General features: G+C 74.0%; 41 protein-coding genes and 1 pseudogene. 13 read left to right on the forward strand and 29 right to left on the reverse strand.

All coding sequences use genetic code 11. The features are described from left to right. Window positions 1-173: 173 nt before the first annotated feature. Window positions 174-2051: a translation elongation factor 4 gene (gene lepA, locus ACOJTC_RS07025; RefSeq protein ID WP_420116231.1), complete on the reverse strand. Its 1878-nt coding sequence runs from the start codon at window positions 2049-2051 to the stop codon at window positions 174-176. A gap of 125 nt (window positions 2052-2176) precedes the next feature. Then, window positions 2177-2713 (reverse strand): DUF4240 domain-containing protein, encoded by a 537-nt coding sequence (locus ACOJTC_RS07030; RefSeq protein WP_377687415.1) that lies wholly within the window; start codon window positions 2711-2713, stop codon window positions 2177-2179. A 91-nt stretch (window positions 2714-2804) separates the two neighbouring features. Here ACOJTC_RS07030 and ACOJTC_RS07035 point away from each other — a divergent pair, with 91 nt between their 5' ends. Together ACOJTC_RS07035 and rpsT are read left to right on the forward strand one after the other, a co-directional pair. Beyond that, a complete protein-coding gene (locus ACOJTC_RS07035) occupies window positions 2805-3848 on the forward strand; it encodes a phosphotransferase family protein (RefSeq protein WP_420116232.1) in 1044 nt (347 codons plus the stop codon). A 175-nt stretch (window positions 3849-4023) separates the two neighbouring features. Then, the gene (gene rpsT, locus ACOJTC_RS07040; protein ID WP_088644372.1) at window positions 4024-4290 is read left to right on the forward strand and encodes a 30S ribosomal protein S20; all 267 of its coding nucleotides are present in this window, start codon (window positions 4024-4026) and stop codon (window positions 4288-4290) included. A gap of 167 nt (window positions 4291-4457) precedes the next feature. Here the strand turns inward: rpsT and ACOJTC_RS07045 are convergent, their stop codons facing one another. The 9 genes and pseudogenes from ACOJTC_RS07045 to pepN form a co-directional block, all read right to left on the reverse strand. After that, window positions 4458-4889: a hypothetical protein gene (locus tag ACOJTC_RS07045; RefSeq protein WP_420116253.1), complete on the reverse strand. Its 432-nt coding sequence runs from the start codon at window positions 4887-4889 to the stop codon at window positions 4458-4460. Between the two features lie 59 nt (window positions 4890-4948). Further along, a complete protein-coding gene (holA, locus tag ACOJTC_RS07050; RefSeq protein ID WP_363792151.1) occupies window positions 4949-5929 on the reverse strand; it encodes a DNA polymerase III subunit delta in 981 nt (326 codons plus the stop codon). Window positions 5930-6239: 310 nt separating this feature from the next. After that, complete coding sequence (locus ACOJTC_RS07055) at window positions 6240-8597, reverse strand: ComEC/Rec2 family competence protein (RefSeq protein ID WP_420116233.1); 2358 nt, start codon at window positions 8595-8597, stop codon at window positions 6240-6242. Beyond that, window positions 8594-9310, reverse strand: a complete 717-nt coding sequence (locus ACOJTC_RS07060) for a ComEA family DNA-binding protein (RefSeq protein WP_204926281.1) — start codon at window positions 9308-9310, stop codon at window positions 8594-8596. Before ACOJTC_RS07060 ends, ACOJTC_RS07055 begins: the two co-directional genes overlap by 4 nt. 623 nt (window positions 9311-9933) lie before the next feature. Next, on the reverse strand, window positions 9934-10785 hold the full coding sequence (locus ACOJTC_RS07065; RefSeq protein WP_357932088.1) for a DegV family protein: 852 nt from the start codon (window positions 10783-10785) through the stop codon (window positions 9934-9936). Window positions 10786-10880: 95 nt separating this feature from the next. Beyond that, a complete protein-coding gene (locus ACOJTC_RS07070; RefSeq protein ID WP_204926279.1) occupies window positions 10881-11510 on the reverse strand; it encodes a histidine phosphatase family protein in 630 nt (209 codons plus the stop codon). Next, a complete protein-coding gene (gene rsfS, locus ACOJTC_RS07075; RefSeq protein WP_204926278.1) occupies window positions 11507-11911 on the reverse strand; it encodes a ribosome silencing factor in 405 nt (134 codons plus the stop codon). Before rsfS ends, ACOJTC_RS07070 begins: the two co-directional genes overlap by 4 nt. Before the next feature lie 110 nt (window positions 11912-12021). Continuing rightward, window positions 12022-12618 (reverse strand): nicotinate-nucleotide adenylyltransferase, encoded by a 597-nt coding sequence (gene nadD, locus ACOJTC_RS07080; RefSeq protein WP_204926277.1) that lies wholly within the window; start codon window positions 12616-12618, stop codon window positions 12022-12024. A 60-nt stretch (window positions 12619-12678) separates the two neighbouring features. Then, a pseudogene (gene pepN / locus ACOJTC_RS07085) lies at window positions 12679-15192 on the reverse strand (aminopeptidase N); the annotation flags it as partial. Between the two features lie 66 nt (window positions 15193-15258). On the opposite strand from pepN, the gene ACOJTC_RS07090 reads away from it, so the two are divergent. After that, complete coding sequence (locus ACOJTC_RS07090; RefSeq protein WP_067312494.1) at window positions 15259-15477, forward strand: DUF397 domain-containing protein; 219 nt, start codon at window positions 15259-15261, stop codon at window positions 15475-15477. A 122-nt stretch (window positions 15478-15599) separates the two neighbouring features. On the opposite strand, the gene ACOJTC_RS07095 is transcribed toward ACOJTC_RS07090, so the two are convergent. After that, entirely contained in the window at window positions 15600-15992 is a 393-nt protein-coding gene (locus ACOJTC_RS07095; protein WP_204926275.1) for a hypothetical protein, read from the reverse strand. A 204-nt stretch (window positions 15993-16196) separates the two neighbouring features. Between ACOJTC_RS07095 and ACOJTC_RS07100 the strand changes: the two genes are divergently transcribed. Further along, complete coding sequence (locus ACOJTC_RS07100) at window positions 16197-17471, forward strand: cytochrome P450 (RefSeq protein WP_420116234.1); 1275 nt, start codon at window positions 16197-16199, stop codon at window positions 17469-17471. Next, window positions 17468-18571: a glycosyltransferase gene (locus ACOJTC_RS07105; RefSeq protein ID WP_420116235.1), complete on the forward strand. Its 1104-nt coding sequence runs from the start codon at window positions 17468-17470 to the stop codon at window positions 18569-18571. The genes ACOJTC_RS07100 and ACOJTC_RS07105 overlap by 4 nt, the downstream gene beginning before the upstream one ends. Window positions 18572-18639: 68 nt before the next feature. Here ACOJTC_RS07105 and ACOJTC_RS07110 read toward each other — a convergent pair whose 3' ends face one another. The 3 genes from ACOJTC_RS07110 to ACOJTC_RS07120 are packed head-to-tail and all read right to left on the reverse strand — an operon-like array spanning window position 18640 to window position 20592. After that, window positions 18640-19290, reverse strand: coding sequence for a DUF3618 domain-containing protein (locus ACOJTC_RS07110; protein ID WP_420116236.1), 651 nt, complete (start codon window positions 19288-19290; stop codon window positions 18640-18642). Then, on the reverse strand, window positions 19287-19751 hold the full coding sequence (locus ACOJTC_RS07115) for a phage holin family protein (protein ID WP_420116237.1): 465 nt from the start codon (window positions 19749-19751) through the stop codon (window positions 19287-19289). Before ACOJTC_RS07115 ends, ACOJTC_RS07110 begins: the two co-directional genes overlap by 4 nt. 31 nt (window positions 19752-19782) lie before the next feature. After that, window positions 19783-20592, reverse strand: a complete 810-nt coding sequence (locus ACOJTC_RS07120; protein ID WP_420116238.1) for a hypothetical protein — start codon at window positions 20590-20592, stop codon at window positions 19783-19785. A gap of 199 nt (window positions 20593-20791) precedes the next feature. On the opposite strand from ACOJTC_RS07120, the gene ACOJTC_RS07125 reads away from it, so the two are divergent. Together ACOJTC_RS07125 and ACOJTC_RS07130 are read left to right on the forward strand one after the other, a co-directional pair. Beyond that, complete coding sequence (locus tag ACOJTC_RS07125; RefSeq protein ID WP_420116239.1) at window positions 20792-21274, forward strand: DUF4383 domain-containing protein; 483 nt, start codon at window positions 20792-20794, stop codon at window positions 21272-21274. Window positions 21275-21374: 100 nt separating this feature from the next. Then, the gene (locus ACOJTC_RS07130; RefSeq protein WP_420116240.1) at window positions 21375-22034 is read left to right on the forward strand and encodes a DUF6766 family protein; all 660 of its coding nucleotides are present in this window, start codon (window positions 21375-21377) and stop codon (window positions 22032-22034) included. 51 nt (window positions 22035-22085) lie between these two features. Here ACOJTC_RS07130 and ACOJTC_RS07135 read toward each other — a convergent pair whose 3' ends face one another. The 8 genes from ACOJTC_RS07135 to ACOJTC_RS07170 form a co-directional block, all read right to left on the reverse strand. Further along, window positions 22086-22535, reverse strand: coding sequence for a GNAT family N-acetyltransferase (locus ACOJTC_RS07135; protein ID WP_420116241.1), 450 nt, complete (start codon window positions 22533-22535; stop codon window positions 22086-22088). A 70-nt stretch (window positions 22536-22605) separates the two neighbouring features. Further along, on the reverse strand, window positions 22606-24078 hold the full coding sequence (obgE, locus tag ACOJTC_RS07140) for a GTPase ObgE (RefSeq protein ID WP_204926270.1): 1473 nt from the start codon (window positions 24076-24078) through the stop codon (window positions 22606-22608). 156 nt (window positions 24079-24234) lie between these two features. Next, a complete protein-coding gene (gene rpmA, locus ACOJTC_RS07145) occupies window positions 24235-24486 on the reverse strand; it encodes a 50S ribosomal protein L27 (protein WP_088647594.1) in 252 nt (83 codons plus the stop codon). Between the two features lie 11 nt (window positions 24487-24497). Beyond that, complete coding sequence (gene rplU / locus ACOJTC_RS07150) at window positions 24498-24812, reverse strand: 50S ribosomal protein L21 (protein WP_067312477.1); 315 nt, start codon at window positions 24810-24812, stop codon at window positions 24498-24500. A 180-nt stretch (window positions 24813-24992) separates the two neighbouring features. After that, entirely contained in the window at window positions 24993-25487 is a 495-nt protein-coding gene (locus tag ACOJTC_RS07155; protein ID WP_204926269.1) for a hypothetical protein, read from the reverse strand. 141 nt (window positions 25488-25628) lie between these two features. Beyond that, window positions 25629-28772, reverse strand: a complete 3144-nt coding sequence (locus ACOJTC_RS07160; RefSeq protein WP_420116242.1) for an Rne/Rng family ribonuclease — start codon at window positions 28770-28772, stop codon at window positions 25629-25631. A 131-nt stretch (window positions 28773-28903) separates the two neighbouring features. Further along, entirely contained in the window at window positions 28904-29623 is a 720-nt protein-coding gene (locus ACOJTC_RS07165) for a TIGR03936 family radical SAM-associated protein (protein WP_357932223.1), read from the reverse strand. A gap of 178 nt (window positions 29624-29801) precedes the next feature. Beyond that, on the reverse strand, window positions 29802-31832 hold the full coding sequence (locus ACOJTC_RS07170; RefSeq protein ID WP_420116243.1) for a TIGR03960 family B12-binding radical SAM protein: 2031 nt from the start codon (window positions 31830-31832) through the stop codon (window positions 29802-29804). Between the two features lie 207 nt (window positions 31833-32039). Here ACOJTC_RS07170 and ACOJTC_RS07175 point away from each other — a divergent pair, with 207 nt between their 5' ends. Next, a complete protein-coding gene (locus ACOJTC_RS07175) occupies window positions 32040-34079 on the forward strand; it encodes a hypothetical protein (RefSeq protein ID WP_420116244.1) in 2040 nt (679 codons plus the stop codon). Between the two features lie 109 nt (window positions 34080-34188). On the opposite strand, the gene ACOJTC_RS07180 is transcribed toward ACOJTC_RS07175, so the two are convergent. Together ACOJTC_RS07180 and ileS are read right to left on the reverse strand one after the other, a co-directional pair. Next, the gene (locus tag ACOJTC_RS07180) at window positions 34189-34899 is read right to left on the reverse strand and encodes a lysophospholipid acyltransferase family protein (RefSeq protein WP_204926266.1); all 711 of its coding nucleotides are present in this window, start codon (window positions 34897-34899) and stop codon (window positions 34189-34191) included. 77 nt (window positions 34900-34976) lie between these two features. Continuing rightward, entirely contained in the window at window positions 34977-38123 is a 3147-nt protein-coding gene (ileS, locus tag ACOJTC_RS07185) for an isoleucine--tRNA ligase (protein ID WP_420116245.1), read from the reverse strand. A 319-nt stretch (window positions 38124-38442) separates the two neighbouring features. Here ileS and ACOJTC_RS07190 point away from each other — a divergent pair, with 319 nt between their 5' ends. Genes ACOJTC_RS07190 through ACOJTC_RS07200 form a run of 3 tightly spaced genes read left to right on the forward strand, consistent with a single transcriptional unit; the run spans window position 38443 to window position 41019 of the window. After that, window positions 38443-39453, forward strand: coding sequence for an ABC transporter ATP-binding protein (locus ACOJTC_RS07190; protein ID WP_420116246.1), 1011 nt, complete (start codon window positions 38443-38445; stop codon window positions 39451-39453). Further along, complete coding sequence (locus tag ACOJTC_RS07195) at window positions 39450-40220, forward strand: ABC transporter permease (protein ID WP_420116247.1); 771 nt, start codon at window positions 39450-39452, stop codon at window positions 40218-40220. The genes ACOJTC_RS07190 and ACOJTC_RS07195 overlap by 4 nt, the downstream gene beginning before the upstream one ends. A gap of 10 nt (window positions 40221-40230) precedes the next feature. Then, the gene (locus ACOJTC_RS07200) at window positions 40231-41019 is read left to right on the forward strand and encodes an ABC transporter permease (protein WP_420116248.1); all 789 of its coding nucleotides are present in this window, start codon (window positions 40231-40233) and stop codon (window positions 41017-41019) included. Between the two features lie 16 nt (window positions 41020-41035). Here the strand turns inward: ACOJTC_RS07200 and ACOJTC_RS07205 are convergent, their stop codons facing one another. Then, on the reverse strand, window positions 41036-41818 hold the full coding sequence (locus tag ACOJTC_RS07205; RefSeq protein WP_420116249.1) for an alpha/beta fold hydrolase: 783 nt from the start codon (window positions 41816-41818) through the stop codon (window positions 41036-41038). A 123-nt stretch (window positions 41819-41941) separates the two neighbouring features. On the opposite strand from ACOJTC_RS07205, the gene ACOJTC_RS07210 reads away from it, so the two are divergent. Then, the gene (locus tag ACOJTC_RS07210; protein ID WP_420116250.1) at window positions 41942-44404 is read left to right on the forward strand and encodes a glycogen debranching N-terminal domain-containing protein; all 2463 of its coding nucleotides are present in this window, start codon (window positions 41942-41944) and stop codon (window positions 44402-44404) included. Window positions 44405-44446: 42 nt separating this feature from the next. Here ACOJTC_RS07210 and ndk read toward each other — a convergent pair whose 3' ends face one another. Continuing rightward, complete coding sequence (ndk, locus tag ACOJTC_RS07215; protein ID WP_204926261.1) at window positions 44447-44872, reverse strand: nucleoside-diphosphate kinase; 426 nt, start codon at window positions 44870-44872, stop codon at window positions 44447-44449. Between the two features lie 141 nt (window positions 44873-45013). Here ndk and ACOJTC_RS07220 point away from each other — a divergent pair, with 141 nt between their 5' ends. Then, the gene (locus tag ACOJTC_RS07220; RefSeq protein WP_420116251.1) at window positions 45014-46453 is read left to right on the forward strand and encodes a VOC family protein; all 1440 of its coding nucleotides are present in this window, start codon (window positions 45014-45016) and stop codon (window positions 46451-46453) included. Window positions 46454-46459: 6 nt separating this feature from the next. On the opposite strand, the gene ACOJTC_RS07225 is transcribed toward ACOJTC_RS07220, so the two are convergent. After that, a complete protein-coding gene (locus ACOJTC_RS07225; protein ID WP_204926467.1) occupies window positions 46460-46786 on the reverse strand; it encodes a DUF4233 domain-containing protein in 327 nt (108 codons plus the stop codon). Between the two features lie 221 nt (window positions 46787-47007). Continuing rightward, window positions 47008-48039, reverse strand: a 1032-nt coding sequence (locus ACOJTC_RS07230; RefSeq protein WP_420116252.1) for a bifunctional folylpolyglutamate synthase/dihydrofolate synthase, incomplete at its 5' end; no start/stop codon positions are given.

Here is a 48039-nt window from a genome sequence, read left to right on the forward strand (position 1 = left end):
CCAGCCCACCGGGCGGCTACGCCGGGGCGGAAAAATTCGTCCTTCCGACACCGGGGCGCGCACCCCGACGGCCGGCGGCCCGGTCGGAACACCGGGGCCGCCGGCCGTCGTGGGTACCGGGACCGGCCGGGCCGCGCGGGGCGCGGCCGACCCGATCGGGCGTGCGCGCCCGGCTACTTCTTGCCGGCCGGCTTGGCGTCGGCGGAGTCCGAGGAGAGCGCGGCGATGAAGGCCTCCTGGGGGACCTCGACCCGGCCCACCATCTTCATCCGCTTCTTGCCCTCCTTCTGCTTCTCCAGCAGCTTGCGCTTACGGCTGATGTCACCGCCGTAGCACTTGGCGAGGACGTCCTTGCGGATGGCACGGATGGTCTCCCGGGCGATCACCCGGCTGCCGATGGCCGCCTGGATCGGCACCTCGAACTGCTGGCGCGGGATCAGGTTGCGCAGCTTCGCAGCGATCGTCGTGCCGTAGTTGTACGCCTTGTCCTTGTGCACGATCGCGCTGAACGCGTCCACCGGCTCGCCGTGCAGCAGGATGTCCACCTTGACCAGGTCGGACGCCTGCTCGCCGGAGGGCTCGTAGTCCAGCGAGGCATACCCCTTGGTACGGCTCTTGAGCTGGTCGAAGAAGTCAAAGATGATCTCGGCGAGCGGGAGGGTGTAGCGCAGTTCCACCCGGTCGGCGGAGAGGTAGTCCATGCCGAGCAGGCTGCCCCGCCGCCCCTGGCACAGCTCCATCACCGCGCCCACGTAGTCGTTCGGGGTGAGCACGGTGGCCCGCACCACCGGCTCGTACACCTCGGCGATCTTGCCGGTGGGGTACTCGCTCGGGTTGGTCACCACGATCTCCTCACCGTCGTCGGTGATGGCCCGGTAGACCACGTTCGGCGCGGTGGAGATCAGGTCGAGGTTGTACTCCCGCTCCAGCCGCTCCCGGATGATCTCCAGATGCAGCAGGCCGAGGAAGCCGCAGCGGAAGCCGAAGCCGAGCGCCCCCGACGTCTCCGGCTCGTAGTCGAGCGCGGCGTCGTTGAGCTTGAGCTTGTCCAGCGCCTCGCGCAGGTTGGGGTAGTCCGAGCCGTCGATCGGATAGAGGCCGGAGTAGACCATCGGCTTCGGGTCCTTGTAACCGCCGAGCGCCTCGGTGGCCGGCCGGGCGTTGATGGTGACGGTGTCACCGACCCGGGACTGGCGGACGTCCTTCACCCCGGTGATCAGGTAGCCCACCTCGCCGACGCCGAGCGCGTCGGCCTTGACCATCTCGGGGGAGATGACGCCGATCTCCAGCAGCTCGTGCACGGCGGCGGTGGACATCATCTTGATCCGGTCCCGGGCGCTGATCCGGCCGTCGATGACCCGGACGTAGGTGACCACGCCCCGGTAGACGTCGTACACCGAGTCGAAGATCATCGCGCGGGCGGGGGCGTCGGCATCGCCGACCGGCGGGACGAACTGCCTGACGATCTCGTCGAGCAGGTACGGCACCCCGTCACCGGTCTTGCCGGAGACCCTGATGCAGTCGGCCGGGTCGCCGCCGATCAGGTGGGCCAGCTCCTCGGCGTACTTTTCGGGCTGGGCGGCCGGCAGGTCGATCTTGTTGAGCACCGGAATGATCTTGAGATCGTTCTCCAGCGCCAGGTAGAGGTTCGCCAGCGTCTGCGCCTCGATGCCCTGGGCCGCGTCGACCAGCAGCAGCGCCCCCTCGCAGGCGGCGAGCGACCGGGACACCTCGTAGGTGAAGTCCACGTGGCCCGGGGTGTCGATCATGTTCAGGACGGCCTGCTCACCGGCCCGCTCGCCCTCGCGGATGGTCCACGGCATCCGGACGGCCTGGCTCTTGATGGTGATGCCGCGTTCGCGCTCGATGTCCATCCGGTCGAGGTACTGCGCGCGCATCTGCCGGGGATCGACCACGCCGGTGAGCTGCAACATCCGGTCGGCCAGGGTCGACTTCCCGTGATCGAGGTGGGCGATGATGCAGAAGTTCCGGATGCGCGCCGGGTCGGTGGCACCAGGAGCGTTCGCGCCGGGATCGAGCGTCGGTGGCACAGCGGTCCGTTCTGGTCGGCTGACGTGAGCGGGCCGACACGCCGCCGGCCCCCTCTATGCTCCCACGTCGCTCCGAACCCGGTCCGATCACTCCTCGGGTACCCGGCGGCGGCCCCACCGGCGGCTCACTCCTCGGGCGGCTCGACGAAGAGGGCGGCGAGCTTCGGCAGCCGGCGTCGGGCCTCCGCCTCGTCGTCGAAGTCCCAGAAGTCGTTCAGGTCCGGCATCCGCACCGGGTCCCGCTGCGCCGGCAGCTCAGCCGCGGTCGCCTTGCGGTACGCGTCCCACGGCACCGCCAGCATGTCCTCGCACTCGAACTCCTCGCCGCTGAGCGCCGCCGACCGCACCCGGGGCAGCCCCGCCAGCGAATCCGGGTCGGTCACCGCGGCGGCGAAGACCGCCCGACCCTGGGTCATCAGCCAGCCCCGGAAATACTCGAACCCGTCGTCGGAGGCACCTCCGTTGATCAGGTACGCCGCACCCCACAGGTCGACCCGGTACGAGGCGGCCAGCACCCGCTGCTGGTGGTGCGCGTACCCGACGATGTCCTCCGGGGTGCGCTCGGCGAGCAGCGCGACCGCCCGCGCGGCGACCGCGTCGGCCTCTCCCCCGGCCCCGGCACGGGCCTGGTCGATCAACTGCCAGAAGTCGTCGGTCCTCATGGCTCGGAGTCTCCCAGACCCGCGCCGGCCCCCGGCCGCACCCGGCCGGGGGCCGGTCGCCGGGCCCGGCCGGACCGGGCACGATGGTGGGGTGTCCGCGACGCCGCCGCCGTACCACCAGACCGCCGTGCGACCCGACTGGCGGGACCTGCCCGACGGCCTGCGGGAGGCCGTCGGCGGCCGGCTCGGCGCGCCGGTGGTCGCGGCCCGGACCGCGACCGCGGGCTTCACCGGCGGCTTCGCCGCCGTGCTCACCACGGCCACCGGCGCGCGGGTCTTCGTCAAGGCCGCCGACCTGGCCCGCCAGCGTCACCTGGCCGACTGGTACGCCCGGGACCTGGCCGTCCTCGCCCGGTTGCCGGCCGACCTGCCGGTGCCCCGCCCGCACTGGGCGCTCGACGCGGCCGGCTGGTACGCGGTCGGCCTGGACGCCGTCGACGGGCGGACACCCCGCCTGCCCTGGGACCCGGCCGAGCTGGACGCCGGGCTCGCCGGGTACGCCGGGGTCGCCGCCGCGCTGGCCGACCCACCCGCCGGGCTGACCGCACTCGGCCTGCCCCGGCTGGCCGACCTGGCCCGCTCCGACATCCTGTGGTGGGAGGAGGTGGCCGCCGGACGGGAGCCGGTGCCCCCGCTGATTTCGCCGGCCCGCGACCGGTTGCCCGAACTCGTCGCGCTGGAGTCCCGCCTGCCCGGGTACGCGGCAGCCGCGCCCGGCCTGGCCCACGGCGACCTGCGGGTGGACAACGTGCTGCTGGACCCCGCCGGCCGGGCCTGGTTCTGCGACTGGAACTGGCTGTGCCACGGCCCCGCGTGGTTCGACCTGGCCGGCCTGTTGATCACCGGGTACGCCGACGGGGCCGGGCTGGACGCCGTCTTCGCCGCCCATCCGGCAGCGGTCGACGCCCCGCCCGACGCCCTGGACGTGACCCTGGCCGCGCTCGCCGGCTACTACCTCACCGCCGCCGGCCCACCGGCGACGGCCGATCCCGCCTCGGGCGTCGGGACGGTCGAGCCGGGCGCCGGGCCGGCCGGCGGGAACCCGGCGGGCACGTCCGCGCTGCTCGGGGCGCACCGGCGGTTCAGCGGGGAGCAGGCGCTCCGCTGGCTCGCCGCCCGGCAGGGCTGGCACTGACACCGACCGGCCCGGACCGGTCGGCCACCGGCGGCGGGCCGGCCCGGTCTCGTGCGGGCAGGGCGTTTTGGCTCGTCCCGGCCGACCTGGTAGCCTGGCTTTTCGCGTGGCGATGGCGCATGCTCGTCGCACGCGGATTGCAGACCAAACCGAGCTATCAAGACGAGGCTGTCGCGTGGCGAACATCAAGTCCCAGATCAAGCGCAACCGGCAGAACGAGAAGCGCCGGCTGCGTAACAAGTCGGTCAAGTCGTCGCTGAAGACCGCCATCCGGAAGTTCCACGAGGCTGCGGAGGCTGGTGACACCGAGAAGGCCACCACCCTGATGCGTGACGCCGCCCGCAAGCTCGACAAGGCCGCCAGCAAGGGCGTCATCCACGCCAACCAGGCGGCCAACCGGAAGTCGGCCATCGCGAAGCGCGTCGACTCGTTCTCGGCCTGACCGAGCGACCCACACCTGACCGAGAGCCCCGGGGCACCACCCCGGGGCTCTCGGCTGTGTTCTTCCCTGGCGACGGTGTGCTGCCATCTCCCTGGCGGTGGTGCGCTGCGACGGCAGCCCGTGCCCCGTCCCGGGTGCGTCGTGGCACGACGACGACCGTGGTCGGGCTAGCCGTGATACCGCCGGGAGCGCAGCGGCGGCCCGGTCGGCCTCCCCGGTACGGGCGCGTCGGTGACCACCGTGCCGGGCAGCGGATAGGGCACCGGGGCCCGCCCGACGACCGGTTCGAGTTCCCGCCGGAACCGGTCGCGCTCCTGCTCCGGCACCAGTGCCGCCGAGTGGACCACCCGCCCGGCGACCTCGTCGTTGAGTTTGACCATGATCGCCACCGCCAGCGGCAGCACCGCCACCGCCCACCAGCTCACCAGCTCGGCCAGGGCGAGGAGCACCGCGAACGCCACCGCCCCCTCGAAGAAGAGGAAACAGAGCACCCCGCCGGGGTTGATGATGCGCAGGCCGAGCAGCCGGGCGTAGAGCGGCCGGTAGCGGTGGTCGTCCGCCGGTACGACCGACCATCCGGGTCCGCCGCGCCCCGCCACCGGGCGGGGAGGGCCGGTCACCCGCCCACCGTGCCCCGCCACCGGGTGGGAGGGGCCGGTCACCGGGCGCTGCCCCGCCGGGCGGCGGCGACCGAGAAGACCGCCTTCTCCAGTGCGTATCCCCGGTCGTCGGCGCCGCCCTTGACCGCCGCGTTGCACTCGGCCGCCGCCCGCATCGCCTCGACCAGGCCCTCCGGGGTCCAACCCCGGGCCCGCTGCTGGGCATTCTTGATCTTCCAGGCCGGCATGCCGAGGGTGCTCGCCAGCTGGTAGGGGTCGCCCCGCCCGGCGGCGGCGACCCGGGCCACCGTGCGGACCCCGTCGGCGAGGGCGTCGGCGATCGGGACCGGATCGACCCCGACGTGCAGGGCCCAACGCAACGCCTCCAGGGCGGCCGGCACGTCGCCGATCATGGTGGCGTCGGCGACGGTGAAGCCGCTCACCTCGACCCGACCCCGGTAGTAGCGGGCCACCATGTCCGCGCCGATCCGCCCGTCGGTGTCGGCGAGCAGTTGCGAGCAGGCGGCGGCCAACTCCCGCAGGTCGGTGCCGACGGCGGCGATCAGCGCCTCGGCCGCGTCGTCGGTGCACCTGCCCCCGCCCCGGCGGATCTCGTCGCGGACGAACGCCACCCGCTCGCGGTGCCCCTTGAGCTTCGCGGCCGGGACGACCGTGGCACCGGCGGCCCGCAGCCCGTCGGCGAACGCCTTGCCCTTGCCGCCGCCCAGGTGCAGGGCCACCAGTTGGACGTCCGGGTCGGGATTGCGGGCGTAGTCGAGCAGCGCGGTGACCAGGTCCTTTCGGGCGTCCTGGGCGGAGCGGAGCACCAGCACCCGCCGGCCACCGAACAACGAGGGGCTGAGCATCTCGGCGATCTCGCCCACGGCCAACACCCCGGCCTGGTACTCCCGGACGTCGACCTGCGGGTCGACGCTGCGGGCTTTCGCCACGGCTTCGGTCACCGCGCGCGTGGCGAGCAGCTCCTCGTCGCCGAGGACGAGCAGAATAGGAGCAAGGTCGACGCCGGTCACGTCGCTCATCTTGGCACGGCTGGGCGGAGGATCGCGCCTGCTCATCGACGGCTGCGACGGCCCACCCCGCACTCAGCGCAAATATAGACATTTACCTCGATTGCCAGCTAGTGCACGCAATATCCCTTCCAGTCCGGATTTTCTCTCGCCTCTGCCCCCTCGGGTGCCGGCTCGACAGGCCCCACCGCCGGGTCACCGCGACGTCTGTCCACCCGGTTCCACCGGGACGCCGGTCCGGCGGATCACCGGCGACCCGCCGGGTCATCGGGCGACCCGGAAGGTCATCGACGATCCGGCAGGTCATCGGCGGCCCGGCAGGTCATCGGCGGCCCGGCGGCAGTCCCCGGTTGACCACCGCGAGCCGGCCGGAACGCACCACCACCGCCACGTCCCCGTCGGTGTCGGTCCGCAACACCCGCACACCGGAGCGGGCGAGCCGGTCGAGGATCACCGGGCTCGGATGCCCGTAGTCGTTGTCGATGCCCACCGGCACCAGCGCCACCGCCGGCCGGACCGCGTCGAGGAAGGCCGGGTCCTGGTAGGCGCTGCCGTGGTGGGCCACCTTGAGCACCTCGGCCCGCAACGCGTGCGGCGGCACCCGGTCCAGCAGTGCCCGTTGCTCCTCGGTCTCCGCGTCCCCGGGCAGCACGACGCGTACGCCGGCCACCGTGGCCCGTAGCACCAGCGAGTTGTTGTTCGGGTCGGACCGGGTGGCCCGCAGCGGGTAGGGCGGCCCGAGAACGACCACCTCCACCCCCGGCGACCGGTACGACCAGCCGGCCGCCGGCACCACCTGACGCGCCGGCCCGACGGCGGCCGCCACCAGTTCCCGCCCCGCCGCCGGCTCGGTCAGGGTCGGGGTGAGCACCGTGGCCACCCGCCGCCCCCGGGTCACCCCGGCCACGCCACCGACGTGGTCGGCGTGGAAGTGGCTCACCACCAGCAGGGAGACCTCGCGCACCCCGAGCCGCCGCAGGCAACCGTCCACCGCCGACGGCTCCGGACCGGCGTCCACCACCACCGCCCGGCCGGCCGCCACCGGCAGCACGACGGCGTCCCCCTGACCGACCGCACACGCCACCACCACCCAACCGTCCGGCGGCCATCCGCTCGCCACCAGCCGGACCGGCAGGGTGCCCAGCACCACCGCCGCCGCGCCGACCGCCACCAGTCGGCGCACCAGCGGCCGGCGGACGGCCAGCAGCAGCCCCAGGGTCAGCCCGGCCAGCAGCAACGCGCCCGGCAGCCCGCCCGGCCAGGGCAGGGTGCCGGCGGGCAGCCGGGCCCCCACCCGGGCGACGGTGACCAGCCACCAGGCCGGCCAGCTCGCCAGCCAGGCGGCGAACTCCGCCCCGGCCGGCCACGCCGGCGAGATCACCGCCGCCGTCACCCCCAGCACCGTGGCCGGGGCGATCGCCGGCACCACGAGCAGGTTGGCCGGCACCGCCACCAGGCTCACCGTGCCGGAGATGCCGGCCACCACCGGCCCGCAGGCGAGCTGGGCCGCCGCCGGGACGGCGAGGGCCTCCGCCAACCCGGCAGGTACGCCCCGCCGTCGCAGCCCGTCGCGCCAGCCCGGGGCGAGCAGCAGCAACCCGCCGGTCGCCAGGACCGACAGCGCGAAGCCGGCGTCCCCGGCCAGGTCCGGGTCGACGAGCACCAGCACGGTCACCGCCGCGGCCAACGCCGGCAGTGTGGCCCGGGGCCGCCCGACCGCCAACGCGGCCAGCCCGATCGCCCCCATGGTGGCCGCCCGTACCACGCTGGGCGAGGGACGGACCAGGACGACGAAACCGATCAGGGCGAGCCCGCAGAGGACCGCCGCCAGCCGGGGGCCGGCGCGGGCCCACCGGGCCGCCAGCAGCACCGCGCCGACCACGATCGCCACGTTCGACCCGGAGACCGCGTTGAGGTGGGTCATCCCGGTGGCCCGGAAGTCCTCCTCCACGGTGGCCGGCAACCGGCTGGTGTCCCCGACGACCAGGCCGGGCAGCAGACCACCCTGTTCGGACGGAAGCGGGGCGCAGGCCCGGTGCAGACCGGCCCGCAGGGTGCCGGCGGCGCGTTGGAGCCACGGCGGTGGCCCGTCCCGGACCGGTGGGCCGGACACGGTCAGTACGGCGGCGGTGAGGTCGCCGCCCCGGGGCGCGGCGAGCCTGCCCTCGACGGTCAGCCGCTGCCCCGGCAGCAGACCCCGCCAGGCCGGATCGGTGGCGAGCACGAGCAGGCGTACCGGGAGCCGGAGGCGGTGGCCCTGCGGATCGGTGATGGTGCTCGACTGCGCGGTGACGAGCAGGGTCGCCGGACGGCCGGGCGCCCCGCGTACCGGCCGGGGATCGTCGCGGAGTACCAGGTCGACGGTGACCCGGGCCCGGTCGTCGACCAGTGGGCGCAGTGGTGCGGCGTCGCGCACGTGCAGCCGGGCCGCGGTGGCGGTGCCGCCGCAGACCACGCCGAGCAGCACGGCGACGGCGATCCAGCCGTACCGGCGGACCGGGGCGACCGGGGTGCCCAGCACCGCGAGCAGGTGCGCGGTGAGCAGGGCGGCGAGGACGGCGGCACCCACGGCGAGCAGGACCGCCGTACGGGTGGTGAGGTGCAGGCAGGCCAGCGCCGCCAACCAGGCCGCCACCGCCAGCCCGGCCAGCCGCAGGTCGGGTGCCCGGTCGGCGGTCACACCGTCACCAGGTCCTTGAGCTGTTCGTACCGGGCGTCGCCGATGCCGTCGACCTGGCGCAGGTCGCCCACGCTGCGGAAGCCGCCGTGCTGGTCGCGGTGGGTGAGGATGCGTTGGGCGAGCACCGGGCCGACCCCGGGCAACGCGTCGAGCTGGGCCACCGTGGCGGTGTTCAGGTTGACCCGGCCACCCGGCACCGCCCCGCCGGGTGCCGCCGCCGGCCCGGCCGGGGCCGCACCGGAGCCTGCCGCGTCGGGTGGGGCGGTGACGCCGACCAGGATCAGCTCCCCGTCGGCCACCTTCCGGGCCGGGTTGAGCAGTGCCACGTCGGTGCCGGGCAGCGCCCCGCCGGCCGCCTCGACCGCGTCGGCGACCCGCGCCCCGGCCGGTACCCGGACCAGACCGGGGCGGCGGACCCGGCCGGCCACCGCCACCACCAGCTCGCCGGTCGGCGCGACGGCCGCGCCGGACGCGGGCCCGCCGGAGGACTCCGGCCCGGCCAGGGTCGTCGCCGGGCGCACCGGTTCCGGCTGCGGGCGGGACCGCCAGGCCCAGAATCCCGCGCCGAGCACCACGGCCACCGCCACGACCGCCAGTGCCCGGACCCCGCGCCGGCCGGGATCGAAGACACCGGGACCGGGCAACCGGGCGGCCGGTGCCAGGTCGTCACCGTCGGCGGGATGCCGGTGGTCCGGGTCCCCGGGGCGGAACACGGCCGGATCGTCCCCCGCACGACGACGTGCACCGGCGTCACGAAGGCCCTCGTCGTGGCGGCGTGCACCGGCGTCACGAGGGCCGTCGTCGTGGCGACGTGGACCGGCGTCGGAAGAGTCGTCGTCATACCGGCGTGGAGCGGCGTCGGAAGGGCCGTCGTCATGCGGCCCGGGACCGCGTGGAGCACCGTCGAGGTAGTCGCCGAGGTCGAGGGAGCCGGCGTCGCGGAAACCGGCGTCGGTGGCCGGCCGGGGACGGCGGCGGGCCGATGTCCCGGCCGTGCCCGCCTCCGGCGGGGACGTCCCGGCCGTGTCCGCCTCCGGCGGCGACGCCCCACCCGCACCCGGTATGCGCGACGCCGCCGGCCGGTACGGGCGGGGTGGCGGCTGCGGCGGGTCCGCCGCCCGTGCCACCGCCGACACCCCTGCGGTCAGCCGGTACAGCCGTCCCCGCACCCTGGTTTCCTCGTCCTCCGACACGGCGCGAGGTTAGGCCGGTGGGCGGCACCCGTTCCGGCCGGCGGAGGTCGGCTGTGGACGGCGACGGCGGCTGTGGACAACCGCCTGATCATGGCCGGATCTGCTATGCGGACCCCGACCGACGGGCACGGCGGCCGACCCGTTCAGGCCTGCCGGCGGTGGATCACGACACCGGCCAGGCCCGGCCCGGCGTGGGCGGCGACCACCGCACCGGCCTCGGAGACGTACGTGTCGTGCAGGCGGTCGCCGAGCCGGGCGGTGAGCGCCTCGACGAGGTGCTCGGCACGGTGCGGGGCGGCGAGGTGGTGCACCCCGAGGTCCACCTCGGCGTCGGCGGCGGCCTCGACCGCCAGGTCGATCAGGCGGGCCATCCCCCGGCTGGCGGTACGCACCTTGTCGCGCACCACGATCGCGCCGTCCGGCATGTGCATGATCGGCTTGACCGACAGGGCGGTGCCGAGCAGCGCCTCAGCCGCGTTGATCCGGCCACCCCGGCGCAGGAACTCCAGCGTGTCGACGTAGAAGAAGATGGTGGTGCGGTCGACGGCGGCCAGCGCCGCCGCGCGTACCCCGGGCAGGTCGACGCCCGCCTCGGCGGCGCCGGCGGCGGCCAGCGCCGGGAAGCCCAGCCCCATGCCGGTGGACCGGCTGTCGACCACCTCGACGCGGTCGCCGACCTCGGCGGCGGCGAGCCGGGCCGCCTCGACCGTGCCGGACAGCTCGGCCGACAGGTGCACCGACAGCACGCCGTCCGCGCCGTCGGCCAGCAGCCGCCGGTACGTGGCGGCGAACTGCGCCGGTGACGGCCGGGACGTGCTCACCGAGACCCGCCGGCCGCCGAGGGCCCGGGTGGCGTCGGCAGGGTGGGTCTCCACCCCCTCCAGCCCCTCCGCGCCGTTGAGTACGACGGTCAGCGGCACCACGGTCAACCGGTGCGCCCGCACCGGCCCGGGTGGAAGGTAGGCGGTGGAGTCGGTGACGACCGCGACGGACATGCCCGGCACGCTAGCCGATGCCGGGACCGCCCGCCCCGGCCGGCCGGCACGGACCTCCCGGACCGGTCGACCCGGGGCGGTGCGGACCGGTCGGTTCAGACCGGCTCGGCCGGTGGCGGCGGGGTGAGCGGGCCGACGTTGTGCGCGCGCAGGTGCCAGCCCCGCAGGTCGTTGTGGCGTAGTTCGGTCCAGTGGCAGTTGGCCAGCGAGCCGATGCTGCGCAGCACGGTGTGGTCCCAGCCGAGGAGCTGACCGACGCCCTGCCGGGCGGCGCCACCGTGGGTGGCGACCACGACGGTGCCCCCGTCGGCCAGCTCGACGGCGGCGAGCAACGCCTCGCCGACCCGCTTGCCGAGGTCGTCGAGGGGTTCGATGCCCGCTCCCGGGTCCGGGTCGCCGGCCCGCCACCGGGCGTGCTCGGTGGGGAACCGGGCGGCGGCGTCGGTGAGGGCGAGGCCCTGCCACTGGCCGAAGTGCCGTTCCCGCAGCCGGGCGTCGGGGCGTACCGGCTGGCCGGTGAGCCGGGTGAGCGTGGCGGCGGTGTCGGCGGCGCGGCTCAGGTCGGAGGCGACGACGACGGCCGGGCGCAGCGCCGCGAGCAGCGGGGCGGCGGCGCTGGCCTGCTCCCGGCCGAGGTCGTTGAGGGGTACGTCGATCTGCCCCTGCACCCGACCGGCGGCGTTCCAGTCGGTGTTGCCGTGCCGCCAGATGATCAGGCGGGTCATTCGGCGGCGGCACCCGCGGCGTCGGCCTCGACCAGGTCGCGGTCGACGAACGGGAGCTGGGGGCAGTCCTTCCAGAGCCGGTCGAGGGCGTAGAACTCGCGTTCCTCGGTGTGCTGGACGTGGACCACGATGTCGACGTAGTCGAGCAGCACCCAGCGGCCACCCCGCTCACCCTCGCGGCGAATCGGCTTGGCCTTCTCGGGCAGCTCCAGCAGACGCTCCTCGACGGCGTCGACGATGGCCATCACCTGACGCTCGTTGGGCGCCGAGGCCACCAGGAACGCGTCGGTGATGGCGAGCTGGTCACCCACGTCGATGATGACGATGTCCTGCGCCTTCTTGTCGGCCGCGGCCTGGGCGGCGGCCATCGCCAGCTCGTGAGCGCGTTCGGAAACTGTCACCGTTCTCCTTCGATCAACAGTGCGACCCGTCAAGCGTCTCACACCCGGCGCGGAGACGACTTGTCAGTTCTGGCCGCTTACCGGGACGAAGTACCTGTAACCGGGCGTAATCACCGCTGGTAGAGCCGTCGTTTCGCGATGTACTGCACCACACCGTCGGGCACCAGGTACCAGACCGGTTCCCCCCGGCCGACCCGCTCCCGGCAGTCGGTCGAGGAGATCGCCATCGCGGGCACCTGCACCAGGCTGACGGTGTCGGCCGGCAGGTGCTTGTCGGTCAGCTCGAACCCGGGCCGGGTCACCCCGATGAAATGGGCCAGCGCGAAGATCTCGTCCAGATCCTTCCAGGACAGGATCCGCTCCAGCGCGTCGGCGCCGGTGATGAAGTGCAGTTGCGCCTTCGGGCCGTACTCGTGGTGCAGGTCCCGCAGGGTGTCGACGGTGTAGGTGGGGCCGCCGCGGTCGATGTCGACCCGGCTGACCTGGAACCGGGGGTTGGAGGCGGTGGCGATCACCGTCATCAGGTAGCGGTCCTCGGCCGGGCTGACCGGGGTGTCCGCCTTCTGCCACGGCTGCCCCGTCGGCACGAAGACCACCTCGTCCAGGGCGAACCGGTCGGCCACCTCGCTGGCCGCCACCAGGTGACCGTGATGGATCGGGTCGAAGGTGCCGCCCATGATGCCGATCCGTCGGATGTCGTCCTCCACCCCATGATCGTAGGCCGCCCCGCGCCGGGCCCGCCCGGGCCCGGCGCGGACCGACCCGCCGGCGGCGGCCGCCGCGACCGCCGTCCGGGCGACCAGGGCCCGACGCAGGTCGTCGGCGGCGTCGACGACGCTGCGGCGCAACCCCGGGGTCAGGTCGTCCCGGATGAGCAGGGTCGCGGCCGAATCCAGCGTGGGCTGCGCCACGGCGTAGCGGGGGAAGGCCAGCCGGGCGACCCGTTCGGCCACCCACGGGGTACGCCGCCGCGCCGCCGCCGGCATCTCGGTGAAGTACCGGTCGACGTACGTACCGGTCAGCTCCGCCTGGTCCGGCTGCCAGAACCCCTCGGCCGCCGCCTCGACGAGCCGGTTGGAGCGGGTGGTGTCCCGGGTGACGATCTCCCAGGCGGCCTCCTTCGCGGCCACCTCCGGCAGGGCCGCCCGGCACCGGGCCGCCCGTTCCGCACCGGTGGCGCTGCGGTCGGTCGCCGCCTCGGCCGCGATCTCGGTCTCGCCTGCCGCGCCCAGCACCACCAGCCGGTGCAGCAGCGCCCAGCGCAGCTCGGCGTCGACGGCCAGCCCGTCGGGCACGCCCCGGCCGACCAGCCAACCGGCGAGCAGGTCGGCGTCGGCGGTGGCGGAGAGCAGCCCCCGCACGGCGGCCAGTTGCAGCGACCCGCCGGCCGGGGCGGTGGCGAGCAGCGTGGCGCAGGCGTCGGCCGTACGCAGCAGCGCGGCGTCCCGGGCGAGCGGGTCGAGATAGCGGTCGACCAGGTTGCGGCTGCGGACGAGCACACTCTCCGCGACGGCCACCTCGGTCTCCGTGGGCAGGGCCGCCGTCAGCAGCGCCACCACCGCCGACACCGGCCGCTCACCGTCGGTGGCGGCGTCCAGCGTCTCCTCCCACAGCAGCGCACGGGCCAGCGGGTCGGTGAGCGTGGGCAGCACCGTGGCGACCGCGTCCACCGACGCCGGATCGAGCCGGATCTTGGCGAAGGTGAGGTCACCGTCGTTGGGCAGGAGCAGCCCGGCGGCCCGGCCGGTCAGCGCGGGAAGCGCGGTGCGTCCGTCGTCGGCGGCCGGGTCGAGATCGACCTCGACCCGTTCCACCGCGCCGTCGCAGGCGTACCGGCCGACCGCGATGCGGTGTGGGCGCAGCACCGGGTGCTCCGACGGCGCGGTCTGCACCACCGCCACCGAGGACCACCGGCCGTCGGCGTCCACCGAGGTCTCCGTCCGCAGCGTGTTGACCTGCGGTTGACGCAGCCAGCGGTCGGCCCAGTCGGTGAGGTCCCGCCCGCTGGCGGCGCTGAGGCTGGCCAGCAGGTCGGCCAGGGTGGCGTTGCCGAACCGGTGAGCGGCGAAGTGCTGGTTGAGCCCGGCCAGGAAGGCGTCGTCGCCGAGCCAGGCGACGAGCTGGCGGAGCACGCTGGCGCCCTTGGCGTACGAGATGCCGTCGAAGTTGAGCAGGGCCTGGGCGGCGTCGGCGACCTCCTCCGGGGCGACCGGATGGGTGGACGGGCGCTGGTCGGCGGCGTACCCCCACGCCTTGCGGCGGATCGCGAAGGTCGTCCAGGCCCGGTCGAACCGGGTCGCCTCGGCGGTGACCCGGGTGCCCAGGTACTCGGCGAAGGACTCGTTCAGCCACAGGTCGTCCCACCAGCGCATCGTGACCAGGTCACCGAACCACATGTGGGCCATCTCGTGGGCGATGGTGGTGGCCCGCTGCTCCCGCTCGCTGTCGGTGACCGCCGAGCGGAACACGTCGTCGTCGCGGATGGTGACCAGGCCCGGGTTCTCCATCGCCCCGGCGTTGAACTCCGGCACGAACGCCTGGTCGTACTTGACGAACGGGTACGGCTCGGCGAAGAGCTGGTGGAACCGGTCCAGGCACTGCTTGGTGACGGTGAGGATCTCGTCGAGGTCGGCATCGAGGTGCGCGGCCAACGACTGCCGGCAGTAGACGCCCAGCGGGATGTCGCCGTGGCTGTCCCGCCGTACGTGCCAGGGGCCGGCGATCAGCGTGACGAAGTAGCTGGCCAGTGGCGCGGTGGGGGCGAACTCCCAGCGTCCCGGGGCCGGGTTGGCGGCGAGCGGGCCGTTGGCGGCGACCGTCCACTGCGGCGGAGCGGTCACGGCGAGGGTCACCGGGGCCTTGAGGTCGGGCTGGTCGAAGGCGGCGAAGATGCGTGGCGCCTCGTCCAGGAAGGACATCGCGTAGAGGTACGTCGCGCCGTCGGCCGGGTCGACGAAGCGGTGCATCCCCTCGCCGGTGTTGGTGTAGGCCATCTCGGCGGTGACCGTGAGGGTGTTCTCCGCCGCCAGCCCGGTGAGCGGGAACCGGCCGTCGGCGAGGGCCGCCGGGTCGAGCTTCCGGTCGTTGAGCCGGACCGCCTCCAGGACTGCGGGTTTGACCTCGACGAACGTCTCGGCGTCGGGGGTGGCGGCGCGGAACCGGATGGTGGTCGTCGAGCGGAAACGCTCGTCGCCACCGGTGAGATCGAGGTCCACCTGATAGGACTCGACATCGATCAGTGCGCGACGCGCGGTCGCCTCTACACGGGTCAGGCTCGGCATCCGCTTATCCTGCCCGACGGGGAGCCGGCCGGGCTCCCCGATACGCGCGGCAATGGAGGATCAACAATGGGTCAGCACCCCAAGGGCGACTTCGACCTGTCCCGGGCGGTCTGGCAGCGAGCCGAGGGCGACACCTCCGACAGCGCGGTCGAGGTGGCCTTCGTGGACGACCTGATCGGGATGCGCAACTCGGCCGAGCCGGACGGCCCGGTGCTGGTGTTCACCCAGGCCGAGTGGGACGCGTTCGTCGCCGGTGCCCAGGACGGCGAGTTCGACCTGGACTGACCGCCGGGCGGCGACCCCCGGGCGGTACGCGGCGACCCGCCCCACGCCCGGGGGCACCGGCCCGTCGGGCGACCGCCGCCCCGCCCCGACGCGGGCCGGCGCGGCGGTGCCCGGACGGCGGCTCACCCGTCCCCCTCGCCCCAGCCCAGCCCGCCCGGCCCCGGGGCATGGTGGAACCCGGGGTGGCCGGCGACGTCGGCGCAGCGGTCGCCGTCCGGGCCGACGGCGGAACAGAACAGCCGCTCCGCGTCCCGCCAGGCATCGGCCGGGGACAGCGCGACCGAGGCCAGCACCAGCTCCGGGCGGAGCAGGCTCAGCGCCTCCGCGTACGCCACCGCCAGCTCCCGGGCGTGCTCCGGCCCGTCGGCGGTGAACCCGAGGTGCACGGTGAACCGCCGGGACGGCCGGCGCGGCCGGGCGAGCAGCGGCCGCCCCGGCGGGTGGTCCCCGCCGGCCCGGCCGAGCACGTCGACCACCTGTCGCTGACGCCAGTACGGCGGCGTGTTCTCCCGCATCCGGTCCTCCCCGTCGTCGAACGCCCCACGGCCGCCCGTGGTGGCCCGGTGTCGAGCCAACCAGGTTCACGGCGGCCCGGGAGGGGCCAGCGGGCACCCGGTCACCGTCCGGCGGCACGGCGGGATTCAGGGCCCCGAACCGGGGTAGACGACCCGCGGCCGACCAGCCGGGTCCGCCGACCGTCACCGCGTCAGGAGAGCCCGATGGCCACCACACCGGCCGACCGCAGCCCGGAGAGCACGCTGGCGTTCTTTCGCGAGGGCTACCGGTTCATCAGCAACAGGTGTGAGCGCTACGACACGGACATCTTCACCGCCCGGTTTCTCCTGGAGCCGACGATCTTCCTGCGGGGGCGGGCCGCGGCGGAACTGTTCTACGACCCGGAGCGCTTCCGGCGTGCCGGTGCGGCACCCAAGCGGGGCCAGCGGACGCTGACCGGGCAGGGTGGGGTGCAGGGGTTGGACGGTCCGGCCCACACCGACCGCAAGGCCATGTTCATGTCGATCATGACGCCCTCGGCGGTCGAGCGGATCGGCCGGCTCTTCGCCGACGAGTGGCGGATCCGGCTGGCGGCCTGGGGTGGCGGCGGTCCCGTGGTGCTCCGCGACGAGGTGGGCCCGATGCTGCTGCGGGCGGTCTGCGCCTGGGCGGGCGTACCCCTGCCGGAGAGCGAGGTCCGCCGGCGCAACGCCCAGATGCAGGCCATGATCGACGGACCGGCCGCGCTCGGCCCCCGGCACTGGCGCGGGTTGCGCGGTCGCCTGCGGGCCGAACGCTGGATCGCCGACCTGGTGGAACGGGTACGGGTCGGCACCGTTGCCGCGCCCGAGGGCAGCGCGCTCGCGGTGATCGCCGAGCACCGCGACGCCGAGGGGCGGCTGCTCCCCCGCCGGGTCGCCGCCGTGGAACTGATCAACGTGCTGCGTCCCACCGTCGCCGTCGACCGGTACGTCCTGTTCGCCGCCCTGGCCCTGCACGACCATCCGGACTGGCGGGACCGGGTGCGCGCCGGTGACGAGCCGACCGAGTGGTTCGTCCAGGAGGTCCGCCGCTACTACCCGTTCTTCCCGGTCGCCTTCGCCCGGGTGCGGCACCCCTTCGAGTGGCAGGGGCACCACTTCCCGAAGGACCGCCGGGTGCTGCTCGACCTGTACGGCACCAACCACCACCCCGGGATCTGGTCCGAGCCGGAGCGGTTCCGCCCGGAGCGGTTCGCCGGCTGGCGGGACGACCCGTACGGTTTCGTGCCGCAGGGCGGGGGCAGCCACCTGGCCGGCCACCGCTGCGCCGGGGAGTGGATCACCATCGAGCTGATGAAGCAGGCGGTCGGCCTGCTCACCGGGGCGATGGACTACCGGCTCCCGCCGCAGGACCTCGCCCTGGACCTGGCCAAGGTGCCGACCCTGCCGCCCAGCGGCCTGGTGCTCGCCGACGTCCGCAGCATGCCGGCCGCCCGGCGGCACGGGGCTCGCGGGTGAGCGCCCCCGCCGGGTCGGCGCGTCCGGCCCCGGTCGGGTCCCGCCCGGCCGCCGCGCCGGGCGGCCCGCCACGCCCGCCCCGGCTCCCCGTCGAGTACGTCCTGCCCCTGCACCGGACCGACGACGACGACCTGGCCGAGCTGACCGGCTACCTGCGCACCCTGTGCCGGCTGGTCGAGGTGACCGTGGTCGACGGCTCGCCGCCGCCGGTGTTCGCCCGGCACGCCGCCCACTGGCACGGCCTGCTGCGGCACCTGCCCCCCGATCCGGCGGTGCACGGGCTCAACGGCAAGGTCCGCGGGGTGCTGACCGGGGTGGCGGCGGCCCGGCACGAGCACGTGGTGATCGCCGACGACGACGTCCGGTACACCGAGGCGGAGCTGCGGGTGGTGCACCGGCTGCTGGACACCGTCGACCTGGTCCGCCCGCAGAACTACTTCGACCCGCTGCCCTGGCACGCCTGGTGGGACACCGGCCGGACCCTGCTCAACCGGGCGTTCGGCGTCGACTGGCCGGGCACCCTGGCGGTGCGGCGCAGCACCTTCCGGGCGATGGGCGGCTACGACCCGGACGTGCTCTTCGAGAACCTGGAACTGGTCCGCACGGTGCGCGCGTACGGCGGCACCGAGGCCAGCCCCGCCTGGCTCTACGTCCGCCGGCTGCCGCCGACCGCGGCGCACTTCCGGGGCCAGCGGGTCCGCCAGGCGTACGACGACCTGGCCCGACCGGCGCGGTTGCTGGTGGCGCTGGCGGTGCTGCCTGCGGTGGTGGCCGCGTCGGTGGCCCGCCGACCGGGGCTGCTGGCCGTCGGGGCGGCCGGTGCGGTGGCGCTGGCGGAGATCGGCCGGCGGCGGGCCGGCGGAACGGCGGTGTTCCCCCCGGGCACCGCCCTGGCCGCGCCGTTCTGGCTGCTCGAACGCGGGCTCTGCGGCTGGCTCGCGGTGGCCCGTCGGGTCGGCCGTGGCGGGGTGCGCTACGCCGGTCGGCGGGTGCGCCGCCCGGCCCACTCGGTGCGGACGCTACGGCGCCGGATGGCCCCGGTGGAGCCGGGCGAGCTGACCCGGTGGGTCCGGGCCGACCCGGCCGCCCGGGGCCGCTGACCGTTGGCGCCCCGCGGCCCCCCACCGGCGGATGCCGGGGGTGGCCGCGGGCCGGTGCCGGTGCTGCTTCAGTGGCGTACCTGTTCGCGGGACTGCTGTGCGGAGTCCTTCACCTCCTGGGCGGCCGACCGGGTGTCGTCCCGGACGGCGTGCACGGCCTCCTCGGCGGTGCCGCGCAGCGACTCGGTGGCCTGCCGGGCCGGCTCGCGCAGCTCCTCCGTGAGTTCGCCGGCCACCGCGCCCAGCTTCTCCTTGACGGCTCCGCCGTGCTCGCCGGCCTTCTCCCTGACCTGCGCGGCCAGTTCCTGCTCACGCCGGCTGGCCGGGATCAGCGAGGAGACCAGCATGCCGACCCCGAAGGCGATCAGGCCGGCGGCGATCGGGTTGCCCTCGGACTTCTGCCGGATCACCTGCGGGGCCCGGTGGGCGGCGTCGCCGACGGTCGAGGCCGCCGCGTGGGCGCCGTCGCCGACGGCGGAGGCCGCCGCGGAGGCGCGGTCGCCGACGGAGTGCGCGGCGTGGCTGGTGCCGTGGCCCAGGTCGGAAGCGGTACCCATCACCCTGTCCCTCACATTCTGGAACGCGTTGCGCGCCCGTTGCTTGCGGTCGTCGACGATGCGGCCGGGGCTGACCTTGTACGCCAGCGCGTCCACGTCGGTGCTGAGGCTGTTGCGGGTGGCCTCGATCTCCCGGCGGATCTGGTCGGGATCGGTGCTCATCGGGTGACTCCCTCCGGGTGCGGCTTCAGCGCGTCGGGGATGCGCTGCACGCTGTCATTGGTCTGCCTGAGGCCCCGCACGTGTGCGGCGTTCTTCTTGGCCATCGAGTAGAGGACGGCGGCGATGCCCGCCCAGACGACGGCGACGATCAGGCCCGCCCACCCGGCGTCCAGCACGTTGGACAGCCCGGCCCAGAGCGCGATGGAGAGGAAGAGGGCGACCATGTAGCCGCCGAAGCCGGCTCCGCCGTACAACCCGGCGGCCTTGCCGGCCTTCTTGCCCTCCTGGCGGATCTCGGCCTTGGCCAGCTCCACCTCCTGGCGCATCAGGGTGGACAGGTCGGTGGTGACCGACCGCATCAGGTCGCCCAGTGAGCTGTTCCTGACCTCGTCCGCGGAGTGCGGCGCACCCGCGGGGTGGTATCCGGAGTCCAGTCCGGACCCCTGCGTCGGCACGGTCATGCCGTCGCCTCCCTTCGGCTGGTCGCGCGGCTCACGGACGGGTCACGCCGCTGGCCGGCACGCCGGGCAGCGGGTCGGTCTGGGTCACCGGCGGCAGGGGCTGGCCGATGCCGCCGGCCGGGTCGGCGTAGCCGGTGCCGGTGCCGTCGTCGGGGTAACCGGTGCGGCCGGTCGCGCCGTCGGGTCGGGCCGTGCCCTGGGCCGGGTATCCCGGGTCGGGCTCGGCGTAGGTGCCGGGCGTCGGGTCGAGGTAGCCGACCGGCGGGGTCGGCGGGGCCTGGGTCGGGATGACGGCGGTCTGCTCCGGGTCGTAGCCGCCCGTCGCGCCGTGCCGGTCGGGGCCGCTGTCGGCGGTGAGGCCCTTGGCGAGCCGGCCGGCGAGCACACCGAGCACCGCCGCGCCGATCAGGAACGTGCCGGGATTACGGCGGGCGTACGTCTTGACCTCGTTGAACAGGTCACCCGGCTCGCGCTCCTCCAGCCAGCCGGCCACTCCGTGGACCCGGTCGGCGGCCTGGTGGGCGAGTTCGGTGACCGGGCCGCCCTGCCCGCCGTTCTGCGCCATCGAGCGCATCTCCTCGGCCAGCGACCGCAGTCCACCGGCCGCCTTGCGCTGCTGCTCGCCGCCCTGGGCGGTGAGCTGGTCACGGGCCTCACCGTAGAGGTTGCGCACCTGGCGGCGGGCCTCGCCGACCACCTCGTGGCCCTGTTCACGGGCGGTCTGGGCGACCGCCCCGCCGGCGTGGGCGGCGTCCGTGCCGACCTGGCGGGCCTGCTCCCGGACGCCGGTGCCGTTGCTCTGCTGTCCGTATGACGTGGTGGACGAAAGATCGTGCGTCATGATGGTCCTTCGGCTCGGATACTCGTCGCGGTGGTTGCGGGGGGATGTGCCGATCTCGTCGGCCGGTGCTTTTCGACCTACCCCCGCTTTGCGGGTCCATGCACAATTCGCGTTTTCCCCGCCGAAAGTCGCCGGTCGGCCCAGAATGTGAGGATCGTCCGACTGTGCCGCGCAGTTGGCTCCCGTGGAGGTGACAGCGATGGCTCACGCCGTACGACGGCCCGCCCCGGCCGCCCCGAAGCCCCGGGTGCAGACGGTCGCCGCCGCCGTCGCGGCCGTCTTCCTGCTGCTCGGCGTCCTCGGCTTCGTCCCCGGCGTCACCACCGGCTACGACGAGCTGGCCTTCGCCGGCCACCACTCCGGGGCGAAGCTGCTCGGGGTGTTCCAGGTGTCGGTCCTGCACAACCTGCTGCACCTGATCTTCGGGTTGGTCGGCCTGGTGCTGGCCCGCCGGCTCGGTGGCGCCCGGCTCTACCTCACCGTCGGCGGGGCGGTCTACCTGGCGCTCTGGCTGTACGGCTTCGCCGTCTCCCGGGACGCCCCGGCCAACATCGTCCCGGTCAACGGCGCGGACAGCTGGCTGCACCTGGGACTCGGCCTCGGCATGCTCGCCGTCGGCCTGCTGCTGTCCAACGACGCCGGCACCGGTGGCCGGCTGGACGTCCCCCTCGACCGGGGCTGACCCCCGTCACCCGAGCGGGTGGTTCCCGATCCCGGCGCGCCACGGCGGCGTTTGCCCGCCGCACACCCGGGGCACGGGATCGACGGACGAGGAGGTCGTCATGGCGCGCTGGCTACGGAACAACGCCCTGAGCCTGGCCATGCTGGGCGCGTTCGCCGTGTTCCTGGTGCTGCAGAGCGTCACCGGTTGGCAGACCCACAACGAGGAGCTGACCGGGTACGGCGCACCCACGCTGAGCTGGTGGGCCTATCTCGGCAGCGGGCACTTCGTCGAGTCCGTCTTCGAGAACTGGGAGTCGGAGTTCCTCCAGATGGGCGGCTACGTCCTGCTCACCGCGTACCTGGTGCAGAAGGGGTCGGCCGAGTCGAAGACCGACGACACCACCGACCGGGCCGCCGACGACGAACGGGAGGCCGGGCCGGACGCGCCGTGGCCGGTGCGGGCCGGCGGGTTCCCGCTCGCCGTGTACCGGCACAGCCTCCCGCTGGTCCTGCTGCTGATCTTCGCCGGGTCCTTCGTCGGGCACCTGTTCGGCGGGGTGGCCGCCTACAACGAGGAGCAGGCGCTGCAGAGCGGCACGGCCCCGATCAGCGCCTGGCAGTTCCTGCACACCAGCGACTTCTGGTTCCAGTCGATGCAGAACTGGCAGAGCGAGTTCCTCGCCGTCGGGGCGTTGATCCTGCTGAGCATCGTGCTGCGCCAGGCGTCGTCGCCGGAGTCGAAGCCGGTGGCCGCCGCCCACGCCCAGACCGGTGCGTGACCGGCCCGCCGGCCGGTACAGGCAGGCACCCGGCCGGCCCGCCGGCTCAGGTCAGGCCGCCACCGGCAGCCGCTTGGCGAAACACACGCTGTACGGGTTGTGCACGTACTCGCCGTAGACCGGGATCGGCTGGTAGCCGCAGGAGGTGTAGAGGCCGATCGCGGCCGGCAGGTAACTGCCCGTCTCCAGGCAGAGCACCGAGTGGCCCTGCTGGAACGCGATCTCCTCCAGTGCGCTGAGCAACTGCCGGGCGATGCCCCGCCCCCGGTACGCCGGCCGCACGTACATCCGCTTCAGCTCGCCGGTCCCGGCGTCGAGGGACTGCAGGCCACCGCAGGCGACCACCCGGCCGCCGTCGACCACCACCAGGTAGCGGACGTCGTCGTGCACCACGGTGGCCTGCCCGTCCAGCCCGCCGTCGGCCTCGCGCAGCTCCCGCTGCTGGGCGGCGACCAGCGCGTCGACCTCCGGGTCGGTGGCGGGACGGGACTCGATCAGCATCAGCCCACGGTAGGACGGGTCCGTTTCACGAAGGTTTCCAGGAAACGACCCGGACCCGACCGGTACCGGGCTATTCCTCGTCCCCGTCGCCGTCCTCGTCGTCATCCGCCGGTTCCGGGGCCGGGTCCAGCTCGTCCTCCGGGCGCTGCCGACGCGCCTTGCGGGCGGCCAACCGCTCGGCCGCCGCGGGACGCGTCGACTTCTCCTCCAGCCGGACGTCGGTACCCCGGTTGCCGGGGATGAAGTCGACGCCCGCGTACAGGGTCGGCTGCCAGTCGAACTCCCGCTCACCGATGCGGACCAGGTCCCCGGGGTTGGCGCCGGCCTTGGCCAGCTTCTCCTCCACGCCCAGCCGGGCCAGCCGGTCGGCGAGGAAACCGACCGCCTCGTCGTTGTCGAAGTTCGTCTGCCGGACCCAGCGTTCGGGTCGTACGCCCCGCACGGTGAACGAGCCGTCGGCCTGCGCCTCGATGGTGAACCCGGCGTCGTCGACCGCCTTCGGCCGGATCACGACCCGGGTCGGCTCGGCCGGCGGGGCGGCCCGGCGGGCCTGGTCCACCAGCTCCGCCATCGCGTACGTCAGCTCCTTGAGCCCTTCCCGGGTCGCCGCGGAGACGTCGAACACCCGGAACCCGCGCGCCTGCAGGTCGGGACGGACGATATCGGCGAGGTCCTGCCCGTCCGGCACGTCGACCTTGTTCAGCGCCACCAGTCGGGGCCGGTCGGCCAGCCCGCCGTACTCGGCCAGCTCCGCCTCGATGGTGTCGATGTCGGCCAGCGGGTCCCGCCCCGGTTCCAGGGTCGCCGTGTCGACCACGTGCACGAGCACGGCGCACCGCTCGACGTGGCGCAGGAACTCCAGGCCCAGACCCTTGCCGGTGGCCGCCCCGGGGATCAGCCCCGGCACGTCGGCGACGGTGAACGTGTGGTTGTCCACCCGGACCACGCCCAGGTTGGGCACCAGGGTGGTGAACGGGTAGTCGGCGATCTTCGGCTTGGCGGCGGAGATCACCGAGATCAGCGACGACTTGCCCGCCGACGGGAAACCCACCAGGCCGACGTCGGCGACGCTCTTGAGTTCCAGCACCACGTCGAGCCGGTCGCCGGGCTCGCCCAACTCGGCGAAGCCGGGGGCCTTGCGTCGGGCGTTGGCCAGCGAGGCGTTGCCCCGGCCGCCGCGCCCGCCCCGGGCCGCCTCGAAGGTGGTGCCCGCGCCGACCAGGTCGGCCAGCACCGTGCCGTCGAGGGTCTGCACGACGGTGCCGTTCGGCACCTTGATCAGCAGGTCGTGGCCGTTGGCGCCGTCCCGGTTCGAGCCCGCGCCCCCCTTGCCGTTGTCGGCCTTCAGGTGCGGGCGGAAGTGGAAGTCCAGCAGGGTGGTGACCTGCGGGTCGACCACCAGCGAGACGCTGCCGCCGTGCCCGCCGTTACCCCCGTCCGGGCCGCCGAAGGGCTTGAACTTCTCCCGGTGGATGGAGACACAGCCGTGCCCGCCGTCGCCGGCCTGCATGTGCAGGACGACCCGGTCAACGAACGTCGTCACGACGCCAATCCTTCCAGCGGGGTCCGGCCCCGCACCTGAAAAGCACCCCCGGGCCCCGCCGCGACGGCGGCGGGCACCCGGCGGTGGGAGCAACCCCCACCTGAAACGGCGAAGCGGGCCGGGACCCCCAGGTCCGCGGCCCGCTTCGCCTGCGTGTTACTGCGGCACGATGCTGACGGTCTTGCGACCCCGCTTGGTGCCGAACAGGACCGAACCGGCGGCCAGCGCGAAGAGCGTGTCGTCGCCACCGCGGCCGACCAGGTCACCGGGGTGGAACTTGGTGCCACGCTGACGGATGAGGATCTCACCCGCGCTGACGACCTGACCACCGAAGCGCTTCACGCCGAGTCGCTGGGCCGCGGAGTCACGACCGTTACGCGAGCTGGACGCACCCTTTTTGTGAGCCATTGTCCGACGACCTACTTCCCGCTGGAGATGCCGGTCACCTTGACCTGGGTCAGCGGCTGGCGGTGACCCTGGCGCTTGTGGTAGCCGGTCTTGTTCTTGAACTTGTGGATCCGGATCTTCGGGCCCTTGGTGTGCGCGGCGATCTCGCCGGACACCGCGACCTTGGCAAGCTTCGCCGCGTCGGTCACCAGGTCGTCACCGTCGACGAGGAGCACCGCGGTGAGCTTCACCGCGTCACCGGGGGCACCGGTGAGCTTCTCGACCTCGATCACGTCGCCCTCGGCGACCTTGTACTGCTTGCCGCCGGTCTTGACGATCGCGTACATCGGAGGCGGACTCCCTGTCGTTGAGGCTGCTGGCGGTCGTTCCCATGGCAACTCGCCGGGTAGCTGTGACACCGGCAGCGCGGGCACGCGGGAACTCGGCACACCAAAGTGCGCCGCAGGAAAGAGTACGCCATCACCCGCCCGCCGCCCAAACCGACCCCCCGCCGGCCGGGCCCGCGGTCAGCGGGCGCAGAGCTGGTCCAGCCGCTGCTGGAGCCGGTCCAGCTCGGTCTCGTCGATCGAGTCGACGTCGGTACCGAGCCGGCCGATCTCGGTGGCCAGGTCGGTGAGCAGGGTCTTCAGCTGCGGATCGGTGGCCCGGCCGGACTGCTGCCGCAGCGCCGTCCGCCAGGTGGTCAGCGCCGTCTCCGCCCGCTTGCGGGCGGTCTCCGCCGCCGCGCTGTCGTTCGCGCCGACCGCCGCGATCATCTTGCCCAGTTCCTCGACGTAGGTGCGCACCGCCGTGGTCGACGCCGCCTCGGCGTCGGCGCAGACCTGCGGCCCGTTGCCGCCGGCCGGGGAGCCGCTCACCGCCGCCGACGGGACCACGGAGGCGGGGGTGGCGGCACCGGACGGCCGGCCGGAGGCCGTCGGCGCGTCGGCCCGGTCACCGGAACAGCCGACGCCGGCCAGCAGGACGGCGGTCACCACGAGGGCGGCGGGCAGGCGGCGCATGGTCTTCTCCTAGCCGGGGGTGACCGATGGTATCGCCGTACCCACGGCACGGCGGGACCCCTCCCACCGGCGGTACGCCGGGGAAGGGGCCCACTGCCGTCAGGTACGGCTCAGCCGGTCACGGCCGGGTACGGCAACAGGTCACGGCCGGGTACGGCGACGGGCACCGCCCCGGCGGGAGCGCCGCCGGCCCGTGCCGGCCTCCCCGTCGTCGTCGCCCTCGGAGTCGGAGTCGCCCAGCGCGTCCGGGTCGTCCGCCCCGGCGAGCCGGGCCGACTCGCCGGTCTGAGCGTCGGCCGCGGCCGGGGCGGCCGGGGTCTGCGACTCGTACCGGGACAGGTCGTAGCCCATGGTGTCGTGGTAGCCGTTGTCGGCCGCCGGGGCGGCGACCTCGACCTCGGGGGTCTCGGTGGTCTCCACCACGGTCCGCTCCACCGTCGCCGCCTTGCGGGCGCGCCGCCGTGCAGAGGGGGTGGTGGCGGTGGCCGTCGGCTCGGCCGCCGGGGTGGTCACCGCCGAGGCGACGGCCTTGACCCGTTCGCCCGCGCCGCCACCGGTACGCGGCTTCTCCGGCACCGGCTCGGTGTGGATCACCAGGCCCCGACCCTTGCAGCACTCGCAGGGCTCGCTGAACGCCTCCAGCAGACCGGCCCCGATCCGCTTACGGGTCATCTGCACCAGACCGAGCGAGGTGATCTCGGTCACCTGGTGCTTGGTGCGGTCCCGGCCCAGGCACTCGGTGAGCCGGCGCAGCACCAGTTCCCGGTTGGACTCCAGCACCATGTCGATGAAGTCGATCACCACGATGCCGCCGATGTCACGCAGCCGCAGCTGGCGGACGATCTCCTCGGCCGCCTCCAGGTTGTTGCGGGTGACCGTCTCCTCCAGGTTGCCCCCGGAGCCGGTGTACTTGCCGGTGTTGACGTCGATGACGGTCATCGCCTCGGTGCGGTCGATCACCAGCGAGCCGCCGGAGGGCAGGAAGACCTTCCGGTCCAACCCCTTGATGATCTGCTCGTCGATGCGGTACTCGGCGAACACGTCGGCGGTGCCGACGTACCGGCGTACCCGGTCGACCAGGTCCGGCGAGACGTGCGACAGGTACGACTCGACCATGCCGTACGACTGCTCGCCCTCGATGACCAGCTCGCGGAAGTCCTCGTTGAACAGGTCCCGGACCACCCGGATGACCAGGTCGGGCTCCTCGTAGAGCAGCACCGGGGCACCACCGGCGGTCGCCTTGGCCTGGATGTCCTCCCACTGGGCCTGCAACCGCTTGACGTCCCGGGCCAGCTCGTCCTCGCTGGCGCCCTCGGCGGCGGTCCGCACGATCACGCCCGCGCCGTCGGGAACCAGCTTCTTGAGCACGTCCCGCAGCCGCTTGCGCTCGGTGTCGGGCAGCTTGCGGCTGATCCCGGAGGCGTTGCCGTTGGGCACGTAGACCAGGTGCCGGCCGGAGAGCGCGACGTGGCTGGTCAGCCGGGCACCCTTGTGCCCGATCGGGTCCTTGGTGACCTGGACCAGCACCGAGTCCCCGGAGCGCAGCGCCTGCTCGATCGAGCGGGAGCGCCCCTCCAGGCCGGTGCTGTCCCAGTTGACCTCACCGGCGTACAGGACGGCGTTACGTCCCCGCCCGACGTCGACGAAGGCCGCCTCCATGCTGGGCAGGACGTTCTGCACCTTGCCCAGGTAGACGTTGCCGGCCATGGTGCCCGACGAGTTACGGGTGACGTAGTGCTCGACCAGGACGCCGTCCTCCAGGACCGCGATCTGGGTACGGTCGCCCCGCTGGCGCACCGCCATCACCCGGTCGACCGCCTCCCGGCGGGCCAGGAACTCCGACTCGCTCAGGATCGGCGGGCGGGTCCGGCGCTGCTCCCGACCGTCCCGGCGGCGCTGACGCTTGGCCTCCAGCCGGGTCGAACCGGAGACGCCCTGCACCTCGTCGACGGCCTTGCGGGGCTCCCGGATCGTGACCACCGTGGGCACGCCGTCGTCGGCGCCACCCTCGACGTCACCGGCACCCCGACGGCGACGCCGCCGACGACGACGGGTCAGCCCGTCCCCGTCGCCCTCGTCCTCGGCGGCGTCGCCCTCACCCACGGCCTCGGCCTGGGCCGGTTCCTCGGTCGCGTCCGCGGCGGTGTCGTCCGCCCCGCCCGTGCCCCGGCCCCGTCCGCGGCGGCCCCGGCGGCGACGGCGACGCGCGGCGGCCGACTCGTCGTCGTCCTCGTCCTCGTCGTCGACGCCCTCCTCGGCCTCGCCGGTGGGCTCCTCCGCGACGACCTCGACCGGCTCGACGGCCTCCACCGGCTCGGCCTCACGGCGGCCACGGCGACGCCGCCGCCCCGTCTCGACCGGTTCCTCGACGGGCTCCTCGGCGACCGGGCCGGGCTCGACCACCCGGAAGGTGGGCGGCTCCTCCGGCAGCGGGGCCATGAACAGGACGGTCGGCGCGGCGATCGCGGCCCGCCGCCGGCGGGTACGCGGCTGCGGCTCGGCCGGCTCCGCCGGCTCGTCGGCGGCCGGCACGGCGACGCCCGGCGACACCTCCCCGGTCGGCGCGCCGGCGGCCGGCGACGTCGACCCGGCGGCCGGCCGGTCGGACGCGGGCTCCTGCGCCACGGGCTCCGCGACCACGGCCTGGTCGGCCGTGGGCTCCTCGGCCTCGTCGGCGACGGTCGGCTCGGCCGGGGCAGCCGCCTCCACGGCGGGCTCCTCCTCGGGAGAATCACTCTGAGCTGCGGAAACCTCACCCACCGACGCCTGGCCGGTCACCACCTCGGCGGCCGGCGGAGACGCCGGGGCCTCGACGGGCGGCTCGGTCGCCGCCGGGGCGACGGCCTTCTTCCGCCGGGTCCGGGTCACCTTCACCGGCGGCACCAGTTCCGCGCTGCCCTCCTCGACCCCGTCGACGACCACCGGCCCCTCGGCGGCCTTGGCCGGGGTGGCCTTGCGACGGCGGCGGGTGGTCTTCGGCGCGGAGTCCAGCTCACCGGCGACCGGGACGATCACCTCGGCCTGCTGTGACTCGTCGGTGGCCGACGGGGCGCTGCCGGACGCCTCGGCGGGCGCTCCCCCGGTCAGTTCCGGCTGGCTCAGCGGCGCGACCCGTCGCCGGGTGGCCCGCCGCCGGGTCGGTGCCGCCGTGCCGTCCGTGGACGCCGCAGCGCCCTCCGGTGGCGTGGCGGCGGCTCCCGCGCCGGCGCCGATGGTGCTGTCGGCGGTGTCCCCGGCCGGCTGGGAACCGGTCCGTTCGCCGCCCTCGGGCTCGTTCTCGAGCATGGACGTTCTCCAGTTCTGGCGGCCCCGGGCGCGGGTGAGCGCTGCCACGCAGGATCGCCGCAAAAGTGTTTCCGCCGGGCGCGCGACGTGCGCGACCGCCGAAGTCTGCCTGCCAGAACGCCGACCGACGGTCAGCGTTCTCCGATGGCTGCCCCGCCGCGATCCGCGTCCAACGGATCCACGATCGCGCCCTGCGCGGTCAACACGCCCTGCGCCAGCCGGATCACCCTCGGGGAGACCGGCGGCTCCAGGGCGGCCACCACGCGGAGGCCGGAAAGGACGTCATCGGGTCGTACGGACGGGGTGACCTGCCGTACGACCAGTTCGAGTATCGCACATGACGGCTCCGCTGCCCCGGAAGGCGTCTGCACCGGGGGCAACACATCGATGCGGGTCACCGCGTTCCGCGCGTCGAACGTCCGCCGGCCCTGCTTGGTCATCCGCTCGACCTGCACCTCCTCGGCGGCCACGAAGGCGGCGACCGCCCGTTGCGCCACCGCCTGGTCGACCCCGGGCAGCTCGATGCGCCAGTACGACGCCTCGATCCGCTCCGCCAGGCTGCCCCCGGTCGCGACCACCACGTCCAGCACGTCGAGGCCGGGCGAGAGCGCCGCGTCGAGGGCCACCCGTAGCTGCTCCGGGTCCACCGCCGCCTGGAGGCCGACCTCCAGGTACTCCGCCTCGCTGGCCACGCCGGTGGGGGCGGCGCTGGCGTAGGAGATCTTCGGGTGCGGGGTGAAGCCCTGGGAGAAGGCCACCGGCACGGCGGCCCGGCGCAGGGCGCGCTCGAAGGCGCGGGCGAAGTCCCGGTGGGAGGTGAACCGCAACGGCCCGCGCTTGGCGTACCGGATGCGGACACGCTGGACGACGGGCGCCTGCCCGCCCTCCGGCTGTGGTTTCCTGCTGATCGTCGTACTCCTCGGTCTGGTCACCGGTCCCCGTGGCGCGGGCTGCCGGTGACGATAGCCGCACACCCGCCGCAACGGGACGGGCGGCCCGCCGTGGCGCGCCGACCCGTCCCGTCGCCTGTCACTGCTGGGCGCCGGTGGGCACCTTCAACGCGGTCACCGGGGTGAGCGGTAGGAGCTTGCGGCCGGTGGGCCCGATCTGGATCTCGGTGTCCATCGACGGGCAGACGCCGCAGTCGAAGCACGGGGTCCACCGGCAGTCGTCCTGTTCGTACTCGCCCAGCGAGTCCTGCCAGTCCTGCCAGAGCCAGTCCTTGTCCAGGCCCGAGTCGAGGTGGTCCCAGGGGAGCACCTCCAGTTCGTCGCGCTCGCGGGTGGTGTACCAGTCCAGGTCGACACCGAAGCCCGGCAGCACCGCCGCGGCGGCGTCCACCCAGCGCTGGTACGAGAAGTGCTCGCTCCAGCCGTCGAACCGGCCACCGTTGCGCCACACCTCGTGGATCACCGCGCCGACCCGGCGGTCACCCCGGCTGAGCAGGCCCTCGATCAGCGACGGCTCACCGTCGTGGTAGCGGAAACCGATGGCCCGGCCGAGCGACCGGTCCGCGTTGATGGCCTGCTTGAGCAGCTTGAGCCGACCGTCGATGACCTCGGGCCGCTCCATCGACGCCCACTGGAACGGGGTGTGCGGCTTGGGCACGAACCCGCCGATCGAGACGGTGCAGCGGATGTCCTTGGAGCCGGTGGCCGCCCGCCCGGCCCGGATCACCTCGTGCGCCATGTCGGCGATCTCCAGGACGTCGGCGTCGGTCTCGGTGGGCAGGCCGCACATGAAGTACAGCTTCACCTGCCGCCAGCCGTTGGTGTACGCGGTGACCACCGTACGGATCAGGTCGTCCTTCGACACCATCTTGTTGATGACCTTGCGGATCCGCTCCGACCCGCCCTCCGGGGCGAAGGTCAGCCCGGTACGCCGGCCGTTGCGGGACAGCTCCTGCGCCAGGTCGATGTTGAACGCGTCCACCCGGGTCGACGGCAGCGACAGCGACACGTTGGTGCCGGCGTACTGCTCGGCCAGGCCGGAGCACATGTCGCCGATCTCGGAGTGGTCGGCCGACGACAGCGACAGCAGCCCCACCTCGTGGAAGCCGGAGAACTCCAGCCCCTGCTGCACCATCTGCCCCACGGTGGTGATCGACCGCTCCCGCACCGGACGGGTGATCATGCCGGCCTGGCAGAACCGGCAGCCCCGGGTGCAGCCCCGGAAGATCTCCACCGCGTACCGCTCGTGCACCGTCTCGGCCAGCGGCACCAGCGGCTTCTTCGGGTACGGCCAGGCGTCCAGGTCCATCGTCGTGCGCTTGTGCACCCGGAACGGCACGTCCGGGCGGTTCGGCACCACCCGCTGGATCCGGCCGTCGGGCAGGTAGTCCACGTCGTAGAAGCGCGGCACGTAGACGCTCTCGGTGCGGGCCAGCCGCAGCAGCAGCTCGTCCCGGCCGCCCGGGGAGCCCTCCGCCTTCCACTCCCGGACGATCGTGGTGATCTCCAGGACCGCCTCCTCGCCGTCGCCGAGCACGGCGGCGTCGAGGAAGTCGGCGATCGGCTCCGGGTTGAACGCGGCGTGCCCGCCGGCCACGATCACCGGGTCGGCGTCGGTGCGGTCGGCCGCCAGCATCGGAATGCCGGCCAGGTCGATCGCGGTGAGCAGGTTGGTGTAGCCCAGCTCGGTGGAGAACGAGACCCCGAACACGTCGAACCGGCGCACCGAGCGGTGCGCGTCGACGGTGAACTGCGGCACGTCGTGCTCGCGCATCAGCCGTTCCAGGTCCGGCCAGACCGCGTACGTCCGCTCGGCCAGCACGTCGGGCAGCTCGTTGAGCACCTCGTAGAGGATCTGCACGCCCTGGTTGGGTAGCCCCACCTCGTACGCGTCGGGGTACATCAGCGCCCACCGTACGGTCGCGGCGTCCCAGTCCTTGACCACCGCGCCCAGCTCGCCACCGACGTACTGGATGGGCTTGGTCACCTGGGGCAGCAGCGCCTCCAGCCGGGGCCACACCGACAACGTGGCGTCGTGGTGCGGCGACGCGACCGCCGCGTCGTCGGTCGGGGCCGCGGCGGGGCGCGGGGTCGTGGACGGAGCACTCATGGAGCCCAAGGGTACGCGTCCACCGGCGGACGGCTCGCCGCACCGCCGACCTGCCCGCTCCCGTCAGCCGTCCCACCGTCACCGGTCGGCCGGCCGACGGGGACCGCACCGGCGGGCCCCGGGCCGGCTGTGCGAGGCTTCCCGGTCGGCGGGGGCCGAGGGCGGCCGATTGGTCGAGGTGGCGGCCCGGTACTAACCTCGCAACCGGTGCGAGAGGAGATTGCCGCGATGCCGGAGCCGCAGCCGGGAGCAGACCGGCCGGCCGACGGGGACGACCCCGTCCCGGGTCGGCAGCAGGATCCGGTGGTCGCCACCGGTCCGGCCGACCTCCCCGTACCGCCGCCCAGCAACCCCACCGACCCGGCCGGGGCGGCCGCCGCACCCGCTCCGGGTCCGCCGGCCGCCCCTGCCGGTCCGGCCGGGGCCGCCACCGCCCCCGCAGAGCCGGTCGCCGTCCCCACCGCACCGGGGCCCGCCCTGTCGCCGCCGGCCGGCAACTCCCCCGGGCCCGACACGGAGTCGGAACCACCGCCGGCCCCCGACACCTCACCGCGGCCCGCCGACCCGACCGCGCAGGACGACCCGGCCGACCAGCACGACAAGGTTCCGCAGGGCGACCCGACCGCGCAGGGCGACCCGGTCACGGAGGGCGACCCCACCGCGCAGGGCGGCACGGTCACGGAGGACGACCCCACCGCGCAGGGTGACACGGCGACGCAGGGCGGCCCGCCGGAGCCGACCAGCCCAGCGGGTCAGGTCAGCCCGGTCGCGTCCGCCGATCCGGTGGAGTCGGCGGGGCCGGCGCGGGGGGTCGCGCCTGGCCCGGTCACCCCGGCCCGGGGGTCGGCCGCCGTTCCGGGCCGGATCACCCCGCCCGGCGCACCGCACCGGCCCGACGCCACCCGGGTTGAGCAGCCCGACGCCGGGTGGCCGGAGCAGCGTCCCGACCCCACGCGGATCGAGCGGCATCCCGACGACACGCCGGTGGCGCAGCGTCCCGACGCCACCCGCGTGGAGCAGCGGCCGGACGCCACCCGGGTCGAGCACCCGGGCGGGCAGCGTCCCGACCAGACGCTGGAGGAGCCCGCGGTACCCCGGTGGAGCGGGTCCGCCGCCGTGCCCCCACCGCCGCCGCGTCGCCCCGCGTGGGGTGAGTCGGTCCAGTTCGTGCCGCTTCCGCCACCTCCACCGCCCCCGCCGGAGCTGCCCGAACACCGCACGCCGGTCGACCCGTGGGCGGGTGTCGACACCGGTGGCTGGGACGTACACCATCCGGAGCCGGTGCCGCTGCCGTACGCGCCACCGCCGACCCACCCCTACCCGGCGGCCGTCGACCAGCCGCCACCCGCCGCCGCGGCGGTCCCGCCCCACCAGCACACCCCCACCCCGCCGCACCAGCACACGCCGACCCCGCCACGCCAGCACAGCCCGGCGGCGCCGTACCAGTCGGCGGCACCCGCCCGACCGGGCACGCCCTCGCCCACCCCGCCGGACCCCGTCCCCCCCGGGCCCCCCCCGCGGCCGGCGCCCCTGCCGCCGGCGCGCCCGGTGTCGCCGCCCCCGGCCCGCCCGGCGTCACCGCCACCGCAGCCGCCGCCCACGCCGCCCCGCCCGCCGAAGCAGCGGCGGGTCCGCCCGCAGCCGCCCGCCCCGCCGCCGCAGCCACCGCCCAACCGGCCACCCAAGGGGTACGTCCGCCGCAAGCGGCGACGCTGGCCCTGGGTGCTGCTGCTCAGCCTGGTCTGCTGCTGCGGCTGCCCCGCCTGGTTCGGCAAGCCGGCCTGGCAGCAGTACCCGGCCGACGCCGCCCTGCCCGCTCAGGTGGCCGACCTGACCCTGCGGTCGGACTCCGGCAGCGAGGTCGACAAGCTCAAGACCGAGGTGCGCAAGGCGAACCTGCTCGCCGAGGACGTCTACGCCGGGGTCTACAGCACCTCCGACGGCAAACGGGTGATCGTCTTCGGTGACACCGGCTTCCGGCTCCGGCCGGAGTCCGACGCGGACGACGCGATGGTGCGGCTGACCGACACCTTCAAGCTGGATACCCCCCAACCTGTCGACAGCGGCGTGCGGGGCCGGTACGAACGCTGCGCCACCGGCTCGTCCGACGGCACCGACGTGGTGGTCTGCACCTCGGTGGACCACGGCAGCAGCGCCACGGGTGTGTTCACCCGGCTCTCGGTGGACGACAGCGCCCGACTGCTCGCCACCATGCGCGCCCAGATCGTCATCCCGAAGCAGGGCTGAGCCCGGCCACCGTACGGAGGCCGGGCTGGTCCTGCGGTCAGCCCCGCAGGTGGGTCAGGCGGCGGTGCCGGTCACACCGGCCCGCGCCGGTCGGGTGCGGGCGCGGCGGTCAGGCCGGGGCGCTGCCGGCGGTGGGCGTACCGCCCGAGGTGGGTTCGGCGCGGCGGGGGGCGTACCGGGGGACGTACTCCTGGCCGGTGAGCTTCTGGATCTCGGCCATCAGCTCGTCGGTCATCTCCCGCAGCGAGGTGCGGTCGTCGGAGCGGCCGGTGAAGTCCAGCGGCTTGCCGAACCGGATGACGATCTTCGCCTTGCCGGGGCGGGGAATCCGGGTGCCGATCGGCTGGACCTTGTCGGTGCCGGTCACCCCGACCGGGATCACCGGCACCCCGGCCGCCACCGCCAGCCGGGCGGTGCCGGTCCGTCCCCGGTAGAGCCGGCCGTCGGGCGACCGGGTCCCCTCGGGATAGACGGCGACCAGGTCACCGCCGCGCAGCGCGGGGATGGCCGCGTCAAACGCGGACAGCGCGGCCCGGCCACCGGCCCGCTCGACCGGGATGGCCCCCAGGCCGGTGAGCACGAACTTGGACAGCGCGCCCTTCGGGCCGGTGCCGGTGAAGTACTCCGACTTGGCCCAGAAGGCGAGGTGCCGGGGAACGACGGTGCCGAGCAGCAACTCGTCGGCGACGGAGAGGTGGTTGCCCGCGAAGATCGCGCCGCCGCTCGCCGGAATGTGCTCCAGCCCCTCCACGACCGGGCGGAACGCGAGCCGCATCGCGGGTCCCACGGTGAGCTTGCCGATGGTGTAGAGCAGCGGCACGGGTCCTCCGGCGGTCGTACGGTGAAACAGGCGGTGTCACGGTAGCGGACGGACGCCCGTAGGACCCACCGACGTCCTCACACCGGGCGGACGGTCACCGTCACCCGCTCGCCGTCGCCGACCTCACCGGCGAAGCCGTCGACGCCGTCGGCGAAGTCCACCGTGTCGGCGAGCACCTCCCGGGCCACGAACCCGGTGTACGCCGATACCGCCGCCCGCACCTGCTCGGAGGCCGACACCGACACCACGATCCGGTCGGAGATGTCCAGGTCGGCGTCCCGGCGGGCCTGCTGCACGACCCGGACCACGTCCCGGGCCAGCCCCTCGGCGGCCAACTCCGGGGTGACCTCGGTGTCGAGCACCACCACACCCTCACCACCGGGCAGCGGCGCGGAGTGCTCGGCGTCGGCGGCGACCAGGCGCAGCTCGTACTCGCCCTCGGCGAGGGTGACCCCGGCGGCGACGGGGGCACCGTCGCGCAGCTCCCACTCCCCCGCCTTGACCGCCCTGATCACCTGCTGCACCTGCTTGCCGACGCGGGGGCCGAGCGCCCGGGGCACCACCGTCAGCACCTGCTGGCAGTAGCTGGCGACCTCCGCCGAGAACGCCACCTCCTTGACGTTGACCTCGTCGGCGACCAGGTCGGCGAACGGCCGGAGCTGGTCGGCGACCGGCGAGGCCACGGTCAGCTTCGGCAGCGGCAGCCGGACCCGCAGCCCCTTGGCCTTGCGCAGCGACAGCGCCGCCGAGCAGACGTCCCGGGTGGCGTCCATCGCCGCGACCAGGTCGTGGTCGGCGGGCAGGTCCTGCGCCGACGGCCAGTCGGTCAGGTGCACCGACCGCTCGCCGGTGAGCCCGCGCCAGATCTCCTCGGCGGTCAGCGGGGCCAGCGGCGCCACCACCCGGCAGAGCGTCTCCAGCACCGTCCACAGCGTGTCGAACGCGTCGGCGTCACCCGACCAGAACCGGTCCCGGGAGCGACGCACGTACCAGTTGGTCAGCGCGTCCAGGTAGGACCGGACGGTGCCGCACGCCCCGGAGATGTCGTACGCGTCCATCTGCGCGCCGACGGTCTCCACCAGTTCCCGGGTCTTGGCCAGCACGTACCTGTCGAGCAGGTGCGTCGAGTCGGTCCGGCGCCGGGCGGTGTGCCCGGCGGCGTTGGCGTAGAGCGAGAAGAAGTACCAGACGTTCCACAGCGGCAGCAGCACCTGCCGGACGGCGTCGCGGATCGCCGGTTCGGTGACCGCCATGTCGCCGCCGCGCAGCACCGGCGAGGACATCAGCATCCAGCGCATCGCGTCCGAGCCGTACGCGTCGAAGACGTGGTAGACGTCCGGGTAGTTGCGCAGGCTCTTGGACATCTTGCGCCCGTCGGAGCCGAGCAGGATGCCGTGGCTGAGGCAGTTGCGGAACGCCGGCCTGTCGAACAGCGCGGTGGCCAGCACGTGCATGGTGTAGAACCAGCCCCGGGTCTGCCCGATGTACTCGACGATGAAGTCGCCCGGGTAGTGGTGCTCGAACCAGTCCGCGTTCTCGAACGGGTAGTGCACCTGGGCGAACGGCATCGAACCGGACTCGAACCAGCAGTCCAGCACCTCCGGCACCCGGCGCATCATCGACCGGCCGGTCGGGTCGTCCGGGTTGGGGCGGACCAGGTCGTCGACGGCCGGCCGGTGCAGGTCGGTCAGGCGTACGCCGAAGTCCCGTTCGATCTCGGCCAGCGAACCGTAGACGTCCACCCGGGGATAGGTGGGGTCGTCGGACTTCCAGGCCGGGATCGGCGAGCCCCAGAACCGGTTGCGGCTGATCGACCAGTCCCGGGCGTTGGCCAGCCACTTGCCGAACGAGCCGTCCTTGATGTGCCCGGGTGTCCAGTTGATCTGCTGGTTCAGCTCGACCATCCGGTCCCGGAACTGCGTCACCGCGACGAACCACGACGACACCGCCTTGTAGACCAGCGGGGTGTCGCAGCGCCAGCAGTGCGGGTAGGAGTGGGTGTAGGTGTCCTGCCGCAGCACCACCCCCCGCTCCTTCAGCTCCCGGATCACCGGTTTGTTGACGTCGAAGACCTGCTCACCGGAGTACGGCGGGACCAACGCGGTGAACCGGGTGTGGTCGTCCACGGTGACGATCGTGGGGATGCCGGCGGCGTTGCAGACGTTCTGGTCGTCCTCACCGAAGGCCGGGGCGAGGTGCACGATCCCGGTGCCGTCCTCGGTGGTGACGAAGTCCGCGCCGAGCACCTGGTAGGCGTTCTCGCCGGCCTGCTCGACGAGGAAGTCGTAGAGCGGGGTGTACCGCCGTCCGACCAGGTCCCGGCCGTACACGGTGCCGACCTGCTGGTAGCCCTCCAGCTCCTTGGCGTACGCGCCGAGCCGGGCCGCGCCGACGACGAACCGTTCCCCGTCGCGGTCGAGCACCGCGTACTCGATGTCGGGGCCGACGGCGAGCGCGAGGTTGGACGGCAGGGTCCACGGCGTGGTGGTCCAGACGCCCAGCCTGACCGGCCCACGCAGCAGCTCCGGGGCGGACTCGTCGGCGGTCAGCCCGAACCACACGGTCAGCGTCGGGTCGTGCCGGTCGCGGTAGACGTCGTCCATCCGGGTCTCGGTGTTCGACAGCGGCGTCTCGCACCGCCAGCAGTACGCCAGCACCCGGAAGCCCTCGTAGACCAGGCCCTTGTCGTGCAGGGTCTTGAAGGCCCACATGACGCTTTCCATGTAGTCCAGGTCGAGGGTCTTGTAGTCGTTGGTGAAGTCGACCCAGCGGGCCTGCCGGGTGACGTACCGCTCCCAGTCCTGGGTGAACTCCAGCACCGAGGAGCGGCACGCGTCGTTGAACCGGGCCACCCCGAGGTCGAGGATCTCCGCCTTGCTGGTGATGCCGAGCTGCTTCTCGGCCACCACCTCGGCGGGCAGGCCGTGGCAGTCCCAGCCGAAGCGCCGCTCGACGTGCCGGCCGCGCATGGTCTGGTAGCGCGGCACCACGTCCTTGACGTACCCGGTGAACAGGTGTCCGTAGTGCGGCAGGCCGTTGGCGAACGGCGGGCCGTCGTAGAAGACGTACTCGTTCTTGCCGTCGTCGCCGGCCGGCCGGGCCGTCACCGACGCCTCGAAGGTCTGGTCGGTGCGCCAGTGCTCCAGGACGCGGCGCTCGACGTCGGGCAGGTCCGGGCTCGCCGGGACGCCGGCGGCGGTCGGGTCGTGCAGCGGATAGCCCATCGGGGGTCGCTCTCCTCTGGCAGCTCACTCAGTCGTGGTCTGCGAGGACGAGCCCTGTCCGGTACGCCGTCGTCGACGCCCCGGGCCGGGCCCGCGGTACCACCCCGCTTGACGGTCAGGATCGACCGCCCGCTCGTTGGCCGGCTGTGACGGGCCGCCCCGTCCGGTTCTAGTCGGGCCCGCCGGGCCCTTTCTTCCGGAGGCTCACCGGTGATGGCCGGGTCGTCGCCTGTACCGGCAAGGATACTCGACCTGTCCGGGTCGCCGCCGCCGAGTAACGGGGGTGCGGGCGGCCGGGCCGGCCCATAGATTCGCGGCCATGGGTGAGCACGCGATCGAGGCGGCCGGGCTGCACCGCAGCTACCGCAGCCGGACCGGATGGTTACGACCACAGCGCCGGGAGGTGCACGCCGTCGCCGGGGTGGACCTCGCGGTCGGCCACGGTGAGCTGTTCGGCCTGCTCGGCCCGAACGGCGCCGGCAAGACCACCACCATCAAGCTGCTCAACACCCTGCTCGTCCCGACGGCGGGCACGGCGAGGATCTGCGGCTTCGACGTGGTCCGGCACACCCGGGAGGTGCGCCGTCGCATCGGGTACGTCTTCGGCGGCGACCGGGGGCTCTACGACCGGCTCTCCGCCCGGGACAACCTGCGCTACTTCGCCGAGCTGTACGGCGTGCCGGGCCGGGAGCAGAAGCGCCGGATCGCCGAACTGTTCGAGCTGGTCCGGTTGACCGGCCGGGAGGACGACCGGGTCGAGGGCTACTCCCGGGGGATGCGCCAGCGGCTGCACATCGCCCGGGGGCTGCTGCACCGGCCCCGGGTGCTGTTCCTCGACGAGCCGTCGATCGGGGTCGACCCGGTGGCCGCCCGGGAGCTGCGACAGACCGTCGCCGACCTGGCCGCCACCGGCACCACCGTGCTGCTGACCACGCACTACATGGCCGAGGCCGACGAGTTGTGCGGCCGGATGGCGGTGATCGCGGGCGGCCGGATCCAGGCCCTCGGCACCCCCGCCGAGCTGCGCCACCACGCCGACGGCCGGCGGGTGCTGGAGGTGGAGGCGTACGGGGTGACCGACGGGCAGTTGGCCGCGATCCGGGCCCGGCCGGGCGTCCGCGAGGTGAGCCTGGCGGTGCACGGGGCGGCGCAGGTCCTCGGGGTGCAGTCCGACGCGGGGGTGGACGTGCAGGCCGACGTGCTGCGGGAGCTGGACGGGGTACGGCTGGGCCGGGTGACCGCCCGACAGCCCACCCTGGAGGACGCGTACGTGGCGATCGTCAACCGGGCGGCGGCGCCGACGCCGGTGGCCGGGCCGGTGCCGGCGTGAACACCGTGCGGATGATCGCGGTCGGTGCGCTGCTGCACGTCAAGCAGCTCAGCCGTTCTCCGTTCGAGATCGCCATCGCGTTGATCGTCCCGGTGGTGCAGGCGACCCTGGCGGTCTACCTGTTCCGGGCCGGCGGTGAGCCGGACCGGCTACTGGAGGCGGCGGTCGGCGCGGGCCTGATGGGGGTCTGGTCGACGGTGCTGTTCGGCTCCGGCGGGGCGATCCAGAACCAGCGCTGGCAGGGCACCCTGGAGATGATCATGTTGGCGCCCCGGTCGCCGGCGTTGGTGCTGCTGCCGGTCACCCTGGCAACCGGCATCACCGGCACGTACGCGATGCTCGCCACGCTGGCCTGGGGCCGGCTGCTGTACGGCATCCCGCTCGACTTCGCCCACCCGGTGGCCTTCCCGGTGGCCGTCGCCGGCTGCATCGCCGGGCTGGGCATGTTCGGGCTGCTGCTGGCGTCCTGCTTCGTGCTGCTGCGGCACGCCAACGCGCTGGCGAACATGCTGGAGTACCCGATCTGGTTGGTCTCCGGGATGCTCGTGCCGGTCACCGCGCTGCCCGGCTGGACCGGGCCGGTCGCCGCGGTGCTGCCGACCACCTGGGGTGCCCGCGCGGTGCACGAGGCCGCGTCCGGCGGGCCGGTCTGGCCGGCGCTGGCCGTCTGCCTGGCGATCAGCCTGACCTGCCTGGCCGCCGGCTGGGCCCTGATGACGTACGTCGAGCGCCGGGCCCGGGTCACCGCGACCCTGGCCCTGGCCTGAGGAGGCACCGGTGGGCGCGCTGCTGCGGCTGGTCGGGGTGGGCGGGGTCATCGCCTACCGGGCCCTGTTCAACTGGACCACCCCGTCGATCTTCGTGGGCACCCTGCTGGTGGGCCCGCTGTTCCAACTCTTCTTCTTCGCCTACCTGGGGCGGGAGTTCGGGGTCGCCGACGACCGGTTCTACGTCGTCGGCAACGCGGTGCTCACCGCCGCGCTGGCCTGCGTCTACGGCGGCACCATGGCGGTGGCCAACGAGCGGCGTTTCGGCACCCTGGGGCACGTGCTGCTCTCCCCGCGCAGCCGCACCGCCATCTTCCTCGGCCGGGTGCTGCCGTACGCCGGCAACGGCCTGCTGATCGCGGCGAGCACGCTCACCGTGGCCGCGCTCCTGCTCGGCCTGCGGGTCCCGGCCACCGCCCTGCCCGGCCTGCTGCTGGCACTGGCCACCGCCGCGCTGGCCTGCGGTTTCTTCGGGCTGACCCTGGGCGCGCTGGGGTTGCGCTTCCGGGACGTCTTCCTGATCTCGAACGTGGCGGTGGCGCTGCTGCTGTTGTTCACCGGCGTCAACGTGCCGGCCGACAGCCTGCCGGCGGGCATCCGTGCGGTCGGCGCGGTGCTGCCGATCACCCACGCCGCCGACGCGGCCCGGCGGCTGGCCGGCGGCGCCCCGCTCGGCGACGTCCTGCCGGCGATCGGCCTCGAACTGGCCGTCGGGGTCGGCTACGCCGTGCTGGCCGCCGGTCTGTTGACGATCTTCGAGGCGGAGTCCCGTCGCCGCGCCTCGCTGGACACCCTCTGAGGCGGTGCGGGCGACGCTAGTCGGTGACCTCCAGGTAGCGGTCGACCATCGCGTCGACCTGCGCCGGCACCTGGAGCTGCACGAAGTGCCCGGAACCCACGGTCTGCCCGATGAACGCCTGCGGGGCGAGTTCGGCCAGCCGGGCGTAGTCGGCGAACGGGGCGTTGCTGCCCACGAAGAGCAGCGGGCGGTCCCAGCGGCGCAGGGCGGCCACGTCCTGCTCGGCCGCGATCCAGTCGGCCAGCCCGGCGATCGGCGCGTACGCCACCTCGGTCGACGGGCGGGCGGTGGCCGCCACCACCCGCTCCACCAGGCGCGGGTCGGAGTACGGCGGGAAGTACGACCTGACGATCGACTCCCGGACCGCGCCCGAGGTGTCCTCCCGCAGCGACGCCGCCACCTGGGCGATCGCGGCGGCGGAACCGGGTGCCCCGGCCACCGCGGAGTCGAGCAGTCCCAGCCCGGCGAACCGGTCCCGGTCCCCGGCGGCGGCCTGCAGTGACCAGACCCCGCCCAGGCTGTGCCCGATCACGAAGACCCGGCGCAGGTCGAGCGCGGCGACGAAGGCCCGCAGGTGACCGGCCATCGCGGTGACCCCGTAGCCGTCGGCCGGGGGCGGGCTGGCCCCGTGGCCCGGCATGTCGACGGCGATCACCCGGTCCTGGCGGGTGGCCAGGTGCCGGGCCAGGGGTGCCATGAAGTCGTGGTCGCAGCACCAGCCGTGCACCAGCAGGAAGGTGCCGCGCCTGCCGTGCCCGTACGTCCAGTACCGCATCCCGGCGGCAGTCTGCCCGTCCATCGTCGAACCCTCCCCGGCGTTTTCGCAGGTAGTGGCGTTCTTCCACTTAAGCGCGCCCCGCCGGTCCGGGCACGGCGTATTGTTCCTTTTGGCACACCTGGACCTTTTTCGGGTGGCGCAGCGGTGGAACGGGAGCGGGCCGTGGACGGGCGGATCGACGAGTTCTTCGCCGCCCTGGTCGCCGACGGCCGGGGCCGGTTGCCCGTCGCCCCCAGCGGACTACTCCGGTTCGACGTCGTCGCCGAGGGCGGCGAGACCGCCACCTGGTTCGTCCGGCTCGACGGCGCACAGATCCGGGTCGCACGCACCGGCAAACACCCCGACTGCACGGTCGAGGTCCGACCCGAGGCGTTCGTCCGGCTGCTGGCCGGCCGGGACAACATGGTGTCGATGCTGCTGCGCGGCGACGCCTCGGTCGCCGGCGACCTGGCGCTGCTGTTCACCTTCCGGCGGCTGCTCCCGGTCGCCGCCGACAGCGTCGGCACCGAACCCGCCGCCGAACTGGTCCCGCACACCGCCTCCGGTGTCATCGGGCTGCACGAGGTCACCAGCGTCTTCGCCGGCAACATGTTCATGATCAGCGAGAAGAACGGGGACGTGCGGGCCACCCCGACCTCCCCGCTCGGGCTCTTCTCCTTCGACACCCGGTTCCTGTCCACCTGGGCGCTGACCATCAACACCGAGTCCCTCTCGGTGCTCTCCGTCGACGACGTCGCCACCTACGAGGCGAAGTTCGGACTGGTCCCCGGCGAACCCACCCACTACGTCAACGCCACCACCTCCGTGCTGCGGCACCGCTGGGTCGGTCCGGAGTACGAGGAGGAGATCACCCTGTTCAACTACGCGCCGGAACCGGTGCGCTACGTCGTCCGGCTCGACGCGGGCGCGGACTTCGCCGAGGTGCTGGAGGTCCGCGACGGCTTCCGCCGGGCCCGGCCGGTGACCGTCACCATCGCCGACGACGCGCTACGGCTGCACTACAAGCGGGCCGGCCTGCACCGGGAAACCGTGATCACTTCCAGCACGCCGGCCGCGCTCGACGAGCACGGCCTGACCTGGACGTTCACCGTCGACCCCCACGGCACCTGGTCCACCCGGCTGCGGGTGCTCGCCCTCCTGCGCGACCTGCACCGCCGTGACCTGCGGGAACGGCTGACCAGTTCGGTGGGGCGCAGCCAGCACCAGCGGGGCCGGGACATCAGCGCCCGCACCGCCGGGGTACCCCGGCTGCGCGCCGACCACAAACCCCTGCAGCAGGCGTACGAGTACGGCGTGCGGGACCTGGCCGCGCTGCACTACCCCGGGCTGAACTTCCAGACCGCGCTGCCCGCCACCGGGCTGCCCTGGTCGATGGCGCTGCTCGGCCGGGAGAGCCTGGTCAGCAGCTTCCAGGCGCTGCCGTTCATGCCCGAACGGGCGGTCAACACGCTGCGCATCCTGGCGCTGAGCCAGGGCGTCCGGCAGGACCCGTTCCGCGGCGAACAACCCGGCAAGATCGTCCAGGAGAGCCGGTACGGCGACTCCGGCGCGTTCAACGACACCCCGGAGTCGGCCAGCTTCAGCGCCGCCGACACCACGGCCGCCTTCGTCATCCTGCTCGACGAGTACGAACGCTGGACCGGCGACGCGGAACTGGTACGCCGGTTCGAGTTCGAGATCCGGGCCGCCATCGGCTGGCTCGACCACGACGCGGACCGGGCCGACAGCGGCTACGTCTGGTCCACCCGACGCCCGACCCGCACCGGACCGCAGAACGAGAGCTGGCGCAACTCCGCCGACGCGATCTGCTTCGCCGACGGCCGACCGGCCACCTACCCCCTGGCGATCTGCGAGATCCAGGGGTACGCCTTCGAGGCCCGCCGCCGGGCCGCCCGGATGGCCCGCCGGTTCTGGGACGATCCCGCCTGGGCCGACCAGCTCGACCGCGACGCCGCCCGGCTGCGGGACCGGTTCGACCGGGACTTCTGGCTGCCCGACCAGGGCCACTACGCGGTGGCGGTGCAGCTCGACGGCGTCCCGCTGGACTCCCTCACGTCCAACATGGGGCAGCTGCTGTGCACCGGCATCGTCGCCCCGCACCGCGCCGAGCAGTTGGTGGCGCACCTGATGTCCCCGGCGCTGTACTCCGGCTGGGGCATCCGCACCCTGGCCAGCACGGCAGCCGACTACAACCCGCTGGGCCACCACACCGGCGCGGTCTGGCCCTGGGAGAACTCGCTGATCGCCTGGGGGCTGCGCCGGGCCGGGTTCCGGGCGCAGGCCGCCCGGGTCGCCACCGGGCTGCTCGACGCCGCCCGGCACTTCCAGGGCCGGCTGCCGGCGTACCTCACCGGCTACGACCGGGCCACCACCCACGTCCCCGTCCCGCACGGCTTCACCGACAGCCCGTACGCGCCGTCGGCCGGAGCGCCCCTGATGCTGCTGCGCGTGCTGCTCGGGCTGGAACCGTACGAGGACCATCTCGCCGTCGACGCCGCGGTCCCCGAGGAACTGGGCCAGATCGAGCTGCTCGACATCAGGGGCCGCTGGGGGTACGCCGACGCGCTCGGCCGGGGTCGCCCGTTCCGCGACCGCCCGGCCACCTGACGCGGCTCCGCGCCCCTGGGCCGCCGGCAGGGTGTCCCGGGGTCAGCCCAGGGCGGGGAACCAGAGCGCGATCTCGCGCTTGGCGCTGTCGGTGGAGTCCGAGGCGTGCACCAGGTTCTCCCGGTTGGACAGCGACAGGTCACCCCGGATCGTGCCGGCGGCGGCCTTACGCCCGTCGGTGCTGCCGATCATCGCCCGGACCACCTCGATCACCTGGTCGCCGGAGAGCACCAGCGACACCAGGGGCCCGCTGGTCATGAACGTCTTCAGCGGCGGGTAGAACGGCTTGTCCACGTGCTCGGCGTAGTGCTGGTCGGCGAACCCGCCGTCGAGCGTCCGGATCTCCAGCGCGTCGATCCGCAGGCCCTTGCGCTCGAAACGGGAGATGATCTCGCCGACCAGGCCACGACGCACCGCGTCGGGCTTGATCAGTACGAGGGTGCGCTCATCCGGGCTGCTGCTGGACACGCTGGGTTCCTCCTGTGCGCACAAGGCGGTTCGGCTGGGTACGGTCAGCCTAGCGACCCGGTACCGGCACCGGCGCGGCGGCTGCTCTTTCCCTCGGTCGCCGCGCGGCCTAGCCTGGCTCTGACCCCTGGGAGGTCCACTGTGGCGAATGGCGGGAACCGCACCATCGCGCCGGTACGCAAGCTGATCGCCGCGGTGCTCGGCACCGTGGCGGCCTTCGTCGTCCTGTTCGGGCTGGGCATGACCAGCTGGGCCATCGTCGCGCTCGGCGTGGCCCTGGTCGTGCTCGCCGTCGCCCTGGGCACCGTACGCGGCGGCGGACGCACCTGGGTGGTCGGCGTCGGGCACGTGCACAGCGCTTCCGAACCCCCCACCCAGTACTCCTTCGGCCGGTGCGAGCTCCAGTTGGTGATCGACGCGCCGGGCCTGCCGCCCCGGTCCAAGAAGATCATCGAGCCTCGGGTGCCGGTGGCGAAGTGGCCGTCGCTGGGGCAGACCCTGCCGATCCGGGTGGCCCTGGACGACCAGCGGCACGTCCGCGTCCTGTGGGACGAGGTGCCGACCCACACCGAGGCCGCCGCGGGCGTGACCGACCTGCCCCCGGAGTACGCCGACGCCGAGCCGCTCGACGACCTGCTGATCCAGCAGGAGGCCCCGCCGTGGGCGGGCCGCACGGCCGACGACGACTTCCACGACGAGTTCCGGGACGACCTGCGCGACCCGCCGCCCGCCGACCCGGTCCGGGCCGATCCGCTGCGTCCGGAGCCGCCGCACCCGGACCCGGTCCGGTCCGAGCCGCTGCGCGACGACGTGGAGGTGCTGACCGACGAGCGGGAGCGGGTGGTGGTGCACCAGCGGCCGGGCGGCCCGGTGGTGCTGGAGGGCACCCTGGTCGAGCAGCCGGCGACCGGCCAACTCCCCCGCCGAGCCACCGCCCCCACCGCCGCCGCTTCGACCGCCGCCGCGTCCACTGCCGCCACCGGCCCTGCCGGCACCACCCCCACCGGTGCCGCCGCCGGCCCGGCCACCGCTGCGCCCGCCCCCCGGCCGCCCGCCGAGGAACGGTTCGACGCGCCGATCCTCGACCCGGTCGACGTACCGCTGGACGGGCCCACCACCGGTGACGGCCGGCTCGACCCCGACCTGGACGAGGCGATCTTCGGGTACGACCCGGCTGCCGCGACCGCCGGGGGCGACGACGCGGCCGGCCCGATCAGCGGCGTCGGGCTGACCCTGCTGGTCACCGACCTGTCCCGCTCGCTGGACTTCTACCGGGACCTCGGCTTCGAGGAGTTCGACCGGGGCACCGGCAACGCGGTGCTCGCCTCCGGGCAGACCCGGCTGGTGCTGCGCGAGGTGACCGGGGCCGCCCCGATCAGCCGCCGGCTGGTCCACGTCAACCTGGAGGTGGACGACATCGAGGCGGCGTACCGGCGGCTCAAGGACACCGGCGTCCGGTTCACCTACGCGCCCCGGGTGGTCAACCGGGGCACCAAACTGGAGGTGTGGGCCGCTGCCTTCCGGGACCCGGACGGGCACGGCATCGCGCTGACCCAGTGGCGGGAACGCGCCGAGGCGTGACCCCGCTCAGCCGAGGATGACCCGCCGCACGTGCAACGCGTACGCCCAGACCAGGGCGAAGATGACCCCGAGCCCGAACAGCGACCAGTGCAGCAGGCCGGCGAGCAGCAGCAGCCCCTGCAACACGGTGCCCGCCGACCAGGCCCACGGGCGTCGCATCAGGCCGGCCAGCAGCACCGCCGCCACGGCCAGCGCCACCGTGGCCGCGATCGCCGCCCCGCCGAAGTGCCCGCCGACCAGCCGGATCGGCTGGATGGCCAGCAGCAGCACCAGCGCTTCCAGGCCGAGCGTCCCGGCCCCGAGACCCCGGACGGCCGCCTCGGGGTTACGCAGCCCCGAACGCCGCCCGGCCGGGCCGGTGCCCTCGGCCGGGCCGGTGTGGTCGGACGTTGCGCTGCCCGCGGCCGGGCCGGTGACCTGCGCCGGGCCGGTGCCTGCGGTCGGGGCGGTGCGGTCGGGTGTTCCGGCGCTTCCGGCCGGGCCGGCGCTTCGGGCCGGCTCCGGGGGGTCGGCAGGGCGGCGGTCCGGGTGCGGGCGGCCCGGGGTCGGGCCGGTCATCGCTTCAGCAGCCGTCGGGCGTCGGCCACCGTCACCACCGAGCCGGTGACCAGCACCCCCACCCCGGCCAACTCGCCGGGCACGTCGTACTCGGCCTCGGCGACGGCCGCCTCGATGGCATCCGGCATCGAGTCGGCCACCTGGACCCGGTCCGGCCCGAAGACCTCCCGGGCCAGCTCGGCCAGCTCCTCGGCCGGCATCGCCCGGGGCGAGGAGTTGCTGGTGACGACGAGCGAGTCGAGCACCGGTTCCAGCAGCTCCAGCAGGCCGGCGGCGTCCTTGTCGCCGAGCACGGCGAGCACCCCGACCAGCTTGCTGAACGCGAACTCCTCCTGCAGCGCGGTGACCGTGGCGGCCATCCCGTGCGGATTGTGCGCCCCGTCGAGGAGCACCGTCGGGGCGTTGCGCACCTTCTCCAGCCGGCCCGGGGAACTGGTCGCGGCGAAACCCTCCCGGACGGCCCCGACGTCGAGCTGCCGCTTCGCCCCGGCCCCGAGGAACGCCTCGACGGCGGCCAGCGCCACCGCCGCGTTCTGCGCCTGGTGCGCCCCGTGCAGCGGGAGGAACACCTCGTCGTACACCCCGCCGAGGCCCTGGAGTGTCAGCACCTGGCCGCCGACGGCCACCGCCCGGCGCAGCACCCCGAACTCCGCGCCCTCCCGGGCGACCGTGGCACCGACCTCGGCGCACCGTTCCAGGATCGGCCGGGCCGCCTCCTCCTCCTGCGCGGCGGCGATGACCGTCGCCCCGGAGTGGATGATGCCGGCCTTGTGCAGGGCGATGTCCTCCAGGGTGTCACCGAGCCACTCGGTGTGGTCCAACCCGATCGGGGTGAGCACCGCCACCCCGGCCTGGAGCACGTTGGTGGCGTCCTCGGCACCGCCCAGCCCCACCTCCACCACCGCCACGTCGACAGGCGCGTCGGCGAACGTGGCGAACGCCAACGCGGTGGTCAGGTCGAAGAAGGTGAGCGGCTCGGCCGACCCCTGGTCGACCAGGACCGCCAGCGGCTTAACCACGCGGGACGT

Source organism: Micromonospora sp. (assembly GCF_048594385.1).
Taxonomy (GTDB): domain Bacteria; phylum Actinomycetota; class Actinomycetes; order Mycobacteriales; family Micromonosporaceae; genus Micromonospora; species Micromonospora wenchangensis.

Coding starts and splice junctions, on each gene's coding strand:
- ACOJTC_RS07170 (WP_420116243.1), bottom strand. CDS start 31,832: ATGAGTGCTCCGTCCACGACCCCGCGCCCCGCCGCGGCCCCGACCGAC.
- ACOJTC_RS07090 (WP_067312494.1), top strand. CDS start 15,259: ATGGGTCAGCACCCCAAGGGCGACTTCGACCTGTCCCGGGCGGTCTGG.
- ACOJTC_RS07115 (WP_420116237.1), bottom strand. CDS start 19,751: ATGACCGTGCCGACGCAGGGGTCCGGACTGGACTCCGGATACCACCCC.
- ACOJTC_RS07100 (WP_420116234.1), top strand. CDS start 16,197: ATGGCCACCACACCGGCCGACCGCAGCCCGGAGAGCACGCTGGCGTTC.
- ACOJTC_RS07130 (WP_420116240.1), top strand. CDS start 21,375: ATGGCGCGCTGGCTACGGAACAACGCCCTGAGCCTGGCCATGCTGGGC.
- rpmA (WP_088647594.1), bottom strand. CDS start 24,486: ATGGCTCACAAAAAGGGTGCGTCCAGCTCGCGTAACGGTCGTGACTCC.
- ACOJTC_RS07190 (WP_420116246.1), top strand. CDS start 38,443: ATGGGTGAGCACGCGATCGAGGCGGCCGGGCTGCACCGCAGCTACCGC.
- ACOJTC_RS07155 (WP_204926269.1), bottom strand. CDS start 25,487: ATGCGCCGCCTGCCCGCCGCCCTCGTGGTGACCGCCGTCCTGCTGGCC.
- ACOJTC_RS07030 (WP_377687415.1), bottom strand. CDS start 2,713: ATGAGGACCGACGACTTCTGGCAGTTGATCGACCAGGCCCGTGCCGGG.
- ACOJTC_RS07065 (WP_357932088.1), bottom strand. CDS start 10,785: ATGTCCGTCGCGGTCGTCACCGACTCCACCGCCTACCTTCCACCCGGG.
- ACOJTC_RS07160 (WP_420116242.1), bottom strand. CDS start 28,772: ATGCTCGAGAACGAGCCCGAGGGCGGCGAACGGACCGGTTCCCAGCCG.
- ACOJTC_RS07125 (WP_420116239.1), top strand. CDS start 20,792: ATGGCTCACGCCGTACGACGGCCCGCCCCGGCCGCCCCGAAGCCCCGG.
- ACOJTC_RS07110 (WP_420116236.1), bottom strand. CDS start 19,290: ATGAGCACCGATCCCGACCAGATCCGCCGGGAGATCGAGGCCACCCGC.
- ACOJTC_RS07205 (WP_420116249.1), bottom strand. CDS start 41,818: ATGGACGGGCAGACTGCCGCCGGGATGCGGTACTGGACGTACGGGCAC.
- rplU (WP_067312477.1), bottom strand. CDS start 24,812: ATGTACGCGATCGTCAAGACCGGCGGCAAGCAGTACAAGGTCGCCGAG.
- holA (WP_363792151.1), bottom strand. CDS start 5,929: ATGAGCGACGTGACCGGCGTCGACCTTGCTCCTATTCTGCTCGTCCTC.
- ACOJTC_RS07070 (WP_204926279.1), bottom strand. CDS start 11,510: ATGACCCGCCTGATCATCTGGCGGCACGGCAACACCGACTGGAACGCC.
- ACOJTC_RS07095 (WP_204926275.1), bottom strand. CDS start 15,992: ATGCGGGAGAACACGCCGCCGTACTGGCGTCAGCGACAGGTGGTCGAC.
- ACOJTC_RS07135 (WP_420116241.1), bottom strand. CDS start 22,535: ATGCTGATCGAGTCCCGTCCCGCCACCGACCCGGAGGTCGACGCGCTG.
- ileS (WP_420116245.1), bottom strand. CDS start 38,123: ATGGGCTATCCGCTGCACGACCCGACCGCCGCCGGCGTCCCGGCGAGC.
- ACOJTC_RS07120 (WP_420116238.1), bottom strand. CDS start 20,592: ATGACGCACGATCTTTCGTCCACCACGTCATACGGACAGCAGAGCAAC.